The sequence below is a fragment of the Mycobacteriales bacterium genome, assembly GCA_035533475.1.
Taxonomy (GTDB): domain Bacteria; phylum Actinomycetota; class Actinomycetes; order DATLTS01; family DATLTS01; genus DATLTS01.
In genome coordinates this window covers 1-57,274 of record DATLTS010000018.1, presented here as the reverse complement: position 1 = coordinate 57,274, position 57,274 = coordinate 1, and the positions used below count along the sequence as shown (strand labels likewise).

56 protein-coding genes (1 of these 56 cut by a window edge) are annotated in these 57,274 nt (G+C 69.8%); 31 read left to right on the top strand and 25 right to left on the bottom strand.

Annotation, left to right across the window (positions count from 1 at the left end):
* Positions 1–1,810, top strand: the 3' portion of a protein-coding gene (locus tag VNG13_03105; GenBank protein HVA59510.1) for a branched-chain amino acid ABC transporter ATP-binding protein/permease. 35 nt of this gene lie to the left of the window's left edge; 1,810 of the gene's 1,845 nt are visible here — the last part of the coding sequence; the start codon falls outside the window, past its left edge; it ends in the stop codon at positions 1,808–1,810.
* Positions 1,807–2,598 carry an ABC transporter ATP-binding protein gene (locus VNG13_03100; protein ID HVA59509.1) on the top strand — a complete coding sequence of 264 codons (792 nt, stop codon included), beginning with the start codon at positions 1,807–1,809 and terminating at the stop codon, positions 2,596–2,598. The genes VNG13_03105 and VNG13_03100 overlap by 4 nt, the downstream gene beginning before the upstream one ends.
* On the opposite strand, the gene VNG13_03095 is transcribed toward VNG13_03100, so the two are convergent.
* Complete coding sequence (locus VNG13_03095; GenBank protein HVA59508.1) at positions 2,585–3,733, bottom strand: HoxN/HupN/NixA family nickel/cobalt transporter; 1,149 nt, start codon at positions 3,731–3,733, stop codon at positions 2,585–2,587. The two genes, VNG13_03100 and VNG13_03095, sit on opposite strands and share 14 nt — an antisense overlap.
* Positions 3,734–3,808: 75 nt before the next feature.
* On the opposite strand from VNG13_03095, the gene VNG13_03090 reads away from it, so the two are divergent.
* The 4 genes from VNG13_03090 to VNG13_03075 all read left to right on the top strand — a co-directional run bounded on the left by VNG13_03090 (position 3,809) and on the right by VNG13_03075 (position 8,276).
* Complete coding sequence (locus VNG13_03090) at positions 3,809–5,197, top strand: S53 family peptidase (protein ID HVA59507.1); 1,389 nt, start codon at positions 3,809–3,811, stop codon at positions 5,195–5,197.
* Positions 5,198–5,304: 107 nt separating this feature from the next.
* Entirely contained in the window at positions 5,305–5,586 is a 282-nt protein-coding gene (locus tag VNG13_03085; protein ID HVA59506.1) for a hypothetical protein, read from the top strand.
* Positions 5,587–5,700: 114 nt separating this feature from the next.
* Positions 5,701–7,593: a hypothetical protein gene (locus tag VNG13_03080; protein HVA59505.1), complete on the top strand. Its 1,893-nt coding sequence runs from the start codon at positions 5,701–5,703 to the stop codon at positions 7,591–7,593.
* Between the two features lie 80 nt (positions 7,594–7,673).
* Positions 7,674–8,276 (top strand): DUF4232 domain-containing protein, encoded by a 603-nt coding sequence (locus VNG13_03075; GenBank protein HVA59504.1) that lies wholly within the window; start codon positions 7,674–7,676, stop codon positions 8,274–8,276.
* 15 nt (positions 8,277–8,291) lie between these two features.
* On the opposite strand, the gene VNG13_03070 is transcribed toward VNG13_03075, so the two are convergent.
* Both VNG13_03070 and VNG13_03065 read right to left on the bottom strand, forming a co-directional pair.
* A complete protein-coding gene (locus tag VNG13_03070; GenBank protein HVA59503.1) occupies positions 8,292–9,446 on the bottom strand; it encodes an AI-2E family transporter in 1,155 nt (384 codons plus the stop codon).
* A gap of 47 nt (positions 9,447–9,493) precedes the next feature.
* Complete coding sequence (locus VNG13_03065; GenBank protein HVA59502.1) at positions 9,494–9,736, bottom strand: hypothetical protein; 243 nt, start codon at positions 9,734–9,736, stop codon at positions 9,494–9,496.
* Positions 9,737–9,797: 61 nt separating this feature from the next.
* Here VNG13_03065 and VNG13_03060 point away from each other — a divergent pair, with 61 nt between their 5' ends.
* The 4 genes from VNG13_03060 (at position 9,798) to VNG13_03045 (ending at position 21,882) form a co-directional block, all read left to right on the top strand.
* Positions 9,798–10,079 (top strand): hypothetical protein, encoded by a 282-nt coding sequence (locus tag VNG13_03060; protein HVA59501.1) that lies wholly within the window; start codon positions 9,798–9,800, stop codon positions 10,077–10,079.
* Between the two features lie 201 nt (positions 10,080–10,280).
* Positions 10,281–16,685: a hypothetical protein gene (locus VNG13_03055; protein ID HVA59500.1), complete on the top strand. Its 6,405-nt coding sequence runs from the start codon at positions 10,281–10,283 to the stop codon at positions 16,683–16,685.
* Positions 16,686–16,909: 224 nt separating this feature from the next.
* Entirely contained in the window at positions 16,910–20,767 is a 3,858-nt protein-coding gene (locus VNG13_03050) for a choice-of-anchor Q domain-containing protein (GenBank protein ID HVA59499.1), read from the top strand.
* Positions 20,768–20,850: 83 nt separating this feature from the next.
* A complete protein-coding gene (locus tag VNG13_03045) occupies positions 20,851–21,882 on the top strand; it encodes a DNA topoisomerase IB (GenBank protein HVA59498.1) in 1,032 nt (343 codons plus the stop codon).
* A 51-nt stretch (positions 21,883–21,933) separates the two neighbouring features.
* On the opposite strand, the gene VNG13_03040 is transcribed toward VNG13_03045, so the two are convergent.
* Both VNG13_03040 and VNG13_03035 read right to left on the bottom strand, forming a co-directional pair.
* Entirely contained in the window at positions 21,934–22,137 is a 204-nt protein-coding gene (locus VNG13_03040; protein HVA59497.1) for a CsbD family protein, read from the bottom strand.
* A gap of 34 nt (positions 22,138–22,171) precedes the next feature.
* A complete protein-coding gene (locus VNG13_03035; protein ID HVA59496.1) occupies positions 22,172–22,420 on the bottom strand; it encodes a CsbD family protein in 249 nt (82 codons plus the stop codon).
* Between the two features lie 167 nt (positions 22,421–22,587).
* Between VNG13_03035 and VNG13_03030 the strand changes: the two genes are divergently transcribed.
* Positions 22,588–23,409 (top strand): formate/nitrite transporter family protein, encoded by an 822-nt coding sequence (locus VNG13_03030; GenBank protein ID HVA59495.1) that lies wholly within the window; start codon positions 22,588–22,590, stop codon positions 23,407–23,409.
* 3 nt (positions 23,410–23,412) lie between these two features.
* Here VNG13_03030 and VNG13_03025 read toward each other — a convergent pair whose 3' ends face one another.
* Positions 23,413–23,919: a DUF1360 domain-containing protein gene (locus tag VNG13_03025; GenBank protein HVA59494.1), complete on the bottom strand. Its 507-nt coding sequence runs from the start codon at positions 23,917–23,919 to the stop codon at positions 23,413–23,415.
* A 9-nt stretch (positions 23,920–23,928) separates the two neighbouring features.
* The gene (locus VNG13_03020; GenBank protein ID HVA59493.1) at positions 23,929–24,795 is read right to left on the bottom strand and encodes a Rieske (2Fe-2S) protein; all 867 of its coding nucleotides are present in this window, start codon (positions 24,793–24,795) and stop codon (positions 23,929–23,931) included.
* A gap of 128 nt (positions 24,796–24,923) precedes the next feature.
* Between VNG13_03020 and VNG13_03015 the strand changes: the two genes are divergently transcribed.
* Complete coding sequence (locus tag VNG13_03015) at positions 24,924–25,685, top strand: PP2C family protein-serine/threonine phosphatase (GenBank protein HVA59492.1); 762 nt, start codon at positions 24,924–24,926, stop codon at positions 25,683–25,685.
* 97 nt (positions 25,686–25,782) lie between these two features.
* Positions 25,783–27,210, top strand: a complete 1,428-nt coding sequence (locus tag VNG13_03010) for an aminopeptidase P family protein (protein HVA59491.1) — start codon at positions 25,783–25,785, stop codon at positions 27,208–27,210.
* Here the strand turns inward: VNG13_03010 and VNG13_03005 are convergent.
* Positions 27,091–28,392, bottom strand: coding sequence for a glycosyltransferase family 87 protein (locus tag VNG13_03005; GenBank protein HVA59490.1), 1,302 nt, complete (start codon positions 28,390–28,392; stop codon positions 27,091–27,093). The genes VNG13_03010 and VNG13_03005 overlap by 120 nt on opposite strands.
* A gap of 86 nt (positions 28,393–28,478) precedes the next feature.
* Here VNG13_03005 and VNG13_03000 point away from each other — a divergent pair, with 86 nt between their 5' ends.
* The 3 genes from VNG13_03000 to VNG13_02990 are packed head-to-tail and all read left to right on the top strand — an operon-like array spanning position 28,479 to position 30,362.
* Positions 28,479–29,129: a PadR family transcriptional regulator gene (locus tag VNG13_03000; protein HVA59489.1), complete on the top strand. Its 651-nt coding sequence runs from the start codon at positions 28,479–28,481 to the stop codon at positions 29,127–29,129.
* Complete coding sequence (locus tag VNG13_02995) at positions 29,126–29,527, top strand: DUF1707 domain-containing protein (GenBank protein HVA59488.1); 402 nt, start codon at positions 29,126–29,128, stop codon at positions 29,525–29,527. Before VNG13_03000 ends, VNG13_02995 begins: the two co-directional genes overlap by 4 nt.
* Positions 29,528–29,555: 28 nt before the next feature.
* Positions 29,556–30,362: an SDR family oxidoreductase gene (locus VNG13_02990; protein ID HVA59487.1), complete on the top strand. Its 807-nt coding sequence runs from the start codon at positions 29,556–29,558 to the stop codon at positions 30,360–30,362.
* 4 nt (positions 30,363–30,366) lie between these two features.
* Here VNG13_02990 and VNG13_02985 read toward each other — a convergent pair whose 3' ends face one another.
* Genes VNG13_02985 through VNG13_02975 form a run of 3 tightly spaced genes read right to left on the bottom strand, consistent with a single transcriptional unit; the run spans position 30,367 to position 33,040 of the window.
* Entirely contained in the window at positions 30,367–31,170 is an 804-nt protein-coding gene (locus VNG13_02985) for a DUF2127 domain-containing protein (GenBank protein ID HVA59486.1), read from the bottom strand.
* Positions 31,171–31,184: 14 nt separating this feature from the next.
* Positions 31,185–31,868 carry a response regulator transcription factor gene (locus VNG13_02980; GenBank protein ID HVA59485.1) on the bottom strand — a complete coding sequence of 228 codons (684 nt, stop codon included), beginning with the start codon at positions 31,866–31,868 and terminating at the stop codon, positions 31,185–31,187.
* Positions 31,865–33,040: an ATP-binding protein gene (locus VNG13_02975; protein HVA59484.1), complete on the bottom strand. Its 1,176-nt coding sequence runs from the start codon at positions 33,038–33,040 to the stop codon at positions 31,865–31,867. The genes VNG13_02980 and VNG13_02975 overlap by 4 nt, the downstream gene beginning before the upstream one ends.
* Before the next feature lie 140 nt (positions 33,041–33,180).
* Between VNG13_02975 and phoU the strand changes: the two genes are divergently transcribed.
* The 5 genes from phoU to pstB all read left to right on the top strand — a co-directional run bounded on the left by phoU (position 33,181) and on the right by pstB (position 37,990).
* Entirely contained in the window at positions 33,181–33,846 is a 666-nt protein-coding gene (gene phoU, locus VNG13_02970) for a phosphate signaling complex protein PhoU (protein HVA59483.1), read from the top strand.
* A gap of 127 nt (positions 33,847–33,973) precedes the next feature.
* Positions 33,974–35,083 carry a phosphate ABC transporter substrate-binding protein PstS gene (pstS, locus tag VNG13_02965; protein HVA59482.1) on the top strand — a complete coding sequence of 370 codons (1,110 nt, stop codon included), beginning with the start codon at positions 33,974–33,976 and terminating at the stop codon, positions 35,081–35,083.
* A gap of 76 nt (positions 35,084–35,159) precedes the next feature.
* Positions 35,160–36,131: a phosphate ABC transporter permease subunit PstC gene (gene pstC, locus VNG13_02960; protein HVA59481.1), complete on the top strand. Its 972-nt coding sequence runs from the start codon at positions 35,160–35,162 to the stop codon at positions 36,129–36,131.
* Positions 36,128–37,186, top strand: a complete 1,059-nt coding sequence (pstA, locus tag VNG13_02955; GenBank protein HVA59480.1) for a phosphate ABC transporter permease PstA — start codon at positions 36,128–36,130, stop codon at positions 37,184–37,186. Before pstC ends, pstA begins: the two co-directional genes overlap by 4 nt.
* A 27-nt stretch (positions 37,187–37,213) precedes the next feature.
* Positions 37,214–37,990: a phosphate ABC transporter ATP-binding protein PstB gene (gene pstB / locus VNG13_02950; GenBank protein ID HVA59479.1), complete on the top strand. Its 777-nt coding sequence runs from the start codon at positions 37,214–37,216 to the stop codon at positions 37,988–37,990.
* On the opposite strand, the gene VNG13_02945 is transcribed toward pstB, so the two are convergent.
* Positions 37,971–38,963, bottom strand: coding sequence for an SDR family oxidoreductase (locus VNG13_02945; protein HVA59478.1), 993 nt, complete (start codon positions 38,961–38,963; stop codon positions 37,971–37,973). The two genes, pstB and VNG13_02945, sit on opposite strands and share 20 nt — an antisense overlap.
* Positions 38,964–39,037: 74 nt before the next feature.
* Between VNG13_02945 and VNG13_02940 the strand changes: the two genes are divergently transcribed.
* The 4 genes from VNG13_02940 to VNG13_02925 all read left to right on the top strand — a co-directional run bounded on the left by VNG13_02940 (position 39,038) and on the right by VNG13_02925 (position 42,107).
* Positions 39,038–40,171, top strand: coding sequence for a hypothetical protein (locus VNG13_02940; GenBank protein HVA59477.1), 1,134 nt, complete (start codon positions 39,038–39,040; stop codon positions 40,169–40,171).
* On the top strand, positions 40,168–41,316 hold the full coding sequence (locus VNG13_02935; protein ID HVA59476.1) for an aminotransferase class V-fold PLP-dependent enzyme: 1,149 nt from the start codon (positions 40,168–40,170) through the stop codon (positions 41,314–41,316). Before VNG13_02940 ends, VNG13_02935 begins: the two co-directional genes overlap by 4 nt.
* Before the next feature lie 250 nt (positions 41,317–41,566).
* Positions 41,567–41,803: a ribbon-helix-helix protein, CopG family gene (locus VNG13_02930; protein ID HVA59475.1), complete on the top strand. Its 237-nt coding sequence runs from the start codon at positions 41,567–41,569 to the stop codon at positions 41,801–41,803.
* Positions 41,790–42,107: a type II toxin-antitoxin system PemK/MazF family toxin gene (locus tag VNG13_02925; protein ID HVA59474.1), complete on the top strand. Its 318-nt coding sequence runs from the start codon at positions 41,790–41,792 to the stop codon at positions 42,105–42,107. The genes VNG13_02930 and VNG13_02925 overlap by 14 nt, the downstream gene beginning before the upstream one ends.
* A 57-nt stretch (positions 42,108–42,164) precedes the next feature.
* On the opposite strand, the gene VNG13_02920 is transcribed toward VNG13_02925, so the two are convergent.
* From VNG13_02920 to VNG13_02900, 5 genes are all read right to left on the bottom strand, one after another.
* Entirely contained in the window at positions 42,165–42,644 is a 480-nt protein-coding gene (locus VNG13_02920) for a hypothetical protein (protein ID HVA59473.1), read from the bottom strand.
* A 119-nt stretch (positions 42,645–42,763) separates the two neighbouring features.
* The gene (locus tag VNG13_02915) at positions 42,764–43,390 is read right to left on the bottom strand and encodes a DUF4232 domain-containing protein (protein HVA59472.1); all 627 of its coding nucleotides are present in this window, start codon (positions 43,388–43,390) and stop codon (positions 42,764–42,766) included.
* Between the two features lie 144 nt (positions 43,391–43,534).
* On the bottom strand, positions 43,535–43,912 hold the full coding sequence (locus VNG13_02910) for a hypothetical protein (GenBank protein ID HVA59471.1): 378 nt from the start codon (positions 43,910–43,912) through the stop codon (positions 43,535–43,537).
* Positions 43,909–44,226: a hypothetical protein gene (locus VNG13_02905; GenBank protein ID HVA59470.1), complete on the bottom strand. Its 318-nt coding sequence runs from the start codon at positions 44,224–44,226 to the stop codon at positions 43,909–43,911. The genes VNG13_02910 and VNG13_02905 overlap by 4 nt, the downstream gene beginning before the upstream one ends.
* A 72-nt stretch (positions 44,227–44,298) precedes the next feature.
* Positions 44,299–44,913 carry a TetR-like C-terminal domain-containing protein gene (locus VNG13_02900; GenBank protein ID HVA59469.1) on the bottom strand — a complete coding sequence of 205 codons (615 nt, stop codon included), beginning with the start codon at positions 44,911–44,913 and terminating at the stop codon, positions 44,299–44,301.
* A gap of 62 nt (positions 44,914–44,975) precedes the next feature.
* On the opposite strand from VNG13_02900, the gene VNG13_02895 reads away from it, so the two are divergent.
* Together VNG13_02895 and VNG13_02890 are read left to right on the top strand one after the other, a co-directional pair.
* Positions 44,976–45,455, top strand: a complete 480-nt coding sequence (locus VNG13_02895; GenBank protein ID HVA59468.1) for a DUF2306 domain-containing protein — start codon at positions 44,976–44,978, stop codon at positions 45,453–45,455.
* Between the two features lie 105 nt (positions 45,456–45,560).
* Positions 45,561–46,118 carry a GNAT family N-acetyltransferase gene (locus VNG13_02890; protein HVA59467.1) on the top strand — a complete coding sequence of 186 codons (558 nt, stop codon included), beginning with the start codon at positions 45,561–45,563 and terminating at the stop codon, positions 46,116–46,118.
* 35 nt (positions 46,119–46,153) lie between these two features.
* On the opposite strand, the gene VNG13_02885 is transcribed toward VNG13_02890, so the two are convergent.
* Positions 46,154–47,218 (bottom strand): putative Ig domain-containing protein, encoded by a 1,065-nt coding sequence (locus tag VNG13_02885; GenBank protein ID HVA59466.1) that lies wholly within the window; start codon positions 47,216–47,218, stop codon positions 46,154–46,156.
* A 691-nt stretch (positions 47,219–47,909) separates the two neighbouring features.
* Here VNG13_02885 and VNG13_02880 point away from each other — a divergent pair.
* Genes VNG13_02880 through VNG13_02870 form a run of 3 tightly spaced genes read left to right on the top strand, consistent with a single transcriptional unit; the run spans position 47,910 to position 50,670 of the window.
* Positions 47,910–50,054 carry a bifunctional polysaccharide deacetylase/glycosyltransferase family 2 protein gene (locus VNG13_02880; protein HVA59465.1) on the top strand — a complete coding sequence of 715 codons (2,145 nt, stop codon included), beginning with the start codon at positions 47,910–47,912 and terminating at the stop codon, positions 50,052–50,054.
* A gap of 47 nt (positions 50,055–50,101) precedes the next feature.
* Positions 50,102–50,323, top strand: coding sequence for a ribbon-helix-helix domain-containing protein (locus VNG13_02875; protein HVA59464.1), 222 nt, complete (start codon positions 50,102–50,104; stop codon positions 50,321–50,323).
* Entirely contained in the window at positions 50,320–50,670 is a 351-nt protein-coding gene (locus tag VNG13_02870; GenBank protein HVA59463.1) for a type II toxin-antitoxin system PemK/MazF family toxin, read from the top strand. The genes VNG13_02875 and VNG13_02870 overlap by 4 nt, the downstream gene beginning before the upstream one ends.
* A 100-nt stretch (positions 50,671–50,770) precedes the next feature.
* Here VNG13_02870 and VNG13_02865 read toward each other — a convergent pair whose 3' ends face one another.
* The 4 genes from VNG13_02865 to VNG13_02850 form a co-directional block, all read right to left on the bottom strand.
* A complete protein-coding gene (locus VNG13_02865) occupies positions 50,771–51,037 on the bottom strand; it encodes a YdeI/OmpD-associated family protein (protein HVA59462.1) in 267 nt (88 codons plus the stop codon).
* Positions 51,038–51,383: 346 nt separating this feature from the next.
* Positions 51,384–53,015, bottom strand: coding sequence for a GGDEF domain-containing protein (locus tag VNG13_02860; GenBank protein HVA59461.1), 1,632 nt, complete (start codon positions 53,013–53,015; stop codon positions 51,384–51,386).
* Between the two features lie 5 nt (positions 53,016–53,020).
* On the bottom strand, positions 53,021–53,464 hold the full coding sequence (locus tag VNG13_02855; protein HVA59460.1) for a DUF1275 family protein: 444 nt from the start codon (positions 53,462–53,464) through the stop codon (positions 53,021–53,023).
* A 327-nt stretch (positions 53,465–53,791) separates the two neighbouring features.
* On the bottom strand, positions 53,792–54,439 hold the full coding sequence (locus tag VNG13_02850; protein ID HVA59459.1) for an NAD(P)H-dependent oxidoreductase: 648 nt from the start codon (positions 54,437–54,439) through the stop codon (positions 53,792–53,794).
* Positions 54,440–54,529: 90 nt separating this feature from the next.
* On the opposite strand from VNG13_02850, the gene VNG13_02845 reads away from it, so the two are divergent.
* The gene (locus VNG13_02845) at positions 54,530–54,961 is read left to right on the top strand and encodes a MarR family transcriptional regulator (GenBank protein ID HVA59458.1); all 432 of its coding nucleotides are present in this window, start codon (positions 54,530–54,532) and stop codon (positions 54,959–54,961) included.
* Between the two features lie 272 nt (positions 54,962–55,233).
* Here VNG13_02845 and VNG13_02840 read toward each other — a convergent pair whose 3' ends face one another.
* From VNG13_02840 to VNG13_02830, 3 genes are all read right to left on the bottom strand, one after another.
* Positions 55,234–55,815 (bottom strand): hypothetical protein, encoded by a 582-nt coding sequence (locus VNG13_02840; GenBank protein ID HVA59457.1) that lies wholly within the window; start codon positions 55,813–55,815, stop codon positions 55,234–55,236.
* A gap of 155 nt (positions 55,816–55,970) precedes the next feature.
* Positions 55,971–56,402 (bottom strand): GNAT family N-acetyltransferase, encoded by a 432-nt coding sequence (locus VNG13_02835; GenBank protein ID HVA59456.1) that lies wholly within the window; start codon positions 56,400–56,402, stop codon positions 55,971–55,973.
* Between the two features lie 207 nt (positions 56,403–56,609).
* On the bottom strand, positions 56,610–57,023 hold the full coding sequence (locus tag VNG13_02830; protein HVA59455.1) for a hypothetical protein: 414 nt from the start codon (positions 57,021–57,023) through the stop codon (positions 56,610–56,612).
* Between the last annotated feature and the right edge of the window lie 251 nt (positions 57,024–57,274).

Here is a 57,274-nt window from a genome sequence, read left to right as displayed (position 1 = left end):
GATCGCGGCCGCCCTGCTGATCGCCCTGCCGATCCTTACCCAGGCGGCGATGCCGAACCTGCTCACCGGTCGCCAGTACCAGACCCTCTGCTTGGCCACCGCCTTCGCGATCGGGGCGCTCAGCCTCAACCTGCTGCTCGGCTACACCGGGCAGCTCTCGCTCGGGCACGGTGCCCTGCTCGGGGTCGGCGCGTTCACCAGCGGGTTCATCACCTCCCGGGCCGACCTCCCGATGTTCGTCGGACTCGCGCTGTCCATCGTCGTCGCCAGCCTGGTCGCGGCGATCCTCGGCATCGTCGCGCTCCGCCTCAGTGGCATGTACCTCGCGGTCGTCACCCTCGCCTTCGCCACCGCCATGCAGTACGGCGTGTTCGACAGCGAGCTGCTCTCCCGCGGGTCCGCCGGCGTGGCGCTGCCGCGCCGCCTGTGGGGCAGCCACTACATCGTCAGCAACGGCGTTTACCTCGCCGTCTGCCTGGTCGGGTTCCTGTTGGTGTGGGCGGTGGACGGCAACGTCGTCCGCACCCGGCTCGGCCGCGCCTTCCGGGCGATCAAGGAGAACGAGTCGGTTGCCCAGTCGCTCGGTGTGAGCGTCGTCCGCTACAAGCTGTTCGCCTTCGCCACCTCCGGCGGGATGGCCGGCCTCGCCGGCGCGCTGTACTGCCACACGTTCCTGTTCGTGAACGGCGAGACCTTCCAGTTCAAGGAGTCGCTGGTGCTCGTCGCGGCCGTCGTCGTCGGTGGCCAGGGCCGCCGGGTGGCCGTCGCGGTCGCGGGCTTCTCCTTCTTCATCCTGCCCCCCGTGCTGCACCTGTCGGCGGACTGGGCCCCGGTCATCGGCTCCTTGCTCCTCATGCTCACCCTCGCCCTGCACCCGGACGGCATCGCGGACCTGTTCGTGCCCCATGGCCCCCGCCGCCGCGACCGCGCCGACGACGACGAGGCGGACCTGGCGCTGCCCGAGCTGCCCCGGCTCTCGCTGCCGCCCGGCGTCCGCAGCGGCGGCGGGCTGGCCGGCGAGACCGTCCTTGCCGGCGAGACCGTCCTGGCCGTCGAGAACCTCACCGTGCGCTTCGGTGGGCTCGTGGCCGTCGATCAAGTTAGCCTCACCGTCGCGCGCGGCCGGATCACCGGGCTGATCGGGCCCAACGGGGCCGGCAAGTCCACCCTGTTCAACGCCGTTTCCGGCCTGGTGCGCACCCAGAGCGGGGTGATCAACTTCCAGGGCCGGCCGATCCAGCAGTTGCGCTGCGATCAGCGGGCCCGGCGCGGGATCGCCCGCAGCTTCCAGCAGATCGGCCTGGCCAAGGAGCTCTCGGTCCGGGAGAACTTCCTGCTCGCCCAGCATCCGCTGGCCGGATACGGCGACCTCGAGGCCTTGTTCCTGCTGCCCCGGGCGGCCCGGCGCGAACGGGAGCTCGCGGCCCGGGCGGACCAGGCGATCGAGGCGCTCGGCCTGACCAGCCACGCCCGCATCCCGATGCGCAACCTGTCCGGCGGGCAGCAGCGGCTGGTCGAGATCGGTGCGCTGCTCCTTACCGCCCCCGATCTCGTCCTGCTCGACGAGCCCTCGGCCGGGATGGCGCCGGCCGCGGCGGAGAGCCTGGCCGAGCGGCTCCGCGACCTGCGCGACGTCCTCGACCGGACGGTCCTGCTGATCGAGCACAACATCCCCCTGGTCCTCGACACGTGCGACCACGTCTACGTGCTCGACGCCGGCCGGCTGATCGCCGAGGGGGCTCCCGACGAGGTGACCGCCGACCCGGGGGTCATCGCGGCCTACTTCGGGGCGGCGGCGGTGCCGGCATGAGCGAACCGCTCCTCGAGCTGACCGGCATCCGTGCCGGATTCAACGCCCAGACCGTCATCCACGGCGTGGACCTGGCCGTGCCCCGCGGCTCGGTCACCGGCCTGTTCGGCCTCAACGGCGCCGGCAAGAGCGTCCTGCTCAAGGTCGTCGCCGGCCTCGTCCCGGCCTGGGCCGGCCAGATCGTCTTCGCCGGTCACGACATCACCCGGTCCGGCCCGGAGCAGCGGGTGGCGCTCGGCATGGGGCACGTCCCGCAGGGTCGGCAGGTGTTCGGCTCCCTGACCGTCGAGCAGAACCTGCGTATCGGCGGCTATCCGATGCGTGGCCGCAAGGCGGAGCTCGCCGGCCGGGTCGCCGCCGCCTACGAGACGTTCCCGCTGCTCGCCGCGAAGCGCGACGCGGCTGCCGGGACCCTCTCCGGCGGGCAGCAGGCGTCGCTCGCCGTCGCCCGGGCTCTGGTGGCGAACCCGCAGCTCGTGCTGATCGACGAACCCTCCGCGGGTCTCGCGCCGGCGATCGTCGAGGAGTTGCTCGAGGCGCTGCTGCTGGTGCAGGAAACCGGCGTCACGATGCTGCTCGTCGAGCAGAACATCCGGTTCGGGCTGCGCCTGGCGGACACCGCCTGCCTGTTGCAGCGCGGCCGGATCGTCTACCGCGGCGGCGTGGCCGACCTCGACGAGACGACGCTGGCGACCCACCTCGGGGTGGGGCGGCTGCTCCGCGGCGACCTCTCCTCGGGTCTGTCCCGGCGCAAACCGGCCCGGCGACCGGCGGTCAGGCCCGGCTAGAGCCGGATTCCCGGGCCCGGGTCGCGGCGGTCTCCCAGCGCGCCTCGACCTTGCCGTACCGCCAGACCGCGAGGGCGATCACCCAGACCGCGATGAACATGCCGACGATGACGAAGCCGGCGTGGTTGATGTTGAAGCCCTGCGCGTAGTTCCAGAATCCGCCGGTCAGGTTGAGCTGCTGGGAGAGCACCTGCGCCACTTCGAGGCCGCCGATGAACAGCGCCACCGCGACCGAGAGACCGGTGATCGTGATGTTGTAGTACACCTTGCGGACCGGCCTGGAGAACGCCCACCCGTAGGCGAAGTTCATGAACGACCCGTCGATCGTGTCGAGCAGGCTCATCCCGGCGGCGAACAGGATCGGCAGGGAGAGGATCGCCCAGAACGGGAGGCCGCCGGCCACCGCCGAGCCGGCGAGCACGAGCAGGGCGACCTCGGTCGCGGTGTCGAAACCGAGCCCGAACAGGACCCCGATCGGGTACATCTTCCAGCTGGTGTCGACCGATCGGGCCAGCGGGCCGAAGAACCGGTTCATCAGGCCGCGGCTGTTCAGCTGCCGCTCCAGCTCCTCGTCGTCGTAGCGGCCGCGGCGCAGCTCGAGGAAGACCTTGACGATCGAGACCAGGACGACGATGTTCAGGATCGCGAGCAGCATCAGGAACGAGCCGGACACCGTGGTGCCGATCAGCCCGGTGTAGTGGTGCAGCCCCGAGGTGTTGTTCTTCACCTGCGAGTTCAGCGCCTTGATGCCGAAGTTGAGCAGTACGGCCAGCGCGAACACGACGCTCGAATGCCCGAGCGAGAAGAAGAAGCCGACCCCGAGCGGTCGCTTCCCCTCGGCCATCAGCTTGCGCGTGGTGTTGTCGATCGCCGAGATGTGGTCGGCGTCGAAGGCGTGCCGCAGGCCGAGGGTGTACGCGAGGATGCCGGTGCCGATCCCGAACGTCGTCTTCGCGTCCAGGTGGTAGCGACCGGTTGCCGCCGCGAAGAGCAGGGTGAACCCCAGCACGTGCAGGACGATGATGACGCCGAACATCGCGCCGAGGTTTCGCCACTCCGGCCCGGACAGTCGATCCCGCAGCCGCGCCGGGGGTCCGGGGGCCGCGGAAGTCTCCAGTGTGTCGAGCGTCGCCATCTACCCTCCAGCCCCTAAAGCCTGTCGTGTGTAATTGCCACCTACTCGCAATAACCTACCGCTACGGTACCTGGCGTGATCAGCCGGCCGAGACTCCTCGCGGTGGGCCTGCTCGCCGCGGTCGTCGGCTGCTCGAGCTCACCGGTTGCAGCGCCCCGGCCGGCGCCGCCGTCGGTCCCCCCGAGCGCCAGCCCGCTACCGGCCCCCACCGGCCCGGTCCCGGTGCCCCCGACCGCCGCGCAGTGCGAACGCTGGTTCGGAGTGGACTGCTACGACCCCCAGCAGCTTCAGGCGGCCTACGACCTGGGCCCGCTGCTCGCCCGGGGGCTGACCGGGGCGGGGCGCACGATCGTCATCGTCGACCCGTTCGGGTCGCCGACCGTGGCGGCCGACCTCAAGGTCTTCGACCTCGCGTTCCACCTGCCGGACCCGCCTTCGTTCCGGATCATCGCGCCGGCCGGCCCGATCCCCAAGTTCGACCCCAAGGGTTCGGAGGTGCTCGGGTCGGCGGCCGAAACGTCGCTGGATGTGCAATGGGCGCACGCGATGGCTCCGGGAGCCAACCTGCTGCTCGTCGAGACGCCGGTCGCCGAGATCGAGGGGACCTCCGGATTCCCGCAGATCGTGGCGGCCGAGAACTACGTCGTCGACCACCGGCTCGGTGACGTGATCAGCCAGAGCTTCGACGCCACCGAAGACACCTTCCCGAGCCCGGCGTCGCTGCTGAGCTTCCGCAGTGCCTTTGTCAACGCCGCGGCGCACGGGGTCAGCGTGCTGGCGTCGAGCGGGGACTCCGGCGCCGCCGGGCTCGAGTACGACGCGGTCCACTACTACCCCTACCGGGCGACCGGCTGGCCGGCGACCGACCCGCTGGTCACCGCGGTCGGCGGCACCTACCTGCAGTTGGACGCCCGGGGCCGCCGGCTCGCGCCGGACAGCGTGTGGAACGACACCAGCCCGAGGAGCGGACCAGCGGCGAGCAGCGGCGGTCTGTCGAAGGTGTTCTCCCGGCCCGCTTACCAGAACGGGGTCGCCGCAATCGTCGGCACGCACCGCGGGATCCCGGACATCTCGCTGTCCGCGGCGGGGCGGGGCAGCGTCCTCGTGTACCTCGGCTACCCGGTGCCGGGCGCCCCCGGGGCGGCGCCGGCGGCGCCCGGCTTCGTCGCCATCAACGGGACCAGCGAGTCCTGCCCGCTGCTCGCCGGCATCGTGGCCATCGCCGACCAGCTGGCCGGGCACGACCTCGGGTTGCTCAATCCGGCGCTCTACCGGCTCGGCGCCGAGCACGCGCCCGGCCTCGTCCCGGTGACCCGTGGCGACAACACCGTGTCCTTCGTCGGGGCCGGCGGCCGGATGGTCACCGTCACCGGCTTCCAGGCCGGTCCGGGCTACAACCTGGCGACCGGCCTGGGCACGGTCGACGCGGCGCTTCTCGTCCCCGAGTTGGCCGGGAAGCCCTGAGCCCAGGGCGGGATGCCCCATTTGCGCGGAATGGTCACAACGGGCCATGTGCCGCGGCCGCGTCACGGCCGATCATTGAGTCGACAGCAGCCGGAGGAGTGGTCGTCATGGTGCTCAGCGTCGGTGCGGTTCGGATCTGCCCCCGCGCGGCGATCCACGTCGGCGAGAGCGGTCGCTGGTCCCGGGCCGCGGGTGCGGACCCCGTATGGCAGGGCGCCACCCATGCCGTCACCGCGCAGGGGGACACCCTGTGCGGGCAGCAGGTGGGCGACCTTGTGGCGATCTTCGACGCCGACTGGACCCGGCTGCACCCGTTCGAGCGCTGCCCGGCATGCAGCCGCGCTGCCGGCCTGCCGGACGGCTCGCTGCCGATCCCCGCCCAGCGCTGACCCCCACCTGGACGCGGGATTTGTCCCGCTTTCCGGGATTTGCCCCTCGGTCCGGCTAAGGTTCTCCGCAGCCACCTGCCGAGGGAATTCGCGATGCCACCCATGGACCGTCCGGTGCCCGGGCGTCGGCCCCGGCTGGCCCTGGGCGTCGCCGTGTGCAGCGCCGTCGCCTGCAGCTCGCTGGCCCTGCCCGTCCCGGCGTCCGCCAACCCCAACCTGATCATGGCGGTGACGGCCGGTACCGCACCGGCGGCGGTGGTGGAGCCGGGTGGGTCCCTCGACGTGCTCGACCGGAACACCGCCGGCTATCTCGAGGCGGCGCACTGGACCGCGTCCGGCGGCTGGGCCGGTGTTTCCGACCTCGGTGGGCAGCTCGCCGGCGGCCCGGCCGTCGCAGTCGACCCGGTGACCGGCGCGGTCGACGTCTTCGTGCAGGGTCCCGACCACCTGCTGTTCGAGAAGGTCCGCAGCAACGGCACCTGGTCGGGTTGGCAGAACCTCGGCGGATGGCTGACCGGGCGGCCGGCTGCGGTCGCCGACCCGGCCACCAGCACGGTCGCGGTCGCGGTCGCCGGCGGGGGCGGCGCGGTCTATCTCAAGATCCACGCCGGCGGGGTCTGGTCGAGATGGATCGCGGCCGGTGGGTCGTTGCTCGCCGGCACCGGACCGGCGATCACCAGGGCCGGGACGGGCCTGCTGCTGCTCGCCGGCGTACATACCACGCACGTGGTGTACACCGAGACCGTCACGGTCGACGGTGCGCTCGGAAGCTGGCGTTCGATCGGCGGCTACGCGATCAACGATCCGACCGCGGTCAGCTCCGGGGGCGAGCCGGTCGTGTTCACCGAGGCAGGCAACCGGACCCTCCAGCAGGCAACCGGCCGGCCCGCCGGCGGCTTCGGCCCGTGGGTTTCGGTGCAGGGCAATCTCGGCGGCGGCGCCGGGGCGGCGTCCGGGGCCGGCACGCCGCAGTCGGGCGCGGCGGGGGGCGCCACGAGCTCGCGGATCGACGTGTTCGTGCTCGGCCCGCAGGCCGGCCTGTGGCAGCGCACCTCGACCGCCGGATCATGGGGGGCCTGGCGGCTCATCGCCCTTCCCGGCACATCCCCGCCGGCGTGGACCTCCAGCCACTATACGAACGACATGACCGGAGATCCCGGAACGGATGCCGGGCTCGGGTACGACCACGGCTGCGCCCGGGCGCAGAGCGGCGGGTCCGGCCTCGTCGTGCTCGACTACGGAACGCAGACGATCCAGCAGGGCGTGAACGGCACCTGGAAGGTGCTCGCCTACGGCGTCTTCCTGTCCGACGCGGACATCGTGGCGCACGCCGACGGCTACCTTCGCGGTTACGTCGCGTGCTCGAACGGCGCGCAGCCCGGTCTCATCCTCGCCCTCGGCACGAACAACAGCGGACCGGCGAGCACGACGGGCGGTCCCGCCGGTGTCGACTGGGCGACCAACGTGGTCAACGCGGTCGCGCGCTACGCGGCGTCGAACGGTGGAACCGGGATCAGCGTGGGTGGGGCCAACGACATCGAGCCCGGTTTCGGCGTCCCCTCCGCCGCCCTGGCCTGGACGCAGGGCTACGACAGCGCGACCGGTTTCCCGTCCTACGACTACGGATCCGCCGACGGCTGCCCGGGGATCGGGGACCCCAGCACGGTGTGCGGCGACGGCTGGACGATCGGCCAGCTTTGGTCGGTGTCCGACGGGGTGGCGACCGCCCGGGCGCTGCCGGAGATCTACACCTCCGCGCAGGACCAGCTCACCCAGGGCAGCCAGTGGGCGCACATCTCGCTATGGGGGACCCAGCAGGGGCATCCCGCGGTGCCGTTCGCCGGCGAGATGACCCAGTGGGAGTCCTGCCAGCAGGAGGGTGGCTGCGCGGACACCGGGAACACCCCGGCCCAGGGCTGGTGGGAACTATGGAACGACATCACCGGTCAACCGCAGACCCGGATCGCCGCGCTGCCGTACTCGACGGACATCATGCACGACCAGTGAGGCGGTTCGCCGGACTGGCCGGGGGAGCGGCGGTGGTACTCGTTGGGGCCGGGTGTGCCCACAGCCACCCGGTCCCTGCCGTGACTCCCACCCGGTCACCGGCACCGGTCGTCCTGGCCACCGGGTTGCCGTCGGTCCGGGAGACGCCGTCGCTTCGGCTGACGCCGAGCCTGCGTGCCACGGCGGTGCTGGTGCCGGCGTGCGCCCTGTCTCGGCTCCAGGTCGCGTTGCCGGCGATCACCGCCGGCACGGGCGGGGACCAGGCCGCGTTCCTCGAGTTCCGCAACACCGGGCCCGGGCCGTGCACCCTGATCGGGTATCCGGGGGTGGTGGCGTTGGACAGCGCCGGACGTCCGCTCGGGGGGCAGGTGGTTCGCAGGCCGTCCTACCCGGACCGCGAGGTGCTCCTGCCAGCCGGCAGCGCCCCGATCGCCGCCGGGCAACCGAACCCGGCGCACGGCTACGCGACGGTCGTCTTCAACACGTTCCGGAGCTCCACCGGGCTTTGCGCACAGGACCAGATCGAGCAGCCGGCGTGGCTCGGCGTGAGCCTGCCCGGCGAGCCGGGACAGGTCCGGGTGTCGGCGACGGCGGCGGACGGCTCCGGCAAGCGGGTTCAGGCATGTCGCGGCGACCTCGCGGTCACCCCGTTCGGCACGCTCGCGACGGTCAACGGGAACTGAGCCGCCCGGCCCGGTTCACGACGTGTCCGGGACCTCCAGCCGGCTGCGCGCCGCGGTGTCCCGCAATGACACGGCGGCGGCGAACATGGCCGAGGTCAGCGGCAACGCGATGATCGCCCCTGGCACGCCCTCCAGGAAACCGCCGCCGGCGATGACGATGACGACGGCCAGCGGGTGCAGCCGCACGTAGCGGCCGACCAGGAAAGGTTGGAGGAGGTGGGCCTCCACCTGGCTGTCGAGGACCAACACGCCGACCAGGATGAGCGCCGATCCGACGCCCGCGTCGACCAGGGTGACCAACGCGGCGAGGCCGCCGAAGATGATCGACCCGATGATCGGGATGAAGCTGCCGAGGAACACGATCAGCGCCAGCGGTGCGACCAGGGGAGCGCCGAGTGCGGTCAGGGTGATGGCTACGACGGTGGAGTGGAACAGCGCGATCAGGAAGGTGCCACGGACCCAACCCGAGATCCGGCCCCAGGCTTCCTCACCTGCCTCGTGGATCCGGCTCCGGTGCGGGCGCGGGAACAGCCCGACCAGCCAATCCCAGATCCGATCGCCGTCGTAGAGCAGGAAGAAGCAGATGAAGAAGCCGAGGATGGCGCCGGTCAGTGCCTCGGCCACGACCAGCGTGGTGGACACGACGCCGTGCACGACCGTGCTGTGGTGGGTGTTGATGTAGTGCACGAGCCGGGTCTGCAGGTTGTCCACCGAGGCGGGCGCGACGTGCAGGTCGCGCACCGCGACGTTGCGGAGGTTGTTCACCAGCCGGGTGGCCGAGGTCCGCAGGATGGCGGACTCGGAGGAGATCCGGTAGGAGACGAAGAACACGGCGCTGCCCATCGCCGCGAACCCGAGCAGCAGCGTGGTCCAGGTCGCTACCGCGCGCGGGAAGCCGCGATTGCGGAAGGTCTGCACGATCGGCCGGAGCAGCGCCGCGATGAAGATGGCGCCGAGGATCGGCAGGACGAGCAGGTACAGCTTGTCGAAGAGCTGGACGAGCGCGTAGGCGCCGACCGCCAGGACCAGCAGCCGCCACACCCAGCCGGCGGCGTCCCGGAGCAGCGGCGGCACCTGCAGCGGCGACGAGGGCGCGCTGCCGGTATCCGCCGGTGGCAGCATCACCCCGATCTCGGCGCCAAGGGGGGCGGCGGTCTCCGTGGGCTCCATCCGTCCAGCCTGCCCCAGTCCGGCTCCCGGTGGAAGTAGCCGGCGGTTCAGCGCGAGCCCGTGTCGGTCGGCCGAGCCCTCCGCAGGCTGGTCCGGACGAGGAAGCCGAGCAGGGCGACGGCGGCGAGCATCAGGAGTCCGTCGAGGACCTTGCCCACCCCGTGCGACTGCGGCCAGAGGAAGAACGCGTCGAGCACGACGACGACCGCGACCACCAGGGTGACCGACCCCCAGAACAGCGCCACCGCGAGGAACAGGCCGGCGGCGCCCGGCCGTCTCGTGGGGGGCACCGGGTCATGATCCCCGAGCGGCCCGGCGGCAAACGAGGCGGGTCGCAAATGTGATCCGGTCGTGACCCGCCCGGGTCTGATTCCGGGGGAGACTCGGTTCGGCGACCCACCGGGAGGCGAGATGGAGCGACCGGATGCGTGGTCGTCGGTGTCCCTCCTCCCGCTGTCCCCTGTGGTCGACCCGGTCGGGGGAGTCGAGGACCACGCGTTCCGGGTGGATGCGGACAGCGTCTGCCCCGCCTGTTTCCGGTGGGTGAAGCCGCACGAGATCGTCCGGCGCACCGCCTACGGTCCGGTACAGCACGAGTGCTGCCCGGTGCCCGCCCCGACGCCTGGCAGCTGATCGGGAGTCGGCCGGCGTTCGGGTGTTCGCCACCTGGTCACTCGTAACCAGGCGTGCGTGGTCAGAACAGGCTGCTTGAGCAAACGTTCGGCTCATTGTTTCCTGTACGAGCGCCGAAATGCGGCAAGCCCTGTGATAGTCGGCGCTGCACTCGGAAGCGGGCTTCGCTTCCGGTGGAATCACAGGTGCGGGGGCCCAGCGGTGGCAGCTATCGCGATCCGTCAGTTCCGTCATGTTCGCCGCGCCTGGGTCGTGCTGCTCTGCCTAGCCGCCGCGCTGGTCGCCGGCTGGTTCCTCCGACCCGGGCACGCCGCTGCCGTTCTTCTTCCTCCCGTCTGCACGGACACCTGGACGAATACCTCTGGGGGATCCTGGTCCACCGCCTCAGACTGGAGCACCACAATGGTGCCGGGGCCCACGGACGTGGTCTGCATAACTACGGCCGGTACGTACAAGGTCACACTCAACGCCAGCACGTCGGTACTTGCGTTAGTTGTCGGGGCCGGCAGCGGCACCGGAAGCCAGACGCTTGACCTGGTCGAGCCAAACAATACCGGTCAGTTGACCCTGAGCCTTACCGGAAACACCAGCCTGACCGGGTCTACGGTGGCAGCCGGCGGCACGCTGCTGTTGGACCAGTCGTATGTCAGCGGCGCGGTGACGGTGTCGGTTGCTACCGGGGCGACGTTCACGAACGCGACCGGCGGGACGATCACCTCGCAGGACACCTCCTCATGGGCTAGCGCAGGGCGGACGTTGAGCGGGACGTTCGTCAACGACGGCTCGCTGAATGTGGACGTGAACACGTCCTGGTCCGGTGCGCTGTCCAGCGACGGCACGTTGACCACCGGCTCGGGTGCGACCCTGTCGTCGACGGCCAGCTCGGACACGCTGACGCTGTCCAATCCGGGGAGTGTGACGAACAGCGGTGGGATCTCGGTTGGGACCGCGACGTTGGACTGGAACGGTGGCCAGGTGACCGGCAGCCCGATCGCGGTGGCTTCGGGCACGCTGAACTTCCCGGGGTCGTTCGCGGGTTGCACGACCGGGTGTGGGCAGGTCGATGTGGAGGTGAGCCCCACGCTGAACGGGAACATCCCGGCCGGGGTCACCGTGGACGCCCTGGGGGTCGGGAACACCGGGACGACGACGTTGTCGGTGCCGAACTCGCTCAGCAACGATGGCACGCTGCTGTTGGACCAGTCGTTCTTCAACGACGCGGTGGTGGTGTCGGTTGGTTCGGGGGCGACGTTAACGAACGCGGCCGGCGGGACGATCACCTCGCAGGACACCGCCTCATATGGCAGTGCCGGGCGGACGTTGAGCGGGACGTTCGTCAACGACGGCACGCTGAATGTGGACGTGAACACGTCCTGGTCCGGTTCGCTGGCCAGCGACGGCACGTTGACCACCGGCTCGGGTGCGACCCTGTCGTCGACCAACGCCACGGACACGCTGACGCTGTCCAATCCGGGGAGTGTGACGAACAGCGGCGGGATCTCTGTCGGCAGCACGGCCACGGTCGGCACGACCCTGGACTGGAACGGCGGAACGGTGACCGGTAGTCCGATCACGTTGACTTCCGGCACGATTAACTTTCCGGGGTCCTTCGCGGGCTGCTCGACCGGGTGTGGGCAGGTGAACGTGGGGGATGGGACGTCAAAGCTCGTCGGTAACATCCCCGCCGGGGTCACGGTGGAGACTAAGGACAACGCCAACACCGGGACGACGACGTTTTCGGTGCCGAACTCGCTCACGAACTACGGCACGCTGCTGTTGGACCAGGGGTACAACAACGACGCGGTGACCGTTTCGGTTGGTACGGGGGCGACGTTCACGAACGCGGCCGGCGGGACGATCACCTCGCAGGACACCACCTCATATGGCAGCGCCGGGCGGACGTTGAGCGGGACGTTCGTCAACGACGGCTCGCTGAATGTGGACGTGAACACGTCCTGGTCCGGTTCGCTGGCCAGCGACGGCACGTTGACCACCGGTGGGGGTGCACTGTCGGCAACGGCCGGCTCGGACACGCTGACGCTGTCGGCTCCGGGGAGTGTGACGAACAGCGGCGGGATCTCGGTCGGAACCGGGACGCTGGACTGGAACGGTGGCACGGTGTCTGGTAGTCCGATCACGATGGCTTCCGGCACGCTGAACTTCCCGGTGTCGTTCGCGGGCTGCTCGACCGGGTGTGGGCAGGTGAACGTGGGGGATGGGACCTCGACATTAGCCGGGAACATTCCGGCCGGGGTCACGGTGGAGACTAAGGACAACGCCAACACCGGGACGACGACGTTGTCGGTGCCTAACTCGCTCACGAACTACGGCACGCTGCTGTTGGACCAGGGGTACAACAATGACGCGGTGGTGGTGTCGGTTGGTTCGGGGGCGACGTTCACGAACGCGGCCGGCGGGACGATCACCTCGCAGGATACCTCCTCATGGGCTAGCGCGGGGCGGACGCTGATCGGTACCTTCGTCAACCAGGGCGCAGTCAACTTTGCGACCGCCAGTTCGATCGTGCCGACGGGCACGTCCTTCATCAACAGGGGTTCACTCGACGTCGAATCTGGAGTGTCCTTAACCCTCGCGGCGGGTCAGATATTTACCCAGGCTGCCGGCGGCGGTCTGGTCGTCGACGGGACGCTCAGTCTTCAAGCCGCCACCTTCGATTATCAAGGTGGGACGATCTCCGGTGCGAATGCAGCGTCCGGATTCACGATCCTAAACGGCACGCTGGACCTCGCAAGCCATACCGCCGCGAGTATTCCCTTCTACCTGGAGGGAGGCTCGACGCTGACCGGGGGCATCCCGGCGGGTCAGGTTGTGGATGCCCTGGGGATCGGTAACACCGGGACGACGTCGTTGTCGGTGCCGAACTCGCTCAGCAACCACGGCACGCTGCTGTTGGACCAGTCGTACTACAACGACGCGGTGGTGGTGTTGGTTGGTTCGGGGGCGAAGTTAACGAACGCGGCCGGCGGGACGATCACCTCGCAGGACACCGCCTCATATGGCAGTGCCGGGCGGACGTTGAGCGGGACGTTCGTCAACGACGGCTCGCTGAATGTGGACGTGAACACGTCCTGGTCCGGTTCGCTGGCCAGCGACGGCACGTTGACCACCGGCTCGGGTGCCACGCTGTCGTCGACCAAGGCCGCGGACACGCTGACGCTGTCCAATCCGGGGAGTGTGACGAACAGCGGCGGGATCTCGGTTGGGACCGCGACGTTGGACTGGAACGGTGGCCAGGTGACTGGCAGCCCGATCACGGTGGCTTCGGGCACGCTGAACTTCCCGGGGTCGTTCGCGGGTTGCACGACCGGGTGTGGGCAGGTCGATGTGGAGGTGAGCCCCACGCTAAACGGGAACATCCCGGCCGGGGTCACGGTGGACGCCCTGGGGGTCGGGAGCACCGGGACGACGACGTTGTCGGTGCCGAACTCGCTCAGCAACGACGGCACCCTGGTGTTGGACCAGACGTACTTCAACGACGCGGTGGTGGTGTCGGTTGGTTCGGGGGCGACGTTCACGAACGCGGCCGGCGGGACGATCACCTCGCAGGACACCTCCTCATGGGCTAGCGCCGGGCGGACGATGAGCGGGACGTTCGTCAACCACGGTCTGATCGACAGCCTCGGAGTTGCCACGACCGTCTCCGGCGACCTGCAGAACCTGGATACGACCGCAGGTGCATTGACCGGGGGAACCTTCGAGGCGAATAACGGCACGCTCACCCTGCCGGCGTCGTCTCCGGTGACCGACAACGAGGCCACGGTCGAATTGGTCAACGGCGGCAATCTTCTCGACGCTTCGGGCGCGCAGCTGCTCACCTTGGCGACCAACGGTGGAACCCTCTCGCTCAACCACGCCACGCTAGTGCTGTCGGGCGGCTTGACCAACACCGGAAATGTCTCCCTACTCGACGGAGGGACGCTGACCGCCCCCAGTTATTCGCAGTCGGGCAGCGGGGCGGTCACGGACATCAACCAGCCGTCAGGGACGACCACCTCGACGCTCAACCTTGGCTCGGGAACTTTCAGCCTCGGTGGCGGCGTCCTGTCCGGTGACGGGCAAGTCTCGGGCACGGTTGACAACAGCGGCGGAACCGTGGAGCCGGGCAGCGGCACACCGCACCAGATCGGCACCTTCACGGTGAGCGGCGCCTACAGCCAGGGCTCGGGTGGCACGCTCGACGTCAATATCGCCGGGGCCGGGAGTAACGACCAGCTCTCCGCCGCGTCGAGTTCGTTGGGTGGCAACTCGCAGATCTTCAACGCGGCCGGTTATCTGCCGGCCGAGGGCGCGACCTTCCCGGTGGTGGCGGGCAACCCAGGAAGCACCAGCTTCGCCACCGTCGACGGCCGGGTCTTGTCCCCGTCCGAGGACTACGACGTCGTTTACGATTCCAGCGGGGCGCATCTGGTCGCGGTGACGAAGCCGACCGCGCCCACTGGGCTCATCGCCAGCGGAGGCAGCGGCTCGGTGACCATTGGCTTCAGCCAACCTACCGACAATGGCGGTTCGGCCATTACCCAGTACACGGTCGCCTTGACCGAGGGAACAAACACCGTGACCTGTACGGTGATCCCGACCAGCCCGACGGCGTCGCAGAGCTTCAGCTGCACCAACCCGACCACCGGCACCTCGTCGACTGCGACACAGACCTCTGCCACCGCCTCGCCTTCGGGCCAGAAGTACACCGTTACCTGGACTGGGCTTCTCTACTCGACCAAGTACCCGATTGCGGTCTCTGCAAGCAACGACGACTTCACGGGTCCCAGCGCCTCGTCCAGCGCGACCACGCTCGCCCCTCCGTTCACCGGTCCGACGCCGAGCGTCACCGGGCTAAGCCCAACCAGCGGGCCGATCACTGGTGGTACGCCTGTGAAGATCACCGGGAGCGGGTTCACGGGGGCCACTTCGGTGGTGTTGGCCGACACACCTGCCAAGTCGTTCGCCGTGGTGTCCGACAGTGAGATCGATGCGGTGTCCCCAGCTATCGGCGGAGCCGGTCCGGTGTATGTCACCGTAACGACGCCGGGTGGGTCGTCTGCGGCGGTGCCAGCGGCGGAGTTCACTTATGTCACCGAGATCGACCAGATTTCGGGCAACGGATCCTCGACGAGCAGTTACGGGGGCCAAACCTTGACTGGCGCCGGCAGCGGGGACGCGATCACTACCGGGTTCTACTCGGGCAATCCGCAGACGGCTTCGCCTAGCTTTACCTCGAGTGGCGTGTACTTCGACGTCAAGGTCAGCTCGGGTAGCCAGAATCTGGCGATCTCGCTCTGCCCACCTGGTACGGATGGCAGCGTCCTGGACTACTACGACTCGGCCACCGGCCAGTACGCGTCGGTGAGCCCGCCCGCGGTGTACGTGCCGGGAAGCGGCGGTGCGTCACCGTGTCTGAACTGGACGGCTTCTGGGACGTCGACCCCGACGCTCGCGAGTCTGACGGGGACCGTTTTCGCGGTTGGTATAGCCGGCTATGTGCCGGAGACCCCGCAGCGGCTGTTGGACACCCGGCCCACCAGCCGGATCGGTTCGATCGCCGGACCGCTGGCGGCAGGTCACGACGCCGCGATCACCGTTGCCGGGATGGACGGGGTGCCGAGCGACGCGGTCGCGGTTGCCCTCAACGTGACCGCGGTGAATCCGGCGGGGGCCGGGAACCTGCGGGTCTACCCGGACGGTGCCTCGCTGCCGAACGCGTCGACGGTCAACTATGTGCCCGGGCAAGGGACCGCGAACTTCGCGGTCGTCCAGCTTCCTGCCGACGGGAAGATCGATGTGTACTCCGCCGGATCGGCGAGCAACGTGGTCATCGACGTGGTGGGCTTCTACACCTCGGCATCCGGATTGCACCCGCAAGCCCCGGTGCGGGCCATCGACACCCGCTACGGCACCGGCACCACGGCCGGCACCTTGGCCGCGGGCAAGACCTACGGGTTCACGGTGACCGGCGCGGACGGGGTGCCGATCGGCGCCGCTGCGGTGCTGGTCAACGTCACCGCGATCGGGCCGAGCAGCGGGGGCAACCTGCGGGTGTTCCCGGACGGGGCCGCCGTGCCGAACGCGTCGTCGATCAACTACGTGGCGGGGCAGACGCACGCCGTGTTCGATGTGGTGCAGCTGCCGGCCGACGGCAAGATCGACGTCGTCTCCGCGGGCTCGCCCGTGAACTTGGCAATCGACGTCGTCGGTTACCTGGACTCCACCGCGACGCTGGCAACGCAAACCCCGGTGCGGGTTCTCGACACCCGGCCCGGCACGGATCATGTCGGCACGCTGAACGGGCCACTGGCTGCCGGCACCGGGTACGCGGTGAAGATCGCCGGGACCGGCAATGTGCCGTCGAACGCCTCGGCCGTGCTGCTATCGGTGACCGCGATCGGACCGTCCACCGGGGTGGGAAACCTGCGGGTGTATCCAGGTGACGCCTCGGCGCCGAACGCATCGACGCTGAACTACGCGGGTCCGTCCGCGATCGCGAACTTCGTCATCGTTCGGCTCAGCTCGACCGGCACGATCAACCTGGAGAGCAGCGGATCCTCGGTGAACGTCGCGCTCGATGTCCTCGGCTGGTACCCCGGTGGATGAGCAGGAGACTTGGCGCCCGGGCCGACGGATGACCGTCGGGCGAGGCCAGGTCCGACGCCCGTGCCCAGCCCGCGGTTCAGCCAAAACGGCTGCGAACCGCACTTCGCGTGCGGCAGGATTCTGACGTCGGTCGGCCGGCCGAGCAGCTTTCGTCGATCCGAGGGAACCACATGTTGCGATGGCGGCACGTTCATCGGCCGAGCACAATCCGATCGGCGGTGGCAATGATCGCCGCGGCGTCGACGGTAGTCGGCATCACCGGCATCCTGCCGGCGGCGGCCATCATGGTCGTTACCGTGACCACGTACACGGTCACCACCACCGCCGACCCCACGCCGGTTGCGAATGCGTGTGTGAGCGTCCAACCCTGCTCCTTGCGCGAGGCAGTCATCGCGGCGAACGCGAACAGTCCGGCAAAGGTCGTCGTCCCGGCCGGGAGCTATACCCTGGCGATCGCGCCTACTGGGTCGGATGACGCTACTACCGGCGACCTGAACATCACCGGGGGCAGCGTCACGATTTCCGGAGTGGGTGCGACAAGCAGCGGGACGGTGATCGACGGCGGCGGGTTGGACCGAGTGCTGACCGTGGCGGCGACGGCCAACGCTGTCGTGAGCGGAGTGGTGATCCGGCACGGCTCGGTGAGCCCGACGTCCAAAGGCGGCGGCGTCGCCAACTACGGCTCGCTCGCGCTTACATCCGACGTAATCACCGCCAACGGCGCCGGTAGCGGCGGCGGGATCTACAACGACAGCGCGCTGACGGTCATGTCCTCTACTGTGTCCGGCAATACGGCTTCAGGTGATGGCGGCGGCCTCGACAATGCCGGCGCCTCGGGTTCGGCCACTATTACCGACTCGACGATCACGTTGAACACCGCCGCCATTGACGGCGGCGGCATCGCAAACGAAAACCAGACCACCGTCATGGTAAGCGAGATCTCTGGTAACAGTGCAGCCTACGGCGGGGGCCTGAGCGAGGGCTACACCGGCGAGACCGGCACAAGCATCAGCCTGGACCTCGAGGAGAGCACGATCTCCGGCAATTCCGCCGGCACGGCCGGGGGCGGCCTCGACTTCATGTACCAGGGTGGCACTCTGAAGCATGTGACCATCGCGACCAACCTTGCCCCCAGCGGGGCCGGCGGCGGCATCGGTGGGGCCTCTGCGCCCGGGCTGGCCGACACGATCGTCGCGGACAACCTCGGTGGCAACTGCCATGCCGCGGCTTCCGATTCGGGCTACAACCTCGACTACAATCCGAGCGGCAGCAACACCTGCTCTTTCAGCACCACCCTGCACAGCATCGTCGAGTCGAATCCGTTCCCGGGCGGGGCGCACGGCGGCCTGGCCGACAACGGCGGCCCGACGGCGACGATCGACCTGACCGCCGCGAGCCCGGCCCATGACGTGGTGCCCAGCTGTTCGGGTAGCGACCAGCGCGGGGTCGCGTTGCCCGGGTCCTGTGACATGGGTGCCTACCAGTACAACGGACTCAACCTAGCCGCGGCGTCGGTATACGCGCCGGCCGCGGTGGCTTTCAGCGGAGCCGTGGCGACGTTCACTGACTCCGACGGCAACTCCGGTGACACGTACACGGCCTCGATCGCCTGGGGGGACGGATCCAGCTCGGCCGGGACCGTGAGTGGCGGCCGGGTAACCGGCAGCCACAGCTACGCCCAGCCTGGCGGGTACACGGTGACGACCACGATCACCGACAGCGACGGCAGCTCCATCACGGCGGTGAGCCATACCAGTGACTACGCGCCCGTGTACGCCTCGAACTTCAACAGTGGGGTCGACAGTCACTGGACGACTACCCAGCCGGCCACATTCTCGTCGCCGGCGACTGTCGCCCCGGGCAACGGGCAGACGCTGCTGGGCCCGTTCAACGATAACGGTGGTTGCCCCGACGGCACTGCCGAGCCGGTGCTGAAGCTCTCGAACCTGCCCGCGCACACGTCGTTGCGGGTGTCGTTCGCATTCGACCCGCTGGCGACCTGGGACGGCAACAGCAGCGCGTACGGTCCGGATACCTTCAGCGTCATCGACGGCTCGACCACGGTCATGCCGAGCGCCACCTTCGACAACTACGACGCCGCACCGCAAAACTACGGCTTCAACAATGGAACCACGCAGTCGTATCCGCACTCGCACAACGGGTCGAATTTCCAGCCCGGTGCGATGGCCGATGCGTTCGACACGCTTGGCGCGAACGACTCCGCGTACGCGGGGATGGATTCCTCCTACCGGGTCACTGAAACCGTGCCGGACAGCTCCCCAAGCGCGAACCTGACCTTCGCTGATGGTTTGAGCCAGAACTGCTCCGATGAGCGATGGGCAATGGGGGACGTCACGGTTTCGGTGAACGCCCCCGCGACGGTGACCGCGGTGTCCGGTGGCGGGCAGAGCGCGACCGTGGGCGCGAGCTTCGCCAACCCGCTCGTCGCGATCGTTCGCGATGCCGGCCAGAACCCGATCCCCGGGGCGACGGTGAGTCTTGTACCGACCCCAGCCGCCAGCGGCGCGACGGCGACCTTCCCGAGCGGCTCGAGCGCGGCCAGCGGCAGCGATGGCACGGTGTCGGTACCGGTAACGGCTGGGGTGGCGGCCGGTAGTTACACCGTCGCCGCCAGTACTTCCGGCGCGTCGCCGGCCAGTTTCGCCCTGACCAACACGGCCGCAGCGTTCACCGGGCCGACGCCGAGCGTCACCGGGCTAAGCCCAACCAGCGGGCCGACCACAGGTGGTACGCCCGTGAAGATCACCGGGAGCGGGTTCACGGGGGCCACCTCGGTGGTGTTCGCCGATACCCCCGCCAAGTCGTTCGCCGTGGTGTCCGGCAGCGAGATCGATGCGGTGTCCCCAGCCATCGGCGGAGCCGGTCCGGTGTATGTCACCGTGACGACGCCGGGTGGGTCGTCTGCGGCGGTGCCGCAGGCGGAGTTCACCTATCTCGCCGTGGCTGGATGCGCCAACCTCCCTCCAGTTCGCATCTTGGACACGAGGAACGGGACGGGCGGGTTGTCCGCACCGCTCGCCGCTGGTAATAGCTACCCGATCCAGGTTGCCGGGATGGGCGGAGTCCCGTCGTCAGCGACCGCGGTGGAGATGACCGTCACCGCAGTCGGCCCGGCCGGCGCCGGGAACCTGCGGGTCTACCCGGATGGGTCCGCGGCGCCGCTCGCGTCCACGGTCAACTATGTGCCACACCGAACGGTGGCAAACTACGCGATCGTGTCTCTCCCGTCGAACGGGAAGGTCGATCTCTACTCCGACGGGAGCGCGAGCGGCGCCCTGCTGGATGTGGTCGGTTACTGCACGAACGCTGCCGGGTACCAGGGTCAGACGCCAGTGCGGATCATCGACACGCGAGATGGTACCGGTGGCAGTTCCGCGAAGCTGGCGCCGGGAGTCCCTCGCGTAGTGACTGTCGCCGGGGTGGGTGGCGTGCCGGTTGGAGCGACCGCCGTGGCGTTGAACGTGACGGCCGTGGGTCCCGCGGGAGCCGGAAACCTGCGGGTGTATCCGGACGGCTCGCCGACCCCGGACAGTTCGAACATCAACTACATTCCCGGTCAGGACACTGCTGTGTTCGTGCTGTCCCAGCTGCCGTCGAGCGGGAAGATTGATTTCCTCACCTCGGGCAGTGACACGGATCTCGTCGTCGACGTTTCCGGCTACTACTACTCCAGCACGGCCTTGGTCACTCAAAATCCGGTCCGGATTCTTGATACCCGTCCGGCTCCGGATCGGGTCGGCTTGCTCAGCGGCCCGCTGCCTGCCGGCCAGGTGATCGGTTTCCAAGTCTCCGGTGTCGGCGGTGTGCCGGCCGACGCCAGGTCGGTGCTTCTTCAGGTGACAGCGATCGATCCGTCGGCAGGGGGAGGCGACCTGCGGGTCTTCCCGGGCGACGCGACGACCGCGCCGACGGCATCTGCGATCAACTACGACGGCACCAACGACGTGGCTGACTTCGTCAGCGTCCAGTTGGCGTCCAACGGCATGGTCAATCTGTACTCCGACGGTTCGCCGGTTGATGTGGCCGTCGATGTTGTCGGCTGGGTTCCCGCCTCCCCATGACGGGGGGAAGCGGGAACTAGCCCTTCGTTTCCGCCGTCGGCCCACCGGGAAGGTCGTGACTACCGACGGTGGGACGGAGGAGCATGCGGCTGCGGCGGGTTGACTGCGGGACGCCCGGTCTGCGCCGCGTGCGGGCCGGGCGCGGGTTCCGCTACCTCGACCGCACCGGCGCCCCGGTCCGCGACCCCGCGACGCTGGACCGGATCCGCGCGCTGGCCATCCCGCCCGCCTGGCAGGACGTGTGGATCAGCCCGGACCCCCGCGGCCACATCCAGGCGACCGGCACGGACGCGGCCGGACGGCGCCAGTACCGCTACCACGACGCCTGGCGGGCCCGTCGCGACGCCGAGAAGTTCGACCGGATGCTCGAGTTCGCGGCCGTGCTGCCCGGCCTGCGCCGCCAGGTCGCGGTCGGCCTGGCCCGGACGGAGCTCGACCAGGAGCGGATCCTCGCGTGCGCGGTGCGTCTGCTCGACCTCGGCTTCTTCCGGATCGGCAGCGAGGAGTACGCGGAGGCCAACGGGACTTTCGGCCTGGCCACCCTCGAGCAGTCCCACGTGCAGGTCCGCGGGCAGGACCTCGTGTTCGACTATCCGGCGAAGGGTGGTCGACAGCGGGTGCAGGCGCTCGTCGATCCGGTCGTCGCGGAGATCGTCCGGACCCTTCAACGACGCCGCAGCGGCGGACCTGCTCTGCTCGCGTACCGGTCCGGGCGACGATGGGTGAACCTTCGCTCGACGGACATCAACGATTACCTCAAGGCGCATGCGGGGCCCGGGTTCACCGCCAAGGACTTCCGGACCTGGAACGCCACCCTGCTCGCCGCGGCGGCATTCGCTGCGTCGGCCCGCGCGCCGACCTCGCCGAGCGGGCGGCAGCGCGCGGTTGCCCGCGCCTACCGCGAGGTCGCGCATTACCTCGGCAACACCCCGGCGGTCTGTCGGAGCTCCTACGTCGACCCGCGCATCGTCGACTGCTACCTCGCCGGCGAGACCGTGCAGGCGACCCTGGAGCGTTGGCCGGCCGGCCCGGAGACGGTCGACGGCGGTCCGCTGGCGCTTCTCGAAACAGCGGTCGTCCGGCTGCTCCGTCGCGCTCCCGCGATCGCCGCCTGACGCGGCGAAGCCCCGCCCGGAATTCCGGACGGGGCTTCGCATCCAGCTAGCTCAGTCGTTCACTGCCTCGGCCTGACGATCGAGCGCCTCGGCCTTCTTCTCGTGCACCTGCGCTGCGGCCCGGTGCTTCGTCTCCTGGGTCTCCGCGGCACCCTTCTCGTCCTGGGCTCGGCCTTCGGCCTGCAGCGCGTCGTTGTCCGTGACGTCGCCTACGGTCTCCTTGACCTTGCCCTTGGCCTGCTCGAATACGCCCATCGGGGCGACTCCTTTCGGTTGTGGTCGGACGGACTCAGGCGTTCGCCTTCTCCCGCTGCGCGGCGCGCTCCCGCGTCTCCGCGGTCTTGGCCTGGCCACCGCGCGCCTCGGCCTTGGTCTGCTCCTCCAGCGCCTTGAGTCGCTCGGTCCCGGCGTCCTGCTGCAGCTGACCGCTCCGCTTGAGCCGGTCGTTCCCGAGCGCGCTGCCGAAGATCTCCTTGCCGAGCCCGACGACCTTGTCGCTGATGCCGCGGATGTTGCTCGGACTGATACGGGGAATCATGCGGTCCACCTCGCGAATAGGGATCACGGTCACTCAAAGCCTTCCCGCCGAGCGTCTGCGTACACCCGCAAGCAGGCGTGACCGACATCACGTTTGCCCGTTTCGGGGACTCGCCCGCTCGGGCGGCACGAGGTTTCCCTGGCCGCTCCTGGCGGAACCGTCACGGGATGGTCGACACCGAAACGGAGCAGCCGGCACCCGCGGACCAGACCCCCGAGGCTGGGTTCGACCGGACGCTGGAGGAGGGGAAGCGCCGGCTCGGTCGCGGCGTGTCCGCACTGTTCGCGACCGGGTTCGTCGGCGGTGTGGACGTGGCAACGGGTGTTCTCGCCTTTCTCATCGTGCTCGCGGCCACCCGGAGCGACGTGCTGGCCGGGTTGGCGTTCCCGATCGGGTTCATCGCGCTCACTCTCGCTGGTAGCGAACTGTTCACCGAGAACTTCCTCGTGCCGGTGATCGCAGTGGTCGCGCGGCAGGCCCCTTGGTGGCGGCTGTTCTGGTTGTGGGCCGGGACGCTCGTCTTCAACCTGATCGGTGGCTGGATCGTGACCGGCCTGATCATCGCCGGCTTCCCGAACCTGGCGGCGACCGCCGTGCACTCCGGGGCTGCTTACGTGGGCTTTGGCCTGGGCTGGCGCGCCTTCTCCCTGGCCCTGCTCGGAGGCCTGGTCATCACGTTGATGACCTGGATGCAGCACACCAGCGAGGCGATGACCGCCAAAATCGTGGCGGCGTTCGCGGCGGCCTTCCTGCTCGGTGCCGGCAAGCTCAACCATGCGATCGTCGCGTCGTTGATGATGTTCGCGGCACTGCATACCGGGCACGCGCCGTTCGGCTACCTGAGTTGGCTGGAAGCAGCCGGTTGGGCTGCCCTCGGCAATCTGGTGGGCGGCGTCGGCCTGGTGACACTCCTGCGACTTCTTCAGGGCCCGCACCAGGTACTCAGCCAGCGGGCGAGCCCCGGCGAGCACGTCACCGACCCCGGGTAGCGGCTACTCGGCGCGGTGTTCGAGCCAGGCATAGCCGAGTTGCCCGGCGTCGGCGAGGCCGCGGACGGCGAACACCGCCGCGAGCACCCGCGTGACCCGCGGGGCCAGTACGAGGCCACCGACGAAGCCGGTCGACACCCACTGGTCGAGGCAGAACGGGCAGGTGATCAGCTCGCCGATGGTGTGTCGCCAACCGTGGCCGCGGGGAGACTCCTTGAGCTCCGCGGGTCCGCTGACCCCCTCGAAGCGGGTGAACGGAGCGCGCACCGGACTCGCCACACTGTCCTTGGCGATCGTCCGCGACAGGCGGAAGGAGGCCAGTGCCACCAGCCCCAGATCCCGCCAGTCGATCTGCTCGGCGATCTCGGCCCGGCGGCCGCGTACGGCAGCCGCGAGACCGGCGAGGGTGGCGGCGTAGACGCCGATCGTGACGGCGCGCGAGCCGAGCTGTCGCTCCGCCCCATCCGAGTACTCGGCGCCTTCGGCCTGGATTCGCTGCATCACCCGCATGACCGACCCCTATCCCCGGATCTCGAGCCGGACCTCGACCTCGCCGCCCTGGACCCGCGTCTCCAGGACCGGCTGCGGAGCTGTGGCCGGACCGCGGAGGACCGCGCCGTCGCGCAGCCGGAACGTGCTCCCGTGCCAGGGGCAGCTGACGCAGGGTTCTGGATCGTCGGAGAGCTCGCCCTCGTGCAACGGGCCCGCGAGGTGGCTGCAGGTGTTGGCGAGGGCATGCACCGAGCCGTGCCGGCGCAGCAGCATGATCGGCACCGGCCCGACCATCCGCTCGACGGGCTTGCCGTCCGCCAGCTCGTCGAGTCGTGCCACCCGGGTCCAGCCGGTCGGCATCAGGCGAGCGACGTATTCGGCGTGGTTCGCTCCGGCGGCCTGCCGGAACGCGAGATGTCCGCCGAGCACGCCGCCGCCCAGTGCGGTTCCCAGGCCGGCGAGGGCGAGCAGCTTCCCGCGCCCGCGCCGCCCGGAGAGACGGGCCGCCAAGGACCCGGCATACAGGCCGACGGCGAGACCGTTCGTCCCGGCGTGCACCAGCCCCACCCGGGCCGGCCGATCGGGAAGGTCGGCCCAGTCGGCCCAGCCGGCCCACGCCGCCGGCGCGGCACCCGCCAGACCCACCCCGACTAGGGTCGCTGACGCCGGGCCGGAACCGGGCACGGCGACGTCGAGAACCGAGGCGGCGAGCCACGCCCCGATGGGCACCTGAACGAGCGCCGGGTGCAGCGGGTGTCCGAGCCAGGTGCCGTGCAACAGGTCGGCGACCCGCTGGTTCTTCAGCGCCCGATGCACGACCGACCGGACCGAGCGCACCACCGGGTCGATGGCACGAAGATCTTCCAAGCGGCTGACCGAGTCGAACGGCTGCATGGCAAGGCCCCTACCCGGTTGGTGCCCTCCCCGCACTTCGAGTCGGATCGGGCAGGTCAGGTTTTCCTGACCCGGACGATATGTCCGGTCGATGCCCCGCCGCCCACGGCCGGGGTAGCCTCCTGCCCGTGACCCTGGGACCGCGGCGACCGGGCCGTTCGCGCCGCGGCGACCCGGACCGGCTGGTCATCGACCTCCGCGAGCAGCTGGCCGCGCTGTCCAACCCGCCATCTCTTCCACCCGGCTGGGCGTTGGAACTTGCGCACCTGACGGCGGACGGCGCGGCGTTCGGCGGGGATTTCTGCGTCTCCGCACTCACCCGGCAGGGCAAGCTGCTGGAACTGGTGCTGGTCGACGTCTCGGGCAAGGGGATCGAGGCCGGCACTCGTGCGCTGATGCTGGCCGGCGCCGTGAGCGGCATCCTGGGCGCGGTGCCGCCGACCGAGGTGCTCCCCGCGCTGAACGCGCACCTGCTCCGGCAGGGGTGGGACGACGGTTTCGGGACCGCGGTGCATGTCGCCGTCACCCTGGCCAGCGGCGACTACGCGCTCAGCGTCGCCGGGCACCCGCCGCCGGCGGAGTTCCACGCCGGAGCGGGGGACTGGCGGGTCCTCGAGAGCAGCGGCGTTCTGCTCGGGGTCACCGACACCGCGTTCTGGCCCGTCCAGCATGGACGGCTGGATGCCGGCGACGCCCTGCTGCTCTACACCGACGGCTGCGTGGAGCGCTCCCACGAGGACATCGACACCGGGATCGATCGGCTGCTCGGCAACGCCTATCGCCAGGTTCTCCAGGGTTTCGCCGGCGGCGCGGCCCGGCTCCTCGAGGCCGGTGGCGATGCCCACGACGACCGGGAAATCGTCTGGCTGTGGCGGGAGCCGACCAGCTGAGACCGGCTGAGACAGGCTGAGACAGGCTGAGACCGGCGCAGCCGGGCAGTCCGGCGGGCGCCGGACCCGGAGGTACCGTGGGGCCGGGAGGCGACCCATGGCGGATCCGGATCGGCGATCGCGCACGAGCTACGACCTGGGCTTCTCGTCGGCCCTCGACGCGTTCATGCTCACCGGGTGGGCGGAACGGAACCGCCTCGACGAGACGGTCGAGTGTGCCCCCTACACGGCGAAGCGGCGGTCCGCGCTGTCTGCTGCCTTCCCCGGTGAGCTGCTGGTCCTACCGACCGGCCGGCTCAAGATCCGCTCGAACGACACCCCGTACGACTTCCGGCCCGGGAGCGACTTCTTCTACTTCACCGGTGACCCGGACCCGGGCGCCGTGCTCGTCCTCGTGCCCTCCGGGGGCGGCCACGACTCGGTACTGTTCCGCACGCCGGTGCATTCCCGCGCCGAAGACCCCGGCTTCTACAAGCACCGGCAGGGCGAGTTCTGGGAGGGCCGCCGGCGCAGCCTGGCCGAGGCGGCGGTGGCCTTCGGCCTGGAGTGCCGCCCGCTCGACGAGCTGGACGCGGTCCTGGGGGCTGCTGCCGGGCATCCGGTCCGCCTGCTGCCCGGCCTCGACGCGTCGGTCGACGCCGCGGTCCCGGCCGGTGCGGACGCTCGCGATGACGGGAACGACGAGTTCGCCGCGGTCTGCTCAGAGCTCCGTCTGATCAAGGACGACTTCGAGCTCGCCCAGCTGACCGACGCGGTCGCGGCCACCGTCCGCGGCTTCCAGGACATCGTTCGGTCGCTTCCGGATGCGGTCGGGACCAGCGAGCGGATGGTCGAGGGGGTCTTCGCCACCCGCGCCCGGCTCGAAGGTAATGGTGTCGGCTACGGGACCATCGCCGCGGCCGGTGCGCACGCGACCACCCTGCACTGGGGCCGCAACGACGGTCCGGTCCGGCCCGGGGAACTGCTGCTCGTCGACGCGGGAGTGGAGAACCGCTGGCTGTACACCGCGGACGTGACCCGCACGATCCCGGTGTCGGGCCGGTTCAGCCCCGAACAGCGTCGGGTGTACGAGCTGGTGCTTGCGGCGCAGGAGGCCGGCCTGGCTGCGGTCCGGCCCGGCGCGCGGTTCCGGGACTACCACTTCGCCGCGATGGAGGTCATGGCCCACGGCCTGGAGGCCTTCGGCGTTCTGCCGAAGCCGGCGGCCGACGACCTCGGTGAGGACTCCCGGCTGTACCGGCGGTGGACGATCCACGGCTCCGGGCACATGCTCGGGCTGGACGTCCACGACTGCGCGCGGGCCCGGGGCGACCGTTACCCCGAGGGCCGGCTCGAAGCCGGCATGGTGCTGACCGTCGAGCCCGGCCTGTACTTCCAACCGGACGATCTCACCGTGCCGCCCGAGCTACGCGGGATCGGCGTCCGGATCGAGGACGACGTGCTGGTCACCCCCGCCGGGATGCAGAACCTCTCCGCGGCGCTGCCCAGAGAACCGGACGCGGTCGAGGCCTGGGTTCGCGCGTAACACGGCGAGCGAGATCACCACCGCGAGCGCGGTACTGGCCGGGTGCCACGAGACCGGGCCGGTCAGCACGGTCAGGCCGACCGCGATCCCGGCGATGGCCAACCCGGCGGCGAGCACCGCCCCCCGCCAGAACCGGGCCACCTGCTCCCGGGCGGCGTAACCGGCGATCGGCAGCAGCAGGACGAGGCCCAGCACGTCGGTCATCGCGTTGCTCCCGTGCGGGACCGTCACCGCCCAACTGGACACCGCGAAACCGGCGAACCAGAGCGGGCCGGCCTCGGCGACGAGCAGCGGGGCCGCGAGCAGAACGAGGTAATGGCTCCAGAGCACCGGGGTGAGCAACAGGGCGGCGACGACCGCTGCGCTGTAGAGCCACCGCTCGTCGCCGGTGCGGCGCATCCGCAGGGTGGCCCACCACACGACGGCGCCGGCGAGGGCGACCGCGAGCAGTTCCGACGCCGTGGGGGAGACGCCGAGCCCACGGAGCAGGCTGATGAAACCGAGTCCGGAGGCGGCCTCGTGTCGCGCCAGCGCCCCGAGCAGCCGAGCGTATGCGACCGGCCCGAGCGGACCGGTGAGGAAGCCCAAGCCGAGCACGCCGATCAGTCCGGCGACGGTGCCCCCGAGCGCCCGCCAGCGCCCGGTGAGGAGTAACCAGAGGAGAAGCGGCGCAAGGAAAAGTTTGGACGCCACGAGCGGAGTGGCCACCAGGGCGAACCACAGCGGCCGGTCGCGCAACCGCCATGCCGCCACCAGCCCGAAGAGCAGCAGCACGCTCATGCTGCCGAGCTGGAGCCCGACCAGCGTGAAGGAGCTCAGCAGGAGCAGGACCGGAGGCAATCGGCCGCCCGGCCCGGCGAGCGTGCAGGCCCCGAGGACCGCGGCGAACCCCACGGCCGTGCAGATCCCGACCGCGACCGGATCGGGCAGCCACGCCAGCGCAGCGAACGGCCACGCCATCACGAACGGGTAGACGAAGGAGAAGCCGGAGTAGACCGACCTGCTGCCCGGCGCCGGATAGACGTCCCCGCCGCCGGCCAACCGGTGGCCCGCCCGGAGGAAGACCTGTAGGTCGTAGGGGGCGCTGCGCGGCAGGAAGGCGACGGCGACGACCAGCACGACGGCGAGGACCGGAGCGGCCCGGACCGCCCTCCGGCCGAGCCCGCGCGCTCCGGCTGTCACCCGCCAATCATGCCGGGAGGCCGAGGCCTTGACACGGTCCGTACGCGATATATCGTGAGTGGCCTCCGGCAGGAAAGGTGGCTCGCGTGGACGCGACGACGGCGGCACCCGGTTTCCGGCTCGATCCGCAGCAGCTCAAATCCTGGCTCTCCCTGCTCTGGGCGAGCGGCGCGCCCCCCGGCGAGCCCCGCCACCATCCCCGGCCGCACGGCCCCTGGGGGTTCGCCGGCCCGTGGGCCTGGACGGGCGGCCCGCGGGGGCGTCGGCCGCGGCCTCGGCGCGGCGACGTGCGCCTGGCCGTGCTCACCCTGCTCGCCGAGTCGCCGATGCACGGCTACCAGATCATCACCGAGCTGACCACCCGCAGCGGTGGCGTGTGGCGGCCGAGCCCCGGCTCGGTCTACCCGACCCTCCAGCAGCTCGAGGACGAGGGCCTGGTGTCGGTCTCCGAACGCGACGGCCGGCGGACCTTCGAACTCACCGATGCCGGCCGCGCGGAGGTGCAGACCGCGTCCCAGGGGCGGCGGGCTCCGTGGGAGGAGATGGCCGACGAGGCGGACGACGGCGCCGGCGACCTCCGCGAGTACGCCGGCCAGTTGATGGCCGCCGTACTCCAGGTCGCTGCCGCGGGCACCCCCGGCCAGGTGGCCCGCGCGGAGACGATGGTCAACGAGACGAGGCGCGCGCTGTACCGGCTGCTCGCCGAGGACGACGGCCCCGCCGGCGGCGCCCCGTGAGGGCGGCGGCCTCATCCCTGCGGGTCGGTGACGCGGAGCGGGAGGCCGTGGTCACCGCGCTCAGCCGGCACTACGCCGAGGGCCGGCTGACCCGCCTCGAGCACGAGGAGCGCACCGGGCTTGCCCTCGAAGCCCGCATCGGCGCCGACCTCGACGCGCTCTGCGCCGACCTGCCGCCACACGACGGCGGCTCGCGCCGGGCCGAACCGACCCACCGGAGGCGGTTGCGCGCGGTCGCCTGGCGACTCGCGCTCGTGGCGCTGGCGATCTCCGTGGTCGTGCACCTGCTCCCGCTTCTGGCCTTCGTCGGGCTGGCGTTCCTCGCCAGCCGGGTGCTCCTCCGGCGCCGGTTCCACCGGTCGCGGTCCGCGTGGAACTGCTGCCCGCGCTGGTGGTAATGCACGCCCGCGGCTTAGGGTCGCCGGCATGACGCTCCCGACCCCGGCCCCCGACCGCACCTGCCTGGTCACCGGGGCCTCCTCCGGCATCGGCGCCGACATCGCCCGCGAACTGGCCGCCCGCGGGCACGGTCTCGTCCTCGTCGCCCGCGGCGCCGAGCGGCTGCGGGGCCTCACCGATGAGCTGAACGGCGCGGGGGTGCGGGTCGAGGCGATCGCCGCGGATCTGGCGAGCGCCGCCGACCGGGCGAGGCTCCTCGCCCAGCTCGAAGCCGGGGACCGGACCGTGGACGTGCTGGTGAACAACGCCGGCGTCGGTACCTCCGGGGCGGCACATCGGGGCGACCCGGACCGGGAGCTGGCGCTCGTTCGGCTCAACATCGAAGCCGTGGTCGACCTTTGCAGCCGGTTGCTGCCCGGCATGGTCGGTCGCGGTCGGGGAGCCATCCTGAACGTCGCATCGACGGCGGCCTTCCAGCCGTTGCCGGGCCAGGCCAGCTACGCCGCGAGCAAGGCGTTCGTCCTGTCCTACACCGAGGCCCTTCGCGCCGAGCTGCGCGCGACCGGCGTGACGGTCACCGCGCTGTGCCCGGGTCCGGTCGAGACCGGTTTCGGGGAGGCGGCCGGCATCTCCGACGAGGAGGCGCACGTGCTGCCCTCCTTCATGTGGGTGAGCTCGGCGCAGGTCGCGAAGGCCGGGGTCACCGGCCTGGATCGCGACCGCGCGGTCGTCATCCCCGGCGCCTTCAACCGGGCCGGTGCGCTCTCCGCCCGGTACACGCCGCACCCACTGCTCATGCCGGTGCTCGGCCGGCACCCCTCGCTGCGCCGCTGAGTGGTCAGGACGTCGGCCCGGGAGCCGTCGGCGTCGCCCGCAGCACCGCCGGCCAGCCGGAGTCCCGCTCCCGCTCCTCCGCCACCGCACGCCCGCCACCGCGCAGGCCGAACAGCCGTTTCGCGAGCAGCAGGTAGACGACGATGGCCAGGTTGATCGCGAATGTCACGGCTTTTAGCACGCTCAACGAGTGACCCAGTTCATACACCTCGAGGGGTAGCAGCACCGAGGTTGCGACGAAGGTGAGATATTCCGCCCAGCGCCGGCCTCGCCACAGGCCGACCATCTCCACCCCCTCGAGCAGCGCGTAGGCGGCGACGAAGCCGCCGGCGTAGTACAGATGGGTGGGGCTCACCCGGAACGCTTTTTGGATCTCGCCGAGCAGGCCGTGCTGGCCATGGGCCGGACCACCGGCACCACCCTGGATGTCGTTGAGGATTCGTATGTAGTCACGCTCGAGGCCGATCTTGTGCCGGGCGAACAGGAAGATCACCACGGCTAACGCGCCGAGCACGACGACGTGGACGAAACGGTCGAAGGCGATCAGGCGCAGGACGTAGCGGTCCCGCAGCGGCTTCCCGCGCAGTGGCACCTCCACCTCATCCGGCCCCGGGGGGAACTCGGTGGTCGGTGCGGCCGGCGGCTCCGTCGGCACCCACGCGTCGCAGCGCAGGCAGCGGTGCCACCGCAGGCCGGCATGCTCGCGGACCAGAACGTGGTCCTCGGGGCGGAGGCTCGCCGCGCCGGTGCCGGCGAGCGCATGACCGTGGAGGGCGCAGCCGAGCAGGTCGTAGCGGAGTCGCGACATCGGGGCGGTTCTCCTCAGGCTTCCATCTTGTAGCCCCACCCGCGGACGGTGAGCAGGTAGCGGGGTTGGGCCGGGTCGGGTTCCAGCTTGGCGCGCAGGCGCTTGACGTGCACGTCGAGGGTCTTGGTGTCACCGACGTAGTCCGAGCCCCAGACCCGGTCGATGAGCTGCTGGCGGGTGAGCACGCGGCCGGAGTTGCGGAGCAGCAGCTCGAGTAGCTCGAACTCTTTGCGCGGCAGCTCCACCGGCTGGCTGCCGACGGTGACCACGTGCCGGTCCACGTCCATCCGGATCGGGCCGACGCCGAGGACGTCGAGCGGGTCCTCCTCCCCGGCGGCGGCCCGCCGGCGCAGCACGGCCCGGATCCGGGCGATCAGCTCTCGGGCGGAGTACGGCTTGGTCACGTAGTCGTCGGCGCCGATCTCCAGGCCCACGACCTTGTCCACCTCGCTGTCCTTCGCGGTCAGCATGATCAGGGGCACGTCGGAGACCGAGCGCAGCCGGCGGCAGACCTCGAGGCCGGCCATGCCGGGCAGCATGAGGTCGAGCACGACGAGGTCGGCGCCGGCGCGATGAAATTCGGCGAGGGCGTCGGGACCGGTGGTCGCGACCCGGACGTCGAATCCTTCCCGCCCGAGCAGGTAGGACAGGGCATCGGCGAAGGACTCCTCGTCCTCGACGATGAGCACCTTGGTCACGGCACCGCCTCCGCCGCCGGCAGTCCGGTGACCGCGCCCCGCGCCTCCGCCAGCGGCAGACGCAGGGTGAAGGTCGACCCGGAGCCCGGGCGGCTCCATACCCGGACCTCCCCGCCATGGTTGCTCACGATGTGCTTGACGATGGCCAGGCCGAGACCCGTGCCGCCGGTCATCCGCGAGCGGGCGGGGTCGACCCGGTAGAAGCGCTCGAAGATCCGGGCGGTCTCCGACGGATCCATGCCCGAGCCCTGGTCGGCGACCGCGAGCTCGGCCCAGCCGCCGGCCGCGCGCCCGGTGACGGCGATCGTCGTCGAGGCCGGGCTGTAGGCAACCGCGTTGTCCAACAGGTTCGTGATGGCGGTGACCAGCTGGGACTCCGAGCCGGCGACGAGGACGTCCTCCACGTCGCTGCGGATCCGAATGGCCTTGGCGGTGGCCGCGGTCTCGGCCCGGTCGATGGCTTCGGACACCACGCGGCGCAGCGGCACCGGATGCGAAGGCGGCAGCGGCTCGCCGCCTTGCAGCCTGGACAGGTCGAGGATCTCCTGGACCAGCCGGCTCAGCCGGGCGCTCTCCACGCGCAGCCGGGCCATGAACCGGTCGACCGCGACCTGGTCGTTCCCGGCGCCGTCGGCGGCTTCGAGGAGCAGCTCGATCGCGCCGACCGGCGTCTTGATCTCGTGGCCGACGTTGGCGACGAAATCCCGGCGGACCGCCTCCACCCGCCGGGTCTCGGTGATGTCGTCGACGAGCAGGGCCACCTGACCGTCGCGCAGCCGGTGCGTGCGGGCTCGCACCCAGGCGGCCGGCCGGCCCGCGCGGTTGGCATCGGGTGGTCGCAGCCCCAGTTCGGTGTCGCGCGCGATCCCGTCCCGGCGGGTTTCCCGGACCTGCGCGCGCAGGTCAGCCGCGAGGCCGCGGGGCGTGGCAAGACCGATCGCCCGGGCGGCGTGGTTGGCGTATCGCGGGTCGTCGGAGGAGTCCACGACGGCGACCGCGGTGGGCAACAGGCCGAGCAGCTCCTCGGCCTCGCTGGTCGCGGGGGTGACAACCGCCGCCACGGGCGAGCGCCGCGCCCGGCCGCGGTGCGCCAGGGCCAGCACGGTCAGGGCCACCAGGGCCACCAGGGCCACGGTCAGGGCAGCCGAAAGAACGCCGACCGCGATCGCCACGATCTCAGGATAGGGAGGCATCGGCGGGGAACCCGGCCGGACATCGGGAATTCACCGACGCGCCCGTCACCGTTCATTCACCCGCCCGGCGGCCGGGCGGTTCCGTGAGAAGCTGGACCGGGCCGGGGGAAGGAGTCGACGTGCGGGATCTTTACCACGACGAGCTGGACGCCATCCTCGCGACGATCGTCTCGATGACCCAGATCGTCGGCAGCGCCATCAACGGCGCCACCCAGGCGTTGCTGGATGCCGACCTGGCCCTCGCGGAGAGCGTCATCTCGGCCGACGAGGGGATCGACGCCGCCTACCAGGACGTGGAATCGCGCGCGTTCGAGCTGCTTGCCCGCCAGCAGCCGGTGGCCAGCGACCTGCGGATCCTGATCACGAGCCTGCGGATGTCCAGTGACCTGGAGCGGATGGGCGACCTCGCGCACCACATCGCCAAGGTGGCCCGCCGTAGGTATCCGGTCCAGGCGATCCCGCAGGAGCTGCGGGCGACGGTCCTCGAGATGGGTCAGGTCGCGCAGCGGATCGTCACCAAGTGCGGGAGCGTGGTCGCCACCCGGGACGTCGACCTTGCGGCGGAGCTGGAGAAGGACGACGACGTGATGGACAACCTGCACCGCAAGCTTTTCCAGATCATTCTCACCCCGGACTGGGAGGGTGGGGTGGAGCGGGCGATCGACGTGACCTTGTGCGGTCGCTACTACGAGCGGTTCTGCGACCACGCGGTCTCGGTCGCGCGCCGGGTCATCTACCTGGTGACCGGGGAGCGCGCCACCCTCGGCGCCCTCGGCGGCCCCTGACCGGACTGTTCGTCCGTCGTTCACCTTCCGTTCATGTCGACGGGGCGATCCCGTCATCCGATCTTCCTAGCGTCGTCGGCGACGTCGGTAGGCACCGGCGCGGGCGACCACGGGAGGACAACCCATCGTGAGGATCGGACGGCGCGGCGGACTGCTGGCGGTAGGCACGGCGGCGATGCTGATCGCGGGTTGCGGGAGCAACAACAACAACGGCGCCCCGGGCGGCACCCCGAGCAGCGGCTCGACCCAGGCTGCCGGCTGCGCCGGCGGAACCCTGAGCGGTGCCGGCTCGACGTTCCAGCAGCCGATGGAGCTCAAGTGGATCGCGCAGTTCACCGCGCAGTGCTCCAACGCCCAGATCGACTACACCGGTGACGGATCGGGTGCCGGGGTTTCCCTGTTCAGTTCCGGGACCCAGACCTTCGCCGGCGACGACGTCATCCTCACCAGCAAGGACCGTCCGGGCGCGGATGGTCGCTGCCACAGCCTGGCGCTGGACATCCCGGTCGCGGCGGGCGGGGTGGCCCTCACCTGGAACCTCCCGACCGTGCATTCGCTCAAGCTCTCACCGGACACGATCGCCGGGATCTTCGACGGTTCGATCACGACCTGGAACGCCTCGGCGCTGACCCAGGACAACCCGGGGGTGGCGCTGCCGAGCACCCACATCTCCGTCTTCTACCGGTCGGACGCGTCGGGCACGACGGCGGTGTTCACCGGTTTCCTCAAGGACGCGGCGACGAACTGGGCCCTGGGGAGCGGGAAGACGGTCAACTTCCCGGTCGGGCAGGGGGCGGCGCAGAGCGCCGGGGTCTCGGCCGGGGTCGCCTCGACGACCGGCGGCATCACCTACGTCGAGCAGAACTACGCGACCGCGCACAACCTGCCGACGGCACAGGTGAAGAACGCCGGCGGCAGCTACGTCGCCTTGAACGCCGCGAACGTGAGTACCGGGCTGGCCAGCCTCACCGTGGCGCCGGCCGGGCCCGACGACCTCAGCGCGAAGCTCAACTTCCGCCCCACCGATCCCAACGCCTACCCGATCTCGACGGTTACCTACGTCATCACGTGCACGACCTATCCGTCTAGCGTCAGCGCGGGCACCGTCGCGCTGCTCAAGGACTACCTCACCTACGCGGTCACCACCGGTCAGCAGTACGCCACCGGCCTGGGCTTCGCCCCGCTGCCCAGCACGCTGGTGACCCGGGACACCGCGACGATCGCCGCGATCTCCTGACCCGCGGCTGCGCTATCGTCCGCGACCAGGGGCGCCCGCCCCTGGTCCTGACCCGCCCGTCGAAAGGTCCGCACCGGTGAGTTCCCTCACCGCCGCCGCCGGGGGGCGGCGCGGCCGGTTGGCTGACCCGATCTTCCGCAGCCTGACCCGGCTGGCCGCGGTGCTCGTGCTGGGGATCCTCGTCGCGATCACCGTGTTCCTCCTGGTCCAGGCGGTGCCGGCGATCCGCTCCGACCACGGAAGCTTCTGGACGACGTTCGGGTGGGACCCGGACACGGCCGGCCTCTTCGGGGTGGCGGCGGTCGCGTTCGGATCGGCGCTGTCGAGCGCGCTGGCCCTGCTCATGGCCTTCCCGATCGCCCTGGGCGTCGCGCTCTACGTGGTGGTCTACGCCCCGCGACGGATCGCCCACCTGCTCGGTTACCTGACCGACATGCTGGCCGCGATCCCCTCCGTCGTCTACGGGCTCTGGGGCCTGTACTTCCTCGTGCCCCACCTGATCGGCTTACAGCACTTCCTGGCCCGCCACCTCGGGTTCATCCCGCTGTTCGCCAACAGCCAGGACGCGACGTCGGTCGCGAGCAAGTCGGTCTTCGCCGCTTCGCTCGTCCTCGCAATCATGATCATCCCGATCATTTCCGCGATCAGCCGTGAGGTGCTGGCGCAGGTCGAACCCGCGCAGCGGGAAGCCGCGCTCGCGCTCGGGGCCACCCGCTGGGAGATGATCCGGACCGCGATGCTGCCGGTGAGCCGTCCCGGCATGGTCGGCGCCGTCATCCTCGGCTTCGGCCGCGCGCTCGGGGAGACCATCGCGGTCGCGCTCGTCCTCGGCACCGGCTACACGATCAACGCCCACATCCTGCTCCCGGGCAAGCTCGAGACGATCGCCGCCCTGATCGCCAACCAGTTCGGCGAAGCCGGCCCGGTCGGTCGCGGTGCGCTGATGGCCGCCGGGCTGGTCCTGTTCGCGATGACGATGGGGGTCGCGGTCGTCGCCCGGGCGATCATCTACCGGGCCGGCGCGGTCGAACGGAGCGCGGCGGTATGAGCGCACTGGTCACGACCCGCCAGTCGGCCGGGCTGGCCTCGGCGGACCGGCGGATCACCCGGCTCGGGAACGGCGCGGTCGTCGCGGGAGCGGTCCTCCTGTCCGTGCTGCTGTTCGCCGTCACCCCGATGCAGGGCGACGCGGACTTCGTCGTGTTCACCGCTTTCCTCGTGACGGCCGGCCTGGTCGCCGGTTCGATGCTCGTAGAGGGCCGCCGACGGGCGGTCGACCGGCTGGCCACCTCGCTCGTCGCCGGCGCCTTCGTGCTCGCCCTCCTGCCCCTGCTGCTGGTGCTGTACTACACCGTCGCCAAGGGGGTCCCCCACCTCAGCGCCACCTTCTTCACCCACTCGCTGGCCGGTGTCTCGCCCGACTCGGCGGGCGGCGGCGTCTACCACGCGATCATCGGAACCGTCGAGCAGGTCGGTCTGGCGACGGCGATCAGCGTGCCGATCGGCGTGCTGGTGGCCATCTATCTCAACGAGTACGGCCGAGGGAGCCTCGCCCGGACGACGCGATTCGTCGTCGACGTCATGACCGGGGTGCCGTCGATCGTCGCCGGTCTGTTCATCTTCGCCTTCATCGTGATCGGGCTGCACGGCGGCTTCTCCGGCGGTGCCGGTGCGTTGTCGCTGGCCGTGCTCATGCTGCCGGTGGTCATCCGCGCCTCGACCGACATGCTGGCTCTGGTCCCCGGCCAGCTGCGCGAGGCCAGCTACGCGCTCGGCATTCCCCGGTGGCGGACGATCGTGTCGGTCGTGCTTCCGACCGCGTCCGCCGGCCTGACGACCGGGGTCATGCTGGCCGTGGCCCGGGTGACCGGCGAGACCGCTCCACTGCTACTCACCGCCTTCGGTTCCAGCTACATCAACGTCGACCCGCTGCACGGCGCGCAGAGCGCACTACCGCTGATCATCTTCGTCGGTGCGCAGCAGGCCTACCCGGCGTCGGTCAACCGGGCCTGGGCGGCCGCCTTCACCCTGATCGCGATCGTCGTGTTGCTCTACGTCACCGCCCGGTTGGTGACCCGGCGAAATAGCCGGGTCGCCCGGTAGCCTGGAAAGCCCGGGAGACGAGGAGTCATGGCGAAGCGGATCGAGACGATCGGTCTGTCCTGCTTCTACGGCAGCGTCCAGGCGGTCGACGACGTCTCGCTGGTCATCGAACCGAAGACGGTGACCGCCTTGATCGGGCCCTCCGGGTGTGGCAAGTCGACGTTCCTGCGCACCCTCAACCGGCTCCACGAGATCACCCCCGGAGGCCGGATCACCGGCCGGGTCCTGCTCGACGACGAGGACATCTACGCCTCCGCCGTGGATCCGGTCGCGGTCCGGCGGGCGGTGGGGATGGTCTTCCAGCGGCCCAACCCGTTCCCGACCATGTCCATCTACGACAACGTCGCAAGTGGGCTGCGGCTAACCGGTGTCCGGAAGAAGGCAGATCTCGACACCGCGGTGGAACGCTCGCTGACCGCGGCGAACCTGTGGCGCGAGGTCAAGGACCGGCTCGGCAGGCCGGGAGCGGGTCTGTCCGGCGGCCAGCAGCAGCGGCTGTGCATCGCCCGCGCCCTCGCCGTCGAGCCTCAGGTCCTGCTGATGGACGAGCCGTGCAGTTCGCTCGACCCCATCTCGACGCTGGCGATCGAAGATCTGATGTCGGATCTCAAGGACCGGTACACGATCGTCATCGTCACCCACAACATGCAGCAGGCGGCCCGGGTCAGCGACGTCACGGCCTTCTTCACCCTGCGCGGGCCGGGGGAGCCCGGCTACCTGGTCGAGACCGACGTCACCAACCGGATCTTCACCAACCCCCGCGAGCAGCGCACCGAGGACTACATCACCGGCCGGTTCGGCTGACCCGGAACCGACGCAGCGTGGCGGCCGTCGCGGCGGCCACCGCGGCACCGGTCACGAGCGCCCGGTGCATGGACGCCCACAGCATCGGGCTGCGCGCGTGCGCGTCGAACGGCCCGTGGGCACCGTGGTCCCCCGCCACCGGCTCGAACACGTTGCTCGGGAACCGGGGCAGCGGCTGCTGGGTGAGCTGCCCCTTCACCCCGGTCCGGCCGAGGTACCAGTCGAGGAATGCCGGCGCGATCCGGTTGCCCAGGATGGTGTAGGCGGTCGGGATCCCGACCCACATGTTGCGCCTGGGATGCCGGGCGAGGAACGCGACCGCGCGGGCCGCGAGCTCCGGCTGATAGATCGGCGGCACCGGCTTCGGATGCCCGGGCATCTTGTTCAGGTTCCAGGTGAACTGCGGGGTGTTCATGCCGGGCAGCTCGACCATGCAGAGCCTGACCCGGCTTTGCTCGCTCCGCAGCTCGGTGATCACCGATTCGGTGAAGCCTTTGATCGCGTGCTTGGCTCCGCAGTACGCGGACTGGAGCGGGATCCCGCGGAACGCGAGCGCCGAACCGACGTTGACGATGACCCCGGCGTCGCGGGGGCGCATCCGTTCGAGCGCCACCCGGACCCCGTTGACCTGACCGAAGTAGGTCACGTCGGTGATCCGGCGGTACTCGTCCGGCGAGGTGTCCCAGAAGTAGGCGAGCGCACCCACGAACGCCACGTTGACCCACAGGTCGATCGGGCCCAACTCGCGCTCCACCCGTTCCGCCGCCGCCCGCAGGGCATCGAGGTCGGTGACGTCGATCGGCACGGCGAGCCCGCGTCGCCCGGCGTTCTCGACCTCCTTGGCGGCGGCCTCCGCGCCGTCCTGGCCGCGGGCCAGCACGGCGACGTTGTAGCCCGCGGCGGCGAGCTCCCGGACGGTGGCCCGGCCGACACCGGCGCTGCCGCCGGTCACGACGGCGACCTTGGAGTTCATCACGATTTCCTTCCCTCGCGTTCGGATAACGTCGGCCTACCCGGTGTCGCCGAACACATGCGGAAGGGCGGAGCATGATCGTGCCGATCGGCGCCCGCGCCGTCGCCGCGGTCGCGGGCGGTGGTCTCGTCCTGATCGCGGCGAAGAGCCTGATCGGCACCGTCGTAGTGCCCCGCCGCGTGCGGAGCTGGCTCACCCGGGCGGTCGACCGGGCGGTGGACGACGTTTTCCACGTCCTCGTGCATCCGATCGACGACGCCAAGGCGCGCGACCGGCTCTACTCGGCCCAGGCGGCGACGATCCTCCTCGGCCAGCTGGCGACCTGGCTCACGGTCTTCTTCGTCGGCTTCGCGCTGCTCGACTGGCCGTTCGCCGCGCCCGGCATCGGCGCCGCCTTCGCCCAGGCCGGGTCCTCGCTGTTCACCCTGGGCTACGCCGCGCCGCACGGGGTCGGCTCGGCCGCCGTCGATGATGTCGCGGCGCTCACCGGCCTGGTCACGATCGCGCTCCAGATCGGCTACCTGCCGACGCTGTACGGGGCGTTCAACCGGCGGGAGACGGAGGTGACGTTGCTCTACTCCCGGGCCGGGCTGCCCGCCTGGGGCCCGGAGCTGCTGCTGCGCACCCGCTACGGCTTCCAGACCGAGAGCACCTCCACGCAAACCCTGCCCGAGCTGTACGTGACCTGGGAACGCTGGGCGGCGGACGTGGCGGAGAGCCACACGACCTACCTACCGCTGGCCCGCTTCCGCTCGCCGATCGCGTACGCGTCCTGGGTGACCGCCCTGCTCGCGGTGCTCGACTCCGCTGCGATGTATCTCGCGCTGTGCCCGACATCCGCGCCGGTTGTCCCGGCGCGGATGTGCCTGCGGATGGGCTTCACCTGTTTCCAGCAGATCGCCCTCGCGCTCGGCGCCGAGGTCGAGATCGACCCGGACCCCGGACAGGGGATCAGCCTCACCTACGAAGAGTTCCGGGACGCCGTGGGGCGCCTGGCCAGCGTCAACTTCCCGCTCGAACGCGAACCCGAGGAGGCCTGGCCGCATTTCGTCGGCTGGCGGGTCAACTACGAGCAGGCGGCCTACGCGGTCGCCGCGGCGGTGGCCGCGCCCCCGGCCATGTGGTCGGGCCCGCGCCGGCATCCGGTCGACGCGATCGCGCCGGTCCGGCCGCCGAACCGGCAGCCGAGCTCAACGGTGCCGTCGTGACCCTGGACCGGTTGCGCCGATCCGATTCCTGGGCCCTCGATCCGGCGCTCGCCTACCTCAACCACGGGGCCTTCGGGGCGACCCCGCGGGCGGTCCTCGACGTCCAGTCCGGCCTGCGCGCCGCGCTCGAGGCCAACCCGGCGGACTTCTACCTGCGACGGCTGCGCACCCTGCTGACGGAGGTCCGGTCCCGGCTCGCGACCTTCCTGCGAACCACCCCGGATTCTCTCGTCTTCGTCGAGAACGCCACGACCGGCACCCAGACCGCGCTGGGGGCGGTGCCGCTCGGGCCGGGCGACGAGGTGGTGTGCACGGACCACATCTATCCGGCGGTGCTGGTCCAGCTGCGCCGGGAGGCGGCCCGGCGGGGCTTCGAGGTGGTGGTGGCCCACGTCCCGATCGAGGTCGAGGGCCCGGGCGACGTCGCCGCCGCGGTCATCCAGGCTCTGGGGCCACGCGCGAAGCTGCTTCTGGTCGACCAGATCGCGTCCCCGACCGGGCTGGTCTTCCCGATCCGCGACCTGGCCGCCGAATGCCGCCGGCGCGGGATCACGATCCTGGTCGACGGTGCGCATGCGCCCGGCTCCCTCGAGCTGGACCTCGACGATCTCGGAGTGGATTTCTGGACCGGCAACCTGCACAAGTGGGTTTGCTCCCCGAAGTCCGCCGCGGTCCTCTACGCCGCCCCCGACCGTCGGGCGGACCTGCATCCGCTGGTGGCCTCGCACGATCACGACGCTGGATACCAGCCGGGGTTCGACTGGACGGGTACCCGGGATCCGACCGCGCTGCTCAGTGCGCCGGCCGCCATCGACCTGTTCGCCGCCGCTGGTTGGCCGGAGGTGCGTCGGCACAACGCCGAGCTTGCCGGGCGCGGCGCCGCACTGGTCGCCGACCGGTTCGGGGCCGCGGTGCCGTTCCCCGATCCCGATCTGACCGCCGGTATGCGGCTGGTCGCGTTGCCGCGCGAGCTCGACGCCGATGAGGCGCGTTCGCTCGAACGCCGGCTGCTGGACGAGTACGCCGTCGTGGTCCCGGTCATGTTCTTCCAGGGTTGGCGCTGGGTCCGGGTCTCGGGCCAGCTCTACAACACCCTGGACGACTACCGGCGGCTCGCCGACGCTCTCGAGGCGTGCCTGGCCTGACGGCGGCCGAGGATCGGCGCACCGCCAAGAAACGGGCCGCGGCGCAGGAGGTTCGGCTACACCTGGACGAACAAAGACGCTACATCTGGACGATGAGTAGAGCTACCTTTCGACGATTCCCGAGGCTACTCGTGGACGGGTGCTGTCGTGAACGCCTCCGTCGGGATCCGGGATTGGCCATGACGAGCCTGCCTACGCAGATGCCGCTCACCTGTGACCGTGTATGACGATTCGTGATACAGTGGCTCCTGTGACGGCGATCAGTGTGCGGCTCGATGACGAGGCGCTGCGTGCCTTGACGCAGTTGGAGGCCGCTGGCCTCAGTCGCTCTGACGCCATCCGTCGAGCAATCGTTGACAGCGCGACTCGGCTCCAGCGGGGAAAGGCTCTTGCCGCCGAGGTCGCGGCCCTTGAGGCCGATGAGGTGGATCGTCGCGAGATGCTCGAGGTCGCCGCAATGATGGAGAGCATGCGTGCTTCGCGGTGACGTGTACGAGTTCCGTTTGCTGCGGGGCCGGGGACATGAGCAACGCGGGCGGCGCTTCGGCGTACTGGTACAGGCGAATGAGTTGTTGCCGCGCTCGGTGGTGCTCGTCGCGCCCACGTCGCGGAGTGCCCGGCCGGCATCCTTTCGTCCCGAGGTCGAGGTGAACGGCGAATCGACGCGGGTGCTCGTCGAGCAGGTCGGCGCCGTCGATGTTGGGCGGCTTGGCGGTCTCATCGGCCGCGTGACTCCCGAGCAACAGTGGGGGATCGACGAGGCGCTGCTCACTGTGCTCGGCTTGCGGTGAGCAAGGACGCCGCACCGAGCACGGGATGACCCGGCGGATCGCAGTCTGTGGCCTCGGTCAGGCGCTCGGCGGTGTGCTCGACCCGTCGGCTCCGTGTCCGGCCCAGGGGAGAGCCTCGCCGGAGGACCGGAAGAGCATGGCGGCGCCGACGACCTCGGCGATCCCGGCCACCAGCGCGACATAGATCCCGTACTTCGCGCCGTACTGGTAGATCCCGCTGCGCGGCAGGGTCACCCAGCGGATGATCACCAGGAGGAGGCCCAAGGCGGCGAGTCCGAGCACGAGGACTCCTGGGCCGACGGACACCTTGGGGAGGTTCGCCTGCGAGCGCAGCAGGAACAGGTACACGCCGGCGGCGACGAGCAGCAAGCCACCGAACCACCCGGTGAAGCCCGAGCTCCACCCGCTGACGCTCGGGAGGATCGCATCGCCGCCATGGAACCCGAACCACGGGAGGAACAGGGCGATGAATACGATCAGCGCACCACCGACGATCGCCCAGTCGATCGATGTGAGCTTCTTCGTGTCGAGCGCCATGGTCCCCCCTGACGGACAGTTCCCTGGGCGTCATCGTGCCCGCCGTTCCACCGGATGACAAGCACAACGGGATCGTCGGCCCGGCGTTTCGGGCGCCGATCCGGAACGGGGGCCGTCGGCTAGGACGCGCTGCCCGCGCCAGCCTGGATGACGCTCACGGTCAGGATCCGGACCGGCTTGGCGCAGGTCTGCGACGTGTAGCCGAGGTAGATGGGCGTGGTCTGGTTCGGCGGGTAGATCTGTAGGTACTGCGCGGTGACCAGTCGGCACTCGGCTGCCGGGTAGTTCCCCGCGTCGGTGATCCGAAGGAGCGCGTTGGCGGTCGCACCGGCTGCGAGCGTCACCAACGTTCGCGGTGTCGTCGGGCTCTCCCCTGCGGCCACCCCGATCTGGGTCACCGGAGTGCCGCCCGCGAACGAGACTCCGGGGTAGCCGTAGAGGGTGCACGTGGAATTCGAGAGGTTGGTGAAGTCGATCACGGTGTAGGTCGAGCCGGCGGTTCCCTGGCTGACCCCGACCTTCGCCTGAAGGGAGCGGGTCGGGCAGGGCGCGGGCCCAGTCGGTCCAGCGGTCGACGAAGTGGCGGTCGGGGTCGGCGCTCCGGTGCTCGCCGGGGTGGTCGGGCCCGCCGAGGCCGCACCGGCCACCTGGTGCGGGGAGGGGCCGCAGGCCGCCACGAGAAGGGCCGTGCCGGCCAGGACGGATCGCGTCGTCGCGAGCCGGACGAAGCGCGCAGTTTTCGTCATCGCTGGTGTCCTTCTGCCGAGGGATGGCTGATCGAGCCTGTGACACAGAGACGTCGCCCGGTCGCTCGCCGTTGGCTCCGGTGCCGAACGAATGTGAGCGCCCACGCAACGGTAATCGCGGACGTGCTCCGCGCCCATCGATGGTCAGACCTGGATGAGCTCGACGTGCCGGCCACTGACCGCGGCTAGCTCCGCCAGGTCGTCTGGGTCCGAGGTCGCGATTTGATCACCGTCGTTCGCCAGGAGAACCAGTGCGGCGTCGATCACGTCGGCACCATGCGTGCCGCCCAGAAGCTCTCCGGCTCCCCGGCCCAATGGCTCGTCCAGCGGGCGTACCTCGACGCCGTCCAGCGCTCGGGACAGTCGAGCTTGTCGCGGGCCGCCACGCCAGGCCTGCCCGAGCACGCCCGCGTGGGTGACCGGCGGCTGCGACGCTTCACGGGCCATCTTCAGCCGGACCCACATCGCCCGGTCATCCCGGTCGAGCGCGATCAGGCTCCCCGCGTCCAGCAGAAGGGTCACGCCGCACCATGACCGCGGGGCTTGCCGGCCGATGGTGTTGTCTTCCGACGGCCCCGGACGACAAGCGCAGCTTCGTCGTCGGCCCGACGTCGCGCGGCCATTTCCCCAGCGGTGATCTCACCGAACTGGGATTCGAAGTCGGCGATCGCAGCGGCCAGCGCCTGGAGTTGTCGATCGCGAACCACACGGGCGGATAGCGCCTCGTTCACCCAGGCGCTGAGCGAGTCGGCCAGCCCCGAGTGCACCGCGTCGTTCCCCGCCTGGACCAGTTCCGGATCGACCGTCACCGTCAGGCGCTCTTTTCGTGGTGTCATACCAGGATGGTACTTCCGGTTAGACATGAGTACGACCTGACGTGCCCCAGGCCGGCTGGGCGTGCGCTCGCTCTAGTGTGCTCGCCGCGATCCGTCCGCGGGGGACAGGAAGGGCAACACGCTGTAGATGAGGGCGTCGCGGTAGGACGCTTCGCGCGCTGCGGCATCGCCCGGCACATGCCCGGCCAGCTCGAGGCTCACCATCCCGTGCGACACCGCCCACAGGTGGAACGCGATCGGCTCGGCCCCTGGTCCGACCAGCAGCGACGCGTCCAGGCAGCGCTGCACGGCTTCGACCAGCGGTCGGTAGGCCGCCTCAGCCCTCGCCTCGCCCTCGGCATCCGGAGCGAAGTTCGGCACGGCGCCGCCGAACATCAGGGCATACAGATGCGGGTTGGCGAGCGCCACGTCGCGATAGGCCATGCCGAGATCGCCCAGGCCTTCGAGTGAGCCCGCCGCGACCGCCTCCAGGGCGCCGCCCAGCCGGGTGAATCCTTCGCGGTGCATCGCGGCCAGCAGGCCTTGCTTGTCGCCGAACAGGGTGTAGACCGCCATCGTCGAGGTGCCCGAGACGCTGGCCAGCCGGCGCAGGGTCAGCGCCGCGGGGCCTTCGGCGGCTAGCAGCCGCCCGGCCTCGTCGACGAGACGGCTGGCGAGGCGGGCGGTATGCGCCTTGACGGCAGGCATGGCAGCAACTATAACAGCGTTACTATGCATAACGAGGTTATTCGCCCACCAGGCGGCCGGCGATGAACGGGTGGACGGTGCTGATCGCCGCGCACGCGACCGGGGCCACTCTGGCGCTCATGCTCGGCGCGGTAGTCGTGCTACGCCGGCGCAAGGGCGACCGGGCCCACCGGCGGATGGGCCGGGTGTGGATGGTCGCGATGTACTGGACGGTCCTCAGCTCGTTCTGGATTCGCAAGCTGCATCCCGGGCACTTCAGCTGGATCCACGGGTTGTCGGTGTTCACCTTCATCACGCTGACCATCGCGCTATGGGCGGCGTTGACGCACCGGGTCGAAACCCACAAGCGCTTCGTCGTCGGCTCCTACTGTGGTCTGCTCGGGGCATTCCTCGGCGCAGTCACCGTTCCGGTGCGCCTCATGCCGCAGCTGGCGTTCCACCGGCCGCTGGTCCTCGCCGCCGCCCTGGCGGCAGTCGCCGGCGTCACCGCCCTCATCGCCCGGCAGGCGCTGGCGGCCGTGCGGCGGTCCGGAAGGCAGTGAGCGACTCGCGCCAGAACTGCTCGAAGTACTTACGGCCTGGCAGTCAAGGCCATGCGTGCGATAACCGGTTGCCGGCGCCGGCGGGTTTCCGCAACGCTGACGGACATGTTCGAGGTGCGGCTTCGCCGGTGTCTGGTCGACGACGCGCCTGCGGTGGAGCGATTGCGGGTGGCCGGCTGGCGGGAGGCCTACCGCGGCATCGTGTCCGACGCCTATCTGGACGCCATGCCTGTCGACGTGGAGCGACGCCGGCGCCTGATCGCCGAACGCGCCGACCGGCTCGGGGAGACCGTCGCCGTCGACGCCGACGAGGAGGTTCTCGGCTGGATCGCCGTCGGTCCGTGTCGGGACGGCGACCGGCGGTTGGCCCCACAAGGCGAGGTCTACGCCTGTTACGTTTTGCCCACTCACCGGCGGGCCGGGATCGGCCGGCAGATGTTGCGTCATGGCCTCGAGTCCCTGGCCGAGCAGGGACATCCGGATGTGACCTTGTGGGTACTGGAGGCGAACCTGCCGGCCCGGCGTTTCTACGAGGGATTCGGCTTCCGCCCGGATGGGGCACGACAGATGTTGGACCTGGACACTGCCGTACCCGAGGTTCGCTACCACCGCCCGGGTAGCGGGCCGAGCCGGCCTTCCGGCCAGCTACGGGAGGATCGATGACTGGCCGAGGCGCGCGGGTGGCCGGTGACCGCGGTTCAGCAGGGGAAGTCGGCGTCGAAGCTGCCGGACGGGTATTGCGTGAACACGACCGGCCCGTCGGTGAAGCTGATCGAAGTGCATCCGCTCTGCGCGTTGGGTAGCGACGTGTAGCCGGCCAGCCACGCGGGGTTCGCCTGGAACGTCGCGCCCGTGCCGCCGGTGATCTGGTCCCACTGGTAGCTCGTCGAATAGAACCCGACGGTGGTCACACCCTCGCTCGTCAACCCGTACGCCGCCCCCTGGAGGGCGGCGGTGTCGTTCTGCTGGGAGGTCGCGGTCTGACCGTAGGCCCTTTCGAGGGTTTCCCAGCTGTTCCCGGTTTCGACGTCGAGCCACCAGGAGACACCCGCGGGGTTGATGCTCGTCCCCGCGGTGGCCGCGATCGCGTCGCCGTAGGAGTTCCGCGCGGCGTTGTATCCGTAGTCGTAGGAGCAGGCTGTCGAGTTCTGGTCGGTGGTCGTGCAGTCCTGGGGGGAAGCCTGGCCGCCGGTCGGCCAATAGGAGGAGTACGCCGGCCCGGGATCGGCTGTGTTCGCGTAGAACTGGAGCCCGTGCGAGGCCCCCCAGCCGGCCTGGGTGGCGAGGCAGGGGTTGGCCGAGTAGACGATGCCGTCGTTCACCCCGACGAGAGATGTGTTAGCGGCGGTGGGCAGCGTGGTGCCGCACTGCGGGTAGGAAACGTCGTAGGCCGCGTTGACCGTCCAGCCGAAGGCGGTGCTGGCGGATGCCCCGCCGGAGGTGTCGGTGGCGGTGACGTCCACCGAGGCTTGAACCGCCGCGGTGGGTGTCCCGGAAATAACTCCCGTGGCGGTGCCTATCGTCAGTCCGGACGGCAGTCCAGTGGCGGTGTAACTGAGCGCACCGCCGTTCGTGTCGCTCGCCTGAATCTGCAGATCGACTGCCCCGCCAGTCGCGGACGTCTGCGAACCGGGGTTCGTCACCTTGACCCGCACGTGACCGCCCCCGCCGTTCTTGCCGGCGGCGAACGCCAACCCGGTGCCGAAGGTCCATGCCATCAAGGCACACAGCGTTACGGCGACGAAACGGATCCGAACAGGCATGGCTCTTCTCCCGGGGACTGTGGCGATCCTGCCATATTACGGAGGGGGGACAGGGACGAAGCCGCGATCCGCGCTTGCCCGGAATGTCTGCGGAAATGGGGTACTGCGCGGATAATGCGGCTGATATGACCGAGGCCCGGATTCGTTTCGACCCACCGCCCCCGCGCCAGGTTTTCGTCGACCAGACCGGCCGTCGGCGGGTCTGGGTTCGTCGGTCCGGCTGGGTGCTGGGGGCGCTCGTGGCCGCCTTCTTCGGCTGCGTCGCGATCAGCCTGGTCGGCCCGCCGGGTCTGCTGCCGATCTCGATTCCCGGGCTGCAATCGCTGCTGGGCGGTCCTGCGGCTCCGAAGATTCCCGATGGTGGCGGGGGTTCGGGAGCGGCGGGGGAGGTACTTGCCCGCTCTACTGCCGGGCCATCCCCTAGTTCGACGCCCGGGCTCTCTCCCGCTGGAGTCGGTTCGACCGCCGTCCCCGGTGTCACGGCGTCGCAGCCACCATTGTCCGGAAGCTCTCCGGGGGCCTCGCTCACCCCCGCACCGCGGCCGAGTACCAGCCCAACCGTCGCACCGACCCCTCGAGCGAGCTCTACACCGACCTCTGCACCGACCTCTACGCCGGCAGGCCCGAGGCCTTCCGCGACCGTAGCGCCGAGCTCGCATCCCTCACCGTCCCCGCGCAGCTCGCACGCCAGGTGAGCCTCGCCCCCGACAAGATCAGGCGGCGGTGGGCGCCGCCCGGACACTGGGTGCTGCTTGCCGCGATTCTCCTTGCCCTGAGCACCGGCCTCCTCCTACAGGGGTATGCCCGTCACGAGGTCGGCTTGGCCGGCACGGCACTGCTGCCGCCCGCGCAGCCGGGGGTGGTCTCGGGCGGCGGATCGGTGCTCTACCGGTCAGCGCAGGGACTGTCCTCTCGTGGCCTGCCGGCGCGGACGGTGGCCTTGACGTTCGACGACGGACCGGACCCGGTGTGGACACCGAGGATCCTCGCCGTCTTGAACCGGGAGAAGGTTCCCGCGACATTCTTCGAGGTAGGGGCTCGGGTCGCCAGCTTCCCGAACTTGACCCGTCGGATTCTCGCCGACGGTGACGAGCTGGGCAGCCATACGTTCACCCACGCCGACCTTTCGACGCTGCCTGGCTGGCGGGAGAACCTGGAATTGTCGCTGAGTCAACTGGCGTTCGCCGGTTCGACGGGACGCGCCACGGTGCTGCTGCGGCCACCGTATTCCGCGACGGCCCAGGATCTGTCGCACCGCGACGTGCAGGTTGTCTCTCAGGCGACCGCCGCCGGATACATCGTCGTGCTCGCCGACCGGGACAGCGAGGACTGGCGGCGCCCGGGCGTGGCTCTGATCGTGCGCAATGCGCTCCCGCAGGGCGACGACGGGGCGATCATCATGTTCCACGACGCCGGCGGAGACCGTTCGCAGACGGTGGCGGCGTTGCCGACGATCATCGAACGGCTCCGGGCGCGCGGATATCGATTCACGACGGTGACGGGGGGCCTGGGCCTGCCGGCAAATGCAGGCGTCCAACCCGTGCCCTGGTTGCGCCGGGCCCAGGGAGACGCGTTCCTGACCGTCCTGCGCCTCAGCACGGATGCGGCGACCCTTCTGACCTGGCTGCTCCTGCCACTTGGGGCGCTCGCTCTGCTCCGCACGGTCTTGTTGCTCGTGTTGGCCCGGCGACACTCCCGCGCCGTGGCCAGACGGACACCGCGCGAGGGCTACGCCCCACCGGTGTCGGTCATCGTCCCTGCCTACAACGAGGCGGTCGGCATCGCCGCGTCAGTGCGCTCTCTGGTCGCCAACGTGTATCCGGTTGTCGAGGTGATCGTGGTCGACGACGGTTCGACCGACGGCACCGCGGACATCGTTGACGCATTGGCCCTGCCCGGGGTCACCGTCGTCCGGCAGGCGAACCAGGGGAAGGCCGCGGCGCTCAACACCGGACTTGCCCACGCGAGCCATGACGTCATCGTCATGGTCGACGGTGACACCCTTTTCGACGTGGACACCATCCGCTGGCTGGTCCAACCGCTAGCGGATCCCATCGTCGGCGCGGTCAGCGGGAACACCAAGGTGGGCAACCGGCGGCACCTTCTCGGGCAGTGGCAGCACCTCGAATACGTGATCGGCTTCAACCTCGACCGAAGGATGTACGACCTGCTCTGGTGCATGCCGACGGTGCCCGGGGCGATCGGCGCCTATCGTCGGGACGCGCTCGAGGCGGTGGGTGGGGTGAGCGGTGACACCCTGGCCGAGGACACGGATCTGACGATGGCGATCAACCGTTTTGACTATCGCGTGGTGTATGAGGAGCGGGCACTTGCCTGGACCGAGGCGCCGGCGTCCCTCAACGCGTTATGGCGGCAGCGCTACCGTTGGTGTTACGGAACCTTGCAGGCGGTCTGGAAACACCGGGCGGCCATGCTCAGCCGCGGGGCAGGCCGGGAACTGGGCCAGATCGGACTGCCGTACCTGGTGGCCTTCCAAGTGGTTCTGCCCCTGCTCGCGCCGATCATCGACGTCTTTGCCCTTTACGGGTTGCTCTTCCTCGATGCGCGGAAGGTGTTGGCCTACTGGGGCGCATTTCTGCTACTCCAGCTCATCAGCGGGATCTACGCACTGCGCCTGGACCGGGAGCGTATGCGGCCCTTGTGGGCTTTGCCCTTGCAGCAATTCGTCTACCGGCAGCTCATGTATCTGGTCGTGATCCAAAGCGTCATCAGTGCCATGTCGGGTGTGAGACTCCGTTGGCACAAGCTCGACCGAACCGGGGACGTCATCGGGAGCGTCCCGGGACCTCGGGCCAGCATCGTTCCACGGCTCTGAGCGGTCACACCGTTGCTACCCGAGTACTACCAAGGTAGTAAGTTGGCATGAAGGTCAGCGTGAGTCTTCCCGACGAGGACATCGAGTTCCTCGATGCTTACGCCCGGGAACAAGGCATCGAATCTCGCTCAGCCGTGCTGCACAAGGCGGTTCGGCTGCTGCGCGTTCTCGAGCTCGGCGAGGCATACGCGGCTGCCTGGAGCGAGTGGACCGACACGGATGACGCACAGTTGTGGGAGGCGGTCGCGGCGGATCGCCGAGGTAGCTGATGCGCCGGGGGGAGATCCGCCTGGTTGATCTTGACCTGGGGCGGGGCGCGGAGGCGCGCAAGCGCAGCCCTGCGGTGATCGTCAGCAACGACGGTGCGAACGCGACTGCGACGCGGCTTGGCCGGGGGGTGGTCACCGTGGTCCCGGTGACCTCGAACGTCGAGAGCGTCTACCCGTTCCAGGTCTTGCTGCCGGCAGCCGTGACCGGACTGACCATGGACTCCAAGGCCCAGGCCGAACAAGTCCGTTCGGTCGCGGTCGAGCGCATCGCAGCGCGGGTCGGCGTCCTCCCACCTGGCCTGGTGACCCAACTCGATCAGGCCTTGCGACTTCACCTGTCCCTGTGAGCCCCTCCACCAAGCCCGATTGCGTGACGAGGCAGGCGGTGCAGAAGATGCTCGCTGCCGGTAACCGTCCGTTGCGCCGGTTATCCGCCGGCTGTTGCTTCTATCTACCGGTGCGCTCGCGGTGCTGGCACCCTGGCCAGCAGCACGGCCGACGCTGGCCTTCCTCCAGCTCCTCCTGGGTCCGGCGAATGCGGCGTTCTCGGGTCATCGCCTGCTTTGCATCCTCGACCCAGCAAATGAACTCGTTGCGGGCCAGAGGCGTGATGTCCTTCCAGGCATCGAGTGCCGTGGTGTTGGCGTTCAGCGCCTTGCGCAGGTCGGCGGGAAGCTTGTGCACCACACCGCCCGGCACTCGCTGGCTGCTCACACGGCCACGGTAGCGGGCCAGCGGCGGGCCCGTTTCACGATTACTGCCGATGAATGATCCCCATGACCAGCCGAGATCGCATCCATCGTGCAAAGCCTCGGCAACCTGCTTGAAACCGTCCGACACGCACACCCCGCCGACAGGGCCGATGACTTGAACGCCCATATGTCGATCATGTGCCTGGCTACGGCGGCTTTGATCGTCGAAGACCCAGGTCAACGCCGGCGACATCGAGGGCGTCTGACGTGACTGCTGTGAAAAGAGCTCCTTCGGCCGTGCGAGAGTCCCTCGCATCCGAGAGAGAAGCGGTAGGGGCTGCCTCGCGCGCTGGGTCCGGTAGGGGCTGTCAGTTGGCCGGTCCGGAGGCTGTTTCCTCCTGGGTGCGTGGCGCGGGTAGGTACTGGCGGATCAGGCTCACCCCGTCGCCTTGCAGGGCCGACTGGCGAGGGGGCGCCGACATTCCGGTCGGCCCGCCCACTGAGCGGCGGCGACGGTCGCTCTTGTTCAGATACATCCGTGCGTCGGCGAGGGCGAGGAGCTCGGCCGCGCTGGCGCCGTCGGTCGGCCAGGACGCGGTGCCGATGCTGAGCAGAGGCATGTACGGATACCCCGCCAACGTGATCGGCTGTTGGACCGGGCTGGCGAGCGCGTCGGCCATCACCGCTGCCGCTGCCGGGCCGGCACCGTCGAGCAGGACGGCGAACTCGTCGCCGCCGATCCGGGCGACCAGATCCGTGCTGCGCACGCCGGCCGACAACCCGTGGCCGACGTGCATGAGCACCTCGTCGCCGGCCGCGTGACCGAACGTGTCATTGATCGGTTTGAGCCCATCAAGGTCGGCGACCAGCACACTGAATGGCGATCCGGTTCGCTGCGCCCGGGCGAACGCGGCGTCGAGTTCTTCGAGTAGACATCGACGGTTCGCCAAGTCGGTGAGCTCGTCGCAGCGGGCCTGGGCCGCCAGCGCGTCCCGTAGCCGCACATTCTCCAGCGCCGCGCCGCCGATCGAGGCGAGCGTGTCCACCACCTGCTGGTCGGTCGCCGAGTACAGATCCTGCCGATTACTGGGCCGGGCGATCAGCCAACTGGCGTGCTGGCCCGGCAAAGGCGCGCCGACCTCGTCTGCTTGGGGTGGTTCGGCGGCTACCCTTGCCTTGCCACCGCCGAGGCTGCGCTGGGCGGCTTCGACCACCACATTCTCGATTTGTGCCACCGTGCTGACACGCAGGACTTCGCTTGCCGCCTGGAGGAACTCCGCCAGCCGGTCGCGATCGGACCGAGCGCGAAGCTGACCGACCGACGCGAAGAGCAGCATCGCCACCGGGCCGACCACCAGCCCCACCCGCCACGGATCCGAATGACCCAGTAGGCCCGCGGCGAGCCCGAGACAGATCCCGACGGCCGAACCCAGCGCGGCACCCCGGATGACGACCAACCAGGCCCGCCACGACGCCGTCCCGACGCAGCCGAGGACCAGGCTCACCCCGGTCAAGCTCAGCACCGAAAACGTGACCGCCCCGACCGTCGCCCCCGAAACCCCGCCGATCCGCGGGCCGAGGACAGTCGCGAGAATGACACTCGCGGTGCTGGCCACGAATCCGTTGCTCGCGTTGAAGACCAGCTTGGCGAGCACCTGCTCCGGATTAGGGAGCCGAGCCAGCTTCACGGCCACCCCAGCGGTCAAGCCCACGCCAAAGCAGATGATCGCCCAGCCGGGTGGAAGCAGCAGCATCCCACCCACCAGAGCCGCCTCATCCAGATGGGCGCTGAAAACCCCTCGACGATGCACCGCGCTGACCGGAACGACATGCAGGAACAGCTCACTGCCCGCCACCAGCAGCGCGAATCCGGGCGCTGGCCAGCCCCCTGTCGCCGCCAGCCGGGCCGCATCCGCCAGGCAGGCGGCCGCCACCAGCGCGAGGACACCGACCAGCGTCCATCCCCGGACCCCGAGTCGAGAGCCACCGTCAGTACTCACGTTGCTCATTCGTCGGCAGGTCCAGCCTGGGCGGTCATAGCCCGATTGGAGCATTCACCACCTTGCTCAGGCTCGATGACGCGGAACGGGGCGCCCGTTTTGTCGCCTGCTGCCGTCTTGGGACCACCCTGATGCGCGACCGCCACGAAGAAAAGCTCGGCCGCTGTTCGGTTACGCAGGAGGATGGCTCGGTCGCCGCCGAAGCGGTTGACGAATTGTCCACCCGCGCCGGCTCCGATGAGGAAGCCGGCGAGAGCGGCTAGTGATGCGGCGAGGGAGAAGCCGGCGGCTCCGGCGGCTCCGGCGGCTGCGAACCCGAGAAACGCGATGTTGCCGGTCATGTTTGCGATGAACACGTGGCCGAGGGCCAGGATGATGATCGCGTCCGCGACGCCGGTGAGCGCAGCCCACCGTCTCGGACCTCGAGCGGGGCGAGATCGACCGCGCAGGCCTGTCGACGATCAAGGTCTACGTCCAGGCCCTCGGTGGCACCGTTGAGCTCGTTGCCGATATCGGCGACCGTCGAGTCGTCCTTGGGTGAGGCGTCACCGGGCATGGTGACTGTCGGCCATGGTGAGTAGTCCCGGGCGAGATCTTGCCAGGTGGCATTCGGCCCGCGAGGTCTGGCTCGATCATGCGACTGGGACATTCGTCGCAGCAACGGATGGGGGGTCCAATAGTCGGGGACACGCGGGGCAGTATCGGCCCCTCCCCGTCGTGCTTCCAGCCCGGCAACGGAGGCGCCGGAGGGCGTCAGTGGCGCGGCGCGGGAACCGTCAGGAAGGATCCTGGATCGCCGCCAGGGCGGCCCGGACCCGCAGTGAACCGGGCGGGAGCTCGCCGTCGGCCCGGGCCTTGGCGAGCAGCTCTGCCCACCAAGCGAGGTCATCGAGCATCACGGTCATGGCCACTTCCGACATGGGGTTGTTGGGAGTTCCCTGCTCGTCGAAGGCGGACTCCACATAGGGGATCAGCACCGTGTCGCGCAGCGGAACCATCTCGCACTCGATGGCCACGTGGGCCAGGTGCTCCACGGCCCGGACCCCGGCGGCGATGCCCGTGCTGTAGCCGACCGCGGCCAGCGGCTTGTTCCGCAGGGCCCAGCTGACGAAGACATTGTCGAGGGCGTTCTTCAGCACCCCAGGAATGGAGTGCAGGTATTCGGCGGTGACGACGAGAAGGGCGTCGGCTTCCTTGAGCTTGAGGTTCCACTGCCGAACGAGCGAGTCCGAGTAGGTGGGATCGTTGAAATCACCGATCGACCCGAGGTGCTCCTGGAACAGGGGAAGGGGCCAGTCGCGAAGGTCCAGCACCTCGACGTCGAAAGCCCCGTGGCTGGTCGATCGGGCGACCACCCAGGGGACGACATGATCGGCGGCCCGGGTGGGTCGGGTGCTCCCGACCACAATCTTGAGGTTCAGCATCGCGCGGATCCTTGGCTAGCCCGACTATTGACGACCTAAAGTAGCGGCCAATAGTTGAGGAAGTCAAGTTCTTCGTGCGAGAATGATGCGGTGACCGGGGGTGTGTCGACGGAGGAGATGGACGGCCTGCTCGACGGCCTGCTTGGGGTGACCCAGGCAGTGCAGCACGCCGTGGCAGCCGTGGCCGCCCGCCACGAGCTCACCTCCCAGCAGGTGGGATTGCTGCGCATGCTCGAGGAGCCGGTGTCCATGCGTGAGTTTGCCGAGGACCGTTCCTGCGACCCCTCGAACGTCACCGGGCTGGTCGACCGGGCCGAACGCCTCGGGCTGGTCGCGCGGACCTCCAATCCCCGCGACCGCCGGGTGCGCATGCTCGAGTTGACCGAGGAGGGCCGCCGGATGCGTGCCCAGGTGACCCGAGAGCTGGCCGTGGAGGTGCGCGCTGCGCTCGGCATCACCGACGACGACGCGAAGGTAGCGCGGCTGCTCCGTTCGCTGGGACCGGGCGCCCGTCGCTGCTGAGCCCAGTTGGTCTGCCGTGGTACTGCCCGATTTGGCCGAGTACTCGGTACCCGCGGCCTGGTGAAGGTCGGCGCCGTGATCACCGACTTGGCGACTGGCGCAGCTCCATAGACGCTCGCGGTCTCCCCTGAGCGGTCATGGCGTGGCCGCGCTCTACATGCTGTAGGCGGGCAAGCCAGCACCGTCCGAGAAGCTCAACTCTGTTCGGGCAGCGGTCGCCGGGTCTTGCGAACGGAGCCGGCGCTCGGGAATTGTTGCGACGAGTCTCGTCGCTATGAATCGATGATCGTTTCGCCTCGACGTCTGTTGAGATTTGGGTTCAACCGAAGTCGCGCCGTCGTCAAAACGGCGCCGTCCACGTCGAAAAGGTGCGCGGAGGGCGCCCGACGCCCGGGCCACACAACGAAAACGTGGCCATGCCGCGGGACGGGCAATCGGCGCCCCCGCACTTGAACGAGGGCGACCTCCCGGGCGAGCCGAAGCTCCGCGTAACTGGCCCAGCCTCCAGCCCCCGGCAGGATCGTCTCCGTGCGGCGGCGCGCGCCACCGCCACCCTGCAGCTGTAACCATCCACCCATCTCGTCGGCAGGCGGCCGATCCGCGAGCGCATCATGGTCGAGCGACCCGCCGCCCCCACCGAGCAACACCCAGGCGCCATCGCGACGCTCGAGGACCCAGGCGTCGAGCATGGGTTCGCCGCTGACCCCCCGACGGGCGAAGGCAGTCATCGCCAAGTCCCGATCGACGTCACATCCGAGGGCGGCGAAGCGGATCCGGCGGCTCAGCGCGCGGGGAGGGTCCGGCAGGCCATACGTCAGCAGGCGCTTACTCTCCGCCAGCGCGTCGTAGGCCACGAAGGGACGGTAGCCGCCGGCCGGGAGCACAGCACTCGAAATTCGTCGAGGCCGTCACCTCGGTGGCCGGACCCCGTGCGCGAAAATTCGCTCTCGGCCGGGATCCTGCCCTCGAGCTCGCCAATCGACGCCGGCGTTCTCGGGTGCGGCCCTGCCTACAACGCCTTGCGGAAGTAGGTCGCTGACTCCTGGTACCCCAGCGCGGTGTAGAACTCGGCCGCTCGCTGGGTTGCCAGGGCGACCAAGCGGCAACCGCGTTCCACGCTCCAAGTCTCGAACCCCGCCATGAGCGCCCGGCCCACTCCACCCCGCCGATGATCGTCATCGACCATGATCTCTTCGACCCACCCGACCGGCCCGTCGGCGAAGAAGGTTTGGTGGGCGAAGGCAAGCAGATAGCCGACAACCCCTGCCTCCGGGCCAGCCACCATCATGCAGGCGTCATCGTTGTCGAGCAGCTGGGTGAAGGCCTGCTCGAAGTGACTTCGTTCGGGACTGAAGGACGTCGCCAGGCGCACCGCGAGTTCGAATATTCGATCGGCGTCCACCGCCATCGGCGGGCGGATCTGGTATGGATCGACGGGCACGCGGACGACGTTACCGACCCCCGGCGATCCGCTCGGGATCGTCGGATCCGCGCGCGGATGGCTGAGGGGCCTACCCGCCCTGGAACGGCCGTACCGGCCCGGAGCTCATGCGTGCTTGATCGAGTGGCGGAACCGGGTCGACGGGGTGCACGTTGGACGGGATCATTGCGGTGTGCGGATCGACGGATGGAACTGGGTGCCTCGCGGCTACGGCCGGGGGACGGCGAAGATCCGCAGCGCCCGCGGGGCCGGGTCGAAGCCGTTGGTGAAGTGCGGTTCCGACGCGTCGAGGACGAACGGTAGCCGGCCGTCGTGCGTCAGCGCCTTGAGGCGGACCTCGGCGGGCAGGCCGTCGGCGTAGATGGCCGATTGCCACTCGACGCCCGACAGCGGGGTGCCCTCGGGCTTGGCTTCGATGACACCGACAGCGCGCTGGTCAACGTAGAGGAGGTAGTCCACCCGGCCGTGGCCCGGCGCCAGGATCACCTCGCGGACTGCGACGCCGTCGCCGACGAACAGATTGAGGCCGGCTCGGCTCTGCACGCACCAGCCGGCCTCGGTCAGCTGGCGGTCGATCTGCGCACGGGCACGCTGTTCAGCCGCCAGCAGCGCCTCGTCCACCCACAGAAATCTACTGGCGAGCGGCCCGGCACACCGGCAAATCGGGCGTCGAGCCCCTGTCGTGGCATCCCGTCAGGAGCGGCGAGATCACGGGTAACAGCACCTTCACGTCACAGGACAAGGGTGTCCAACTCGGCCCGGCTCGGCCGATGTTGACGCCACAGCGCCGCAGGGTCCTCGTCCCGGCGCCGAGCCGCTTCTGTCACGAACTCCCACCCGTCGCGAGCCGGCCGCCGCTCGTAGCGCAGCAG

Coding starts and splice junctions, on each gene's coding strand:
- VNG13_03100 (HVA59509.1), top strand. CDS start 1,807: ATGAGCGAACCGCTCCTCGAGCTGACCGGCATCCGTGCCGGATTCAAC.
- VNG13_03095 (HVA59508.1), bottom strand. CDS start 3,733: ATGGCGACGCTCGACACACTGGAGACTTCCGCGGCCCCCGGACCCCCG.
- VNG13_03085 (HVA59506.1), top strand. CDS start 5,305: ATGGTGCTCAGCGTCGGTGCGGTTCGGATCTGCCCCCGCGCGGCGATC.
- VNG13_03070 (HVA59503.1), bottom strand. CDS start 9,446: ATGGAGCCCACGGAGACCGCCGCCCCCCTTGGCGCCGAGATCGGGGTG.
- VNG13_03050 (HVA59499.1), top strand. CDS start 16,910: ATGATCGCCGCGGCGTCGACGGTAGTCGGCATCACCGGCATCCTGCCG.
- VNG13_03045 (HVA59498.1), top strand. CDS start 20,851: ATGCGGCTGCGGCGGGTTGACTGCGGGACGCCCGGTCTGCGCCGCGTG.
- VNG13_03040 (HVA59497.1), bottom strand. CDS start 22,137: ATGGGCGTATTCGAGCAGGCCAAGGGCAAGGTCAAGGAGACCGTAGGC.
- VNG13_03035 (HVA59496.1), bottom strand. CDS start 22,420: ATGATTCCCCGTATCAGTCCGAGCAACATCCGCGGCATCAGCGACAAG.
- VNG13_03030 (HVA59495.1), top strand. CDS start 22,588: ATGGTCGACACCGAAACGGAGCAGCCGGCACCCGCGGACCAGACCCCC.
- VNG13_03025 (HVA59494.1), bottom strand. CDS start 23,919: ATGCGGGTGATGCAGCGAATCCAGGCCGAAGGCGCCGAGTACTCGGAT.
- VNG13_03020 (HVA59493.1), bottom strand. CDS start 24,795: ATGCAGCCGTTCGACTCGGTCAGCCGCTTGGAAGATCTTCGTGCCATC.
- VNG13_03010 (HVA59491.1), top strand. CDS start 25,783: ATGGCGGATCCGGATCGGCGATCGCGCACGAGCTACGACCTGGGCTTC.
- VNG13_02990 (HVA59487.1), top strand. CDS start 29,556: ATGACGCTCCCGACCCCGGCCCCCGACCGCACCTGCCTGGTCACCGGG.
- VNG13_02985 (HVA59486.1), bottom strand. CDS start 31,170: ATGTCGCGACTCCGCTACGACCTGCTCGGCTGCGCCCTCCACGGTCAT.
- pstA (HVA59480.1), top strand. CDS start 36,128: ATGAGCGCACTGGTCACGACCCGCCAGTCGGCCGGGCTGGCCTCGGCG.
- pstB (HVA59479.1), top strand. CDS start 37,214: ATGGCGAAGCGGATCGAGACGATCGGTCTGTCCTGCTTCTACGGCAGC.
- VNG13_02945 (HVA59478.1), bottom strand. CDS start 38,963: ATGAACTCCAAGGTCGCCGTCGTGACCGGCGGCAGCGCCGGTGTCGGC.
- VNG13_02940 (HVA59477.1), top strand. CDS start 39,038: ATGATCGTGCCGATCGGCGCCCGCGCCGTCGCCGCGGTCGCGGGCGGT.
- VNG13_02920 (HVA59473.1), bottom strand. CDS start 42,644: ATGGCGCTCGACACGAAGAAGCTCACATCGATCGACTGGGCGATCGTC.
- VNG13_02915 (HVA59472.1), bottom strand. CDS start 43,390: ATGACGAAAACTGCGCGCTTCGTCCGGCTCGCGACGACGCGATCCGTC.
- VNG13_02905 (HVA59470.1), bottom strand. CDS start 44,226: ATGACACCACGAAAAGAGCGCCTGACGGTGACGGTCGATCCGGAACTG.
- VNG13_02900 (HVA59469.1), bottom strand. CDS start 44,913: ATGCCTGCCGTCAAGGCGCATACCGCCCGCCTCGCCAGCCGTCTCGTC.
- VNG13_02895 (HVA59468.1), top strand. CDS start 44,976: ATGAACGGGTGGACGGTGCTGATCGCCGCGCACGCGACCGGGGCCACT.
- VNG13_02890 (HVA59467.1), top strand. CDS start 45,561: ATGTTCGAGGTGCGGCTTCGCCGGTGTCTGGTCGACGACGCGCCTGCG.
- VNG13_02885 (HVA59466.1), bottom strand. CDS start 47,218: ATGCCTGTTCGGATCCGTTTCGTCGCCGTAACGCTGTGTGCCTTGATG.
- VNG13_02875 (HVA59464.1), top strand. CDS start 50,102: ATGAAGGTCAGCGTGAGTCTTCCCGACGAGGACATCGAGTTCCTCGAT.
- VNG13_02850 (HVA59459.1), bottom strand. CDS start 54,439: ATGCTGAACCTCAAGATTGTGGTCGGGAGCACCCGACCCACCCGGGCC.